We start from the raw sequence: 57098 nt of genomic DNA on the forward strand, positions 1-57098 counted from the left end.
AGAAGTCTTCGAGCAGCATCGGCCGATCGTGGCCGGCGATGAACTGCACACTGACGTTGAGCTGTCATCGGTGCGCAGAATCGCGGGCAGGGATTTGATCACCGTGACCAACACCTTCACGGACTCGGCCGGCGAACGGGTGCACACCATGCACACCACCGTCGTCGGTGTCACCGCGGACGATGTCGATCCAGCGATGCTGAGTGCCGCGGAGAACGTCGTGATGCACGACGTGAATCTCGCCGGAATCGATACCTCCGAAGCCGCATACCGCAAAACGGAACGTCCCGAGGCCGACGTGCGGATAGCCCAAGGTGGCACGCAACGCGTCCCGGGCACGCTCTCCTTCGATGACCTGAAGGTCGGCGATGAGCTGCCGGTGCACCACGCCCGACTGTCGCGCGGCGACCTGGTGAACTATGCCGGCGTGGCCGGCGACGCCAACCCGCTGCACTGGGACGAGAACGTCGCCAAACTGGCGGGGCAGCCCGACGTGATCGCCCACGGCATGCTCACCATGGGTTTGGGTGCCGCGTTTGCCTCCGCATGGTCGGGCGACCCCGGTGCGGTTACCCGCTATGCAGTGCGCTTGTCGCAGCCCGCAATCGTGTCGGCCGCGGGCGGTGCAGACATCGAGTACAGCGGCCGGATTAAGTCGTTGGACCCGGCGGCCCGCGCCGGTGTGATCATCGTCGGCGCTAAATCAGGTGGCCGGAAGATCTTCGGTTTGGCGACGTTGAACATCCGCTTCCGCTGAATGGCCGCCCCGCGGCGCGGGGGGCAGCGACGAAGGCCACCACGTTGGGGTCCGGCGCGGTGCACGGGTGGCTTTAGCCGTGAGCGTGTACCGGGATAACGAGATTTGCTCTCCCGCAGTCGTTTCGACGAGATGGTGTACTCGAGTGACTGCGCGTCACCGCGCCATGTTGGAGAACCGCGACAAGTGCAGCTGGTGCGCGACCGTGACGGTCTTGGTCGGGCCGTTACGGTGTTTGGCGAGAATGAAATCCGCCTCTCCTCCGCGCGGATCGTCGCGCTCGAACGCGTCCGGGCGGTTCAACAGGATAACCATGTCGGCGTCCTGCTCCAGCGATCCCGACTCACGAAGGTCGGACAGCATCGGCTTCTTGTCGGTGCGCTGCTCGGGGCCGCGGTTGAGCTGGCTGATCGCGACAACGGGGACCTCGAGCTCCTTGGCCAACAGTTTGAGTTGGCGCGAGAATTCCGAGACTTCCAGCTGCCGCGACTCAACCTTCTTTCCCGACGACATCAGCTGCAGATAATCGACCACGACCAGACGCAAGTCGGCCTTCTGCTTCAGCCGGCGCGCCTTCGCCCGGATCTCCATCATCGTCAGGTTCGGCGAGTCATCGATATACAGTGGCGCCTCGCTGATCTCGCTCATCCGCCGTGCCAGCCGCGTCCAGTCGTCGTCGCTCATGCGCCCGGAACGCATATCGGAGAGTTTGATTTTCGCTTCCGCCGACAACAGCCGCATGACGATCTCGGACTTGCTCATCTCCAGCGAGAAAATAACGCTGGCCAACCGGTGCTTGATCGAGCAGGACCGCAAAAAATCCAGTCCAAGCGTGCTTTTGCCCACCCCGGGACGAGCCGCGACGATGATCATCTGCCCGGCATGCAGACCGTTGGTCACCTCGTCGAGTTCGGTGAATCCGGTCGGCACCCCACGCGCCACGCCGCCGTTGGAAGCGATGGCGTCGATCTCGTCCATCGTCGGCTGCAGCAGATCCTCCAGCGGGACGAAATCCTCCGTCGTGCGCCGATCGGCAACCTCGTAGATCTCCGCCTGCGCGCGATCGACGACCTCGGCCACGTCGGCGCCCTCGGCCCCGGCGTAGCCGTACTGCACGACGCGCGTGCCGGCCTCCACCAGCCGGCGCAGGAGCGCCTTCTCGGCCACGATGGTCGCGTAGTAGCCCGCGTTGGCGGCCGTGGGCACGGTCGAGATCAGGGTGTGCAGGTATGGCGCCCCGCCGATGCGGCGCAGCATCCCCCGGCGGTCCAGTTCGGCGGCCACCGTCACCGCGTCGGCCGGCTCGCCGCGGCCGTATAGGTCCAAGATGGCGTCGTAGACGTTCTGATGCGCGGGGCGATAGAAGTCGCCGGGCCGCAACCGTTCCAGCACATCGGCGATGGCGTCCTTGCTCAGCAGCATGCCGCCCAGCACCGCCTGCTCCGCCGCGAGATCCTGCGGTGGCTGACGGCCGAAGTCCTCACTGGGCGCCGACGAATCCATGCCCGACGCCAAGTCATCGACGACCGCCATGGATCCCTCCTCCCCTCCCACGCATCCGAACGTACATTCGAAAACCGCTCTCGTCAGCGTAAGTCAAGGAGCCGACACTTTCGCCCCACAGCACTCGCACGCCTCGCGCCGGGACGACGTTAGACGTTGCTAGCTAGTAGGTAAAAGGGCCGCTGTTCATGAACCTGTGCATCGTGTGTGCATATCCTTCGACACCTGTGTTGAGTGGGGTGTGGAGAACCTGTGTATGAACTCAAGGGGCTCTGACATCGGTGCTGTTAAGGGCCATGTAACGCGATGAAAATCGTGTGGACAAGAATCTCTACGGCGTGTCGTCGCAGGTTACTGCGCCGGGCGTGTTGGCTTTCGGCCATATTTTCGCAGCGTTACGGCAGGGTAAATAGGGTCCGCCGAACACCCCGTGGCGATAGTTCGCTAGGACGCGCGTCCGCGACCATCCGCCCTGACGCCAGGCGGCGTGACCGCAGCACAACTGAGCCCGGGGGGGGGCGATGATGGCCGCCGCCGGGACTGAGCAAACGTGGGAGGCTTAGCTCTCCGCGACGACTTCGAGGGCGATCTCGACGTTGACCTCGGGATGCAGGTGCACCGACACCGGGTGGGTGCCGACCGCCTTGATGTGCGACTTGGGTAACCGCACGATTCGTTTGTCCAGGTTGGGTCCGCCGGCCTGCTTGATGGCCGCGACGACGTCACCGGACGTCACCGAGCCGAACAGCTTCCCGGAATCGGCCGCGGTCCGGACCGGCAGTTGGACGGGGCCCAGCGCCTCGATCGCGGTCTTGAGTTCGTTGGCGTGCCCGAGGTCGCGGACCGCCTTGCCTTCGCGGGAGCGGCGGATCTCGTCGGCCTGCTTCTGCGCACCGCGCGAGGCGACGATCGCCAGACCGCGCGGGAGCAGGAAGTTGCGGCCATAGCCGTCCTTGACCTCGACCGTGTCGCCGACGGTACCGAGGTGGTCGACGTCGGCCGTCAGAATCAGCTTCATCGTGTTCGTACTTTCGCTTCGGGTTCGGCGGTTATCGCGCCGAGGACGTGAAGGGCAGCAAAGCCACCTCGCGGGCATTCTTGACCGCGATCGCGATGTCACGCTGGTGCTGCACGCAGTTGCCGGTGACGCGCCGCGCCCGGATCTTGCCGCGCTCACTGATATAGGTGCGCAGCAATGCGGTGTCCTTGTAATCGATCGCTTGCCCCTTTTTCGAGCAGAAGACACACTTCCGCGTCTTGACCGGCTTTTCCGGAGCCGGACGCCGCTTGCTGGACTTAGCCATGACTGTCTTTCTTTCCGTTTCTTACTGTTGAAGTTCTTAGAACGGCGGTTCGTCGTCGCCGCCGCCGAAGGACCCGGATGCCGGGGCGCTGCCCCACGGGTCGTCGGCGGGTGCGCTGCTCGCCGGCGCCGATCCCTGACGGGATCCGCCGCCACCGCCGAAGCCGCCACCACCGCCACCGCCGCCGCTGCGACTGGCCTTGTTGACCTTGGCCGTGGCATACCGCAGCGAGGGCCCGATCTCGTCGACCTCGACCTCGAAGACGGTGCGCTTCTCGCCTTCGCGCGTCTCGAAGGACCGCTGCTTGAGTCGGCCGGTGACGATCACCCGTGAGCCACGGGTGAGGCTCTCGGCGACGTTCTCGGCAGCCTCGCGCCAGATGTTGCACCGCAAGAACAGCGCCTCACCGTCTTTCCATTCCGAACTCTGGCGGTCAAAGATCCGGGGCGTGGACGCCACGGTGAAATTCGCGACGGCGGCACCGGACGGGGTGAACCGCAGTTCGGGGTCGGCGGTCAGGTTTCCGACAACGGTGATAGTGGTGTCACCAGCCACAATTTCCTCCTCGTTCCGCCCTGCTACTCGCTTCTCCGACGGTAAATGGCACGTGTCCTGGCTGAGCCTACGCAAGTCCACCGACGGTGGGCCCACGACTCGGCCACGGGTGTTAGTGCTTGTCGGTGCGCATCACCTTGGTGCGCAAGACCGACTCGTTGAGGCTCAGCTGGCGGTCGAGCTCGGAGACCGTCGCCGGCTCCGCCTTCAGGTCGACGACGACATAGATGCCTTCGGCGTGCTTGGCGATCTCGTAGGCCAGCCGGCGCTTGCCCCAGATGTCGACCTTGTCGACGGATCCGCCGTCCTTACGGACGACGTTAAGGAACGTCTCCAAGGATGGAGCAACAGTGCGCTCGTCGAGCGTGGGGTCAAGAATGACCATGATTTCGTATGGACGCATGGAAACCTCACCACCTCCTCTGGTCTGTACGGCCACGGTCGTTCCGTGGCAGGAGAGTCGCCTGCGTCGGCAACCGCATCAGGCTACCGGATGGGTGGGTTGGCCTCCAAAATCGCGACGGATCCCCCCGCTCGGGCAATCCGGCTATTGCCGCGCGTCCAAGTATTCGGTGGCCCGGTCCACCGTCGCATGATCGGCCTTGGCCAGCGCGCCCGAATCGAACGGCGGCTGCGGGTCGTATTCGATGAGCAGCTGAGCGGCCTGCGCGGCCTGGCGGTCGACCAGGAGCTCGACCAGCCGTAAGGCCATGTCGATCCCGCTGGACACCCCCGCGGCGGTGATGATCCGCTGCGGCAGGTGCTCGACAACCCGGTCCGGCACGTACCGGGCGCCCAGCTGGTTGAGCAGGTCCCTGGCGCGCCAGTGGGTCGTGGCGGTGAGCCCGTCAAGCAGGCCCGCGGCGGCCAACAGCAGCGCGCCGGTGCACACCGACGTGGTGAAGGTCGTGGTCGGGTGCACCGCTTGCAGCCATTCGCGGATGGTGCCGTCGTGGATCAGCTGGCGCGTGCCGATTCCGCCGGGGAACAGCACCACGTCCGGCGAGGTGATCTCGTCGAATCTCGCGTCGCAGCTCAGCCCGAGCATCCCGTTTTCCGTCCGCACCTCGCCGCGTTGGTGACCGATGAACACCACCTCGATCGACGGGATGCGTTGCAGCACTTCGTAGGGCCCCACCGCGTCGAGCGCGGTCACCCGGGGAAACAGCGGGACGGCGACCACAGTCAAGGCGCCGCTCCGGCCGGCACAGGCGACTCGATCGCGGGCGCCGTGGCGCGGCGCATGCCGGCCGGTCGTAGCCAGTCCGGCAGCCACCGGGGCGGGGCGTCGGCCGCACGGTCGAAAGGCCCGCCCGACGGGTCATCCACCCGGCCGTTCCAGCGCACCAAGTCCTCGTCGGGCCGGTAGATCTGGCGGATAACCAACGCGCACAACCCGATCACGGCGATGTCGCGCAACAACACCGTCGTGGTGAAGAACTGCTCCGGCAGCGAGCGGTTTGGATTGCCATATAGGTAGTACATCCGCGGCACCCACACCACCGCATCGATGGTCATCCACGCCAGCAGGATCCGGCGATGCGGCAAAGCCAGCACCGCCAGCGGAACCAGCCAGAGCGAGAACTGTGGGCTCCACACCTTGTTGGTCAACAGAAAAACCGCCACCACCAAAAACAGCAGCTGCGCCAGCCGGGGCCGCTTCGGAGCGGTCAGCACGACGTATGCGATTGCCGCACAACCGATTGCGAACAGCACCGTGACCACGGCGTTCAGCACGGTGGGCGGCTCCCAAAAACCCAGCTTGGCATCGAATCCGTGCCAGCCGGTGAAGGATTTCACCACGTTATAGAGCGAATCCATGTCGTCGCCGCGTCGGGTGTTGAGCCGGAAGAATTCCGACCACCCGCGCGGAAACAGCACCAACACCGGCAGGTTCACCAGCAGCCATGTCACCGCGGTAGTTCCCGCGGTGCGAGCCAGAGCGCGAAAGCGCCCGGCCCGGATCGCCAGGACCACCATGGGACCGAGGAACAACAACGGATACAGCTTGGCGGCGGCGCCCAATCCGATCAGCACGCCGGCCAGCACCGGTTTGCGCCGCGCCCATGCCAGCAGCCCGGCCATCGCGAATGCCGTTGCCAGCGCGTCGAAATTGGTAAAGATCTGGAAGATCAGCAGCGGCGACGCGGCCACCAGCGCCGCATCCCATATCCGGCGCCCTGCCAGCCCGGCGGTCGCCCAGACGGTGCCGAGCCAGGCCAGCGCCAGACCGAACGCCGCGACGTTGAAGAACATCACCACCTCGGCGACCACCGGCAGCGGACCCAGCTTGCTCAGCGCGGTATAAGTTTTCGCCAGCGCCATCGACACGTACTGATACATCCCGGTCAGCACCGGATACTCCATGTAGCGCACCGCCGGCCGGCCGTCGTAGCGCGTCTGCGGGGTGCCGCTGCCGTCGGTCTCGACCCAGCTCGACTTGTACGGAAACTTGCCCTGGCTCAACAACTCCGCGCCGTATAGCGGAACGGTATCGGAGTAGCACAACTCGTAGTACGCGCGTTGGTTCTCCCAGTTGGCTACCCGCTGATCCCCGGTGCCGGTGCCGGTGCTCTGCAGGCAGGCCGCCTTCGTCGACCAGCCGAGCGCCAGGAATACCAGTCCCATCAGGAACATCACCCGCAGTGGCGTCATCACCCGGGCGCGCCCGATCAGCGCGTGTCTGCCCACCGGCCCACCGGCGGCTTCCGCCAGGGCGGCGCCCAACGAGTCGTTGCGGCTCGGGCAGTCGCGGTTGTCGACGCTACGCAGATCGCCGGCCAGCGGCTCCGGAGAAATGGCGGTGCTGCGTTGCTCAGCCTCGGTCACGGCGGCGGCTGGCCAGGCGGCGGGGGAGCTTGGGGGCCGCCCGGCGGCACACCCGGCTCTTGACCACCGGGGCCGCCGCCCGGCGGTGCCGGCCCAACAGTGACCGTCGTGGGCGGGCCGATCGGGATCGTGATGCCGGGCGCCACTTCGACGGTGGGCTGAATGACCGTCACGGAGGGCGGCGGTGGGGGCGGGGGCGCCGGGACGCCGGCATAGCCACCGATCTCCGTCGGCTTGGGGAACGATTCACTGGAGGTGCCCTTCAAGGCGCCGTCCATGGTGGACTTCCAGATGTCCGATGGCAGCCCCGAGCCGTAAACCGGTGCGCCCGAGGCGGTTACGAGTGGTACGTCGCCTTTCGCGGTGCCCACCCACACGGCCGTAGACAGCGACGGCGTGTATCCGACCATCCAGGCGTCCTTGTCGGCGGTGGTGTCACCCAGCTGCGTGGTGCCCGTCTTGGCCGCTGACGGCCTGCCGCCGGACAAGGAGTGGCCGCGCGAATAGCTCGCGATCGGCTCCATGGCCGCGGTGACGTTGTCGGCCACGGCCTTGGGGATGCGCTGCTCGCCATTGTTGTCGGACTTGCTCGCGTCGAAGAGCACCTGGCCCTCGGAGTTGACGACCTTCTGCACGAAATGCGGCCGGTGGTAGATGCCCGAGGCGGCCAGCGTGGCGTATGCCGAGGCCATGTCGATCACCCGGGTCTGGTACTGCCCCAGCACAATTCCGTTGTTGGGCGGCCCGCCTTTGCCGTCCTCGGACAGCGTGTGGTCCACGCCGGGGAAGCTGGTAGCGATGCCGGCCTGGTGCGCGGCGTCCGCGACGGCCTGCGGGCCGCCCTTGAGCTTGAGCATCAGCCGGTAGTAAGAGGTGTTCAGCGATTGCTTGAGCGCCTGAGCGATATTGCACGTTCCGCAGCCCTCGCCCTCGACGTTCGTGATCTTGATGCCGTCGACGGTCAGCGGCGAACTGTCGACCTGGTAACCCAGACCGATCCCCTGCTCGAGCGCGGCCACGAGTGCGAACACCTTGAACGACGAACCGGTCTGCAGCCCGGCCTGCGCGAAGTCGAAACCGTTGGCGTCCGTACCGCCGTAGTACGCGCGTATCGCGCCGTCGTGCGGGTCGATCGACACCACGGCCGACCGCATGTCGGGGTCTTGCCCGTCAAGGTATTTCGATACCGCCTTCTCGGCGGCCTGCTGGGCTTTCGGGTCGATGGTAGTGGTGACCTGGAGGCCCTGGGTGTTCAGAGTCCGCTCGTCGATGTTGAAGAGCTCCATCAACTCTTTGGTCACCTGGCGCTCGATCAGCCCGTCGGGTCCCGTCGTCTGGTTCTCCGCGCGGGCTTGGTCGGGCGGCACCGTCTGCGGGAACTCCTGCGCGGCACGGTCACCGGGCGACAGCGCCTTGGTCTCCACCATGCCGTCGAGCACCCAGCTCCAGCGAGCCCGGGCGCCCTGCGGATCGACGGCCGGGTCCAGCGACGACGGCCGCCGGATCAGCGCCGCCAGCAACGCTCCCTCCGAGACGGTCAACTGGTCGACGGGCTTGTTGAAGTAAGCCTTGGCGGCGGCGGAGATGCCGTAGGCACCCCGGCCGAAGTAGATGATGTTCAGGTAGGCCTGCAGCACATCGTCTTTCGACCACTCCCCCGACATCTTGGTGGCGATCACCAGTTCCTTGGCCTTGCGCATCAGGCCGCTGACGCCGTGTTGAGCCGAGCCGACCAGCGCGTTCTTCACGTATTGCTGGGTGATGGTCGACCCGCCCTGCAGGTCACCGTTGCCGAAGAGGTTGTTGTTCACCGCCCGGGCGAAGCCGCTGAAGTCGAACCCCGGGTTCGAGTAGAAATTGCGGTCTTCGGCGGCGATCACCGCCTGGCGCACGTGAACCGGCACCTGGTTGATGTTGACGTCAACCCGATTGCCTTCGGGCGGAATGATTTTGGCGATCTCTGACCCGTCGCTGGCCAGGATGGTGGAGACCTGGTTGGTGCGCAAATCGCCCGGCTTCGGGATATCGACGATGAAATACGCCATGGTGAACGTGACGATCGGCAACAGCACGAGCACCGCCGCCGACAGGTAGGCCGCTCGCCGCACCCACAACCAGTTGATCTGCTGGGTCCAGTGGACGTCACGCGGCGGCCGGGGCCCGAAGCCGTCCGGGCCACCGCGGCGACCCCCCGGCCCGGGCGGCGGTGGCGGCCCTTCCGGCGGACGGCCTCCCGCCTTCGGCCGGTCCCGGCGCGGCGACGTTCGGCTGTCCAGCGCCGCCTTGACCTCCTCGAGCGCATCACGCTGCATGGGAGTAGACGAAGGGCTGTCCAGCGCGGCTTTGACTTCCTCGATGCGGGGATCGGGCCGCCGGGGCGACCGGTCATCGACAACCGGCGGAAGAATCGTGGTCAGCCGGTCATCGGGCGGAACGCCACGGCGTTGGCCGGCCGCCGACGGCGCGCCACGCGGGCGCTCGCCGCTTCCATGTTTTCCCACCCGCTCAGTCGCCGACCCATCCGCGTCGCCGGACGACTGGTTGTGGGGTCCGTCGTTATTCAATGGCCGTGCGCGCGCCGTTTCGCGCCGTCCGCGTACCGCGGGTGCCCTTGGGTGGGCGCGCCGCTCCGAGCACGTACGACTTGACCAGATGATTCCACTCGCAGGTCCGGCATACCTCCACCACGTGGACAGCGAACTCCTCGAAGCGACTCGCCAGCAAAACCAACTCTTCGGCCGTACGTGCCGAGCCCGATACCGGGCCGAGGTGTTCGCCGAACACCCACGACACCAGTGTCAGCTGCTCCTTACGGCAGATCGGGCACATGACCTGACTCGGTTTCCCGTGAAACTTGGCGGCGCGCAGCAGATAAGGGTTCGCGTCACACACTTCGGACACGCCCGTGCGGCCCGAGTACACCTCGGCCAGCAGTGCTCGCCGCCGGAGCGCGTAGTCCACCACTTGTCGCTGCAGTCGCACGCCCACCAGAGTACGTCGCCATCCGGACCACCGATACGCAACCAAAGCTGTGGCGGCCCGAGCCGAGTAAAGGCGGGCGCATTCTGTGCCGGACCAGGCCCGGACTCTACGATCATCCCCGTGGCGAGATGGCTCGGGACGTCGCTGGGCGGCGGGGTGGCGGCAAGCACCCGCGCCAAAGACATCAATCGGCAGGACGCCTGCAGGATTCTCGACAACGCCCTGACCGACGGCGAGCTCTCCATGGAGGAGCATCGGGAACGGGTCAGCGCGGCCACCAACGCGGTCACGCTCGGCGATCTGCAGGCCCTGGTGACCGACCTGCAAACCGACAGCAGCGCGCTTCCGACGCCTGTCGCCAAGGCCCGGCCGGTGCCGCCGAAGCTCCGCGGTTGGGGGACGCTCGCCGCCGCATTGGTCGTCTCGGTGCTATTTGGCGTCGGCATCGGGTGGGGCATCTACGGCAACACCAAATCGCCGCTGGACTTCACCACCGACCCCGGAGCCAAGCCCGACGGCGTCGGCCCCGTGGTGCTGACACCGCCCACCCAACTGCATTCGGTGGGCGGGCTGACCGGCCTGATCGAGCAAACACGCAAACGGTTCGGCGACGCCGTGGGATATCGACTCGTGATCTACCCGACCTACGCGGTCCTCGACCGGCCGGACCCCTCAGACGATCGCCGGGTGCTGGCCTACACCTACCGCGGGGGCTGGGGCGACCCGAGCAGCTCGGCCAAAAGCTCCGCGGATGCTCCCCTTGCGGTTGACCTGAGCAAGTTCGACGTCACGGCGACCGTGGGCATCATGCGCGGCGCCCCGCAGACCCTCCACATGAAGCCGTCGGACGTCAAAACCGAGTACCTGAACATCGAACCGGCGACGGACCCGACGACCCCGGGCGCGCTCTCGCTATCGCTGTATGTCTCCAGCGACTACGGTGGTGGCTACATCGTCTTCGCAGGTGACGGCACCGTCAAGCAGCTCAGCTTGCCGTCGTAGCCGGGCGCGATTCGATTCGGCGCACCCGAACAAATAGCGGACGAACATTCGGTGGTGTTGTGGCGAATATATCGAGACGATACGATTACGCGAGGCGTCGAACCGTCGTAACCAACCATGCAAAGGGGGTGATTCGATGCTCGAGCTCGCCATCCTGGGTCTTCTCATCGAATCGCCGATGCATGGTTACGAGTTGCGCAAACGGCTGACCGGCCTCCTCGGCGCGTTTCGTGCGTTCTCGTACGGTTCGCTGTACCCCGCCCTCCGGCGGATGCAGGCCGAAGGGTTGATCGCCGAGGACGCCGCCCCGACCGGAACGCCGGTTCGGCGTGCCCGGCGCGTCTACCAGCTAACTGACGAGGGCCGTCGGCGCTTCGGTGAGCTGGTGGCCGACACCGGCCCGCACAACTACACCGACGACGGCTTCGGGGTGCATTTGGCGTTCTTCAACCGGACTCCGGCGGAGGCGCGCATGCGCATCCTGGAAGGTCGCCGCCGTCAGGTCGAGGAGCGGCGGGAAGGCCTGCGCGAAGCCGTGGCGCGGGCCAGTAACTCGTTCGACCGCTACACCCGCCAACTTCACCAACTGGGGCTCGAGTCCAGTGAGCGGGAAGTGAAGTGGCTCAACGAGCTCATTGCTGCGGAGCGGGCGATGCCCGGCCTCTCCGAGCAGACGTAAAACCCCTGCACGAATTCGATCAGCTGCGACACAAGTTATGGAGTTAGGAGAACGCCCAATGAGTGACCAGAACGCGCCACAGGCGTCGACCGAGGTACGAGTCGCCATTGTCGGCGTCGGTAACTGCGCGTCTTCCCTGGTACAGGGCGTCGAGTACTACCAGAACGCCGACGAGAACAGCACCGTGCCCGGCCTGATGCACGTGAAGTTCGGCCAGTACCACGTGCGCGACGTCAAGTTCGTCGCGGCCTTCGACGTGGACGCCAAGAAGGTCGGCTTCGACCTGTCCGACGCGATCTTCGCCTCGGAGAACAACACGATCAAGATCGCCGACGTGCCGCCGACCAACGTGACGGTGCAGCGGGGCCCGACACTCGACGGCATCGGCAAGTACTACGCCGACACCATCGAGGTGTCCGACGCCGAGCCGGTCGACGTGGTCAAGGCGCTCAAGGAGAACAACGTCGACGTGCTGGTGTCCTACCTGCCGGTGGGCTCCGAGGAGGCCGACAAGTTCTACGCCCAGTGCGCCATCGACGCCGGCGTGGCGTTCGTCAACGCGCTGCCGGTGTTCATCGCCTCGGACCCGGTGTGGGCCAAGAAGTTCGCCGACGCGGGTGTGCCGATCGTGGGCGACGACATCAAGAGCCAGGTCGGCGCCACCATCACCCACCGGGTGATGGCCAAGCTGTTCGAGGACCGCGGTGTGCAACTGGACCGCACCATGCAGCTCAACGTCGGCGGCAACATGGACTTCCTCAACATGCTCGAGCGCGAGCGGCTGGAGTCCAAGAAGATCTCCAAGACGCAGGCCGTCACCTCCAACCTGCAACGCGAGTTCAAGACCAAAGACGTGCACATCGGCCCCTCCGACCACGTCGGCTGGCTCGACGACCGCAAGTGGGCGTACGTGCGACTGGAGGGCCGCGCCTTCGGCGACGTGCCGCTGAACCTGGAGTACAAGCTCGAGGTGTGGGACTCGCCGAACTCGGCGGGTGTCATCATCGACGCGGTGCGGGCGGCCAAGATCGCCAAGGACCGCGGCATTGGCGGTCCGGTGATCCCGGCGTCGGCCTACCTGATGAAGAGCCCGCCGCAACAGCTGCCCGACGACGTAGCGCGTACGCAGCTCGAAGAGTTCATCGAGGGCTGACCCCCTTCCACAGATCGTGCGGTGAGGTCGCTCCGGTGACCTCACCGCACATTCGTGCCTGCGGGTCTCGTTGTCACCCCAGCGTGACGCTCGGCGACCGCAGCCACGCTGGCGTGACGGCCGGTGCCGTGGCCGCTAGAGCGAATTCATCCCCGCGGCGCTGTGCGAGTGCTTAGCATCATCTCTCGATGACCGTGCAACCCGCCGCGTTCCTACGCACCACCCTCCCCCTGGACCTGTCCCGGCTGAAGGAGTTGGACAGCGGCCGGTACCACTCGATCTGGCTGCCCGACCACATGGTCAGCTTCTGGCCCGATTCCATCTGGACCCCCGAGTTCACCGACCTGGCCACCGCCTCCCCGTCGCCGCACCGCCACCTGGACGGCCTGGCGGTAGCCGCCGCGGCCGCCGTCCTGACGGAGAAGGTCCCGCTCGTCAGCGCAGTCGTCGACACCGTGCGCCGCCACCCCAGCATGCTGGCCCAGACGGCGCTCACGATCGACCACCTCGCCAAGGGGCGTTTCATCCTCGGCCTTGGCAGCGGCGAGAGCGAGAACACCCTGCCCTACGGCTTCGATTTCTCCCGGCCGGTCAGCCGCTTCGAGGAAGCCCTTAGGGTGATCCGGCTGCTCTGGGAGAGCGACGGCCCGGTCGATTTCGACGGACAGTTCTACTCGCTGCGCCATGCCCGGCTGGACACCGAACCCTACGCAGGCCGGCCACCGCAGATCTGGATCGGCGCAAGCGGCCCACGGATGCTGGATATCGCTGGCCGGCACGCGGACGGGTGGTGGCCGGCCGGCGCCTGGACACCGGAGCAATACGCCGAAATGCTCGCCGCGGTAAGGGAATCCGCCGAACGCGCCAGCCGCGATCCACAGTCGATCACACCATGCTTCATCCAGGTGTGTCTGATCGGCGCGGACGAGGACGCCCTCGCCGAGATCCTGCAAGCACCGCTGGTGAAGGCGTTCCTGCTGCAGGTATCGGCGGATACGTTGCGCGGCTTCGGATTCGAACACCCGATGGGTGATCGGTGGCGCGGATTCCAAGACATCGACCCCGCGGTGCTCACCCGCGAAAGGATTCTGGACTTCCTCGACAAGGCGCGGCCGGAGATGGTGCTCGCCGCCGTCCCGCACGGGACGCCGACGCAGGTTGCCAAGATCGTGAAGACATACGTCGACGCGGGACTGCGCGTCCCCAAGATCCTGGACTACGGCGCGATGGCCGGCCTGAGCCACGCCGCGGCTTCGGCCGCCAACGTGCGCGCCGCCGAAGACGAGCTGATGCGGCTGTGCGGGGAGCGGTCGTGACGGCGCCCCTGGACGCCGCCAGGCTGCTCGCCGACGCGGAGGCCGAAACCGGACTGTGCGACTACGGCGATCCCACCTTGCCGCAACGCTTCACCGTCGCGGTCGACCATCTCAACGGCCTCGGCATGAACACCGAGGGCCACCGCCAGGCGGCGCAGGTGTGTCGATGGTTGCTGACGTCGCGGCTGGAGTTCATCGAAGACCGCAACCGCTACCCGATCGCCGACGAGGTGATCGTCGGTCCGATGTTCGTCACAGGCGAACCCCGGTCGGGCACAACGCTCATGCACGCGCTGATGTCCGTTGATCCGCGTGCTCGGGCGCTGCGCTTCTGGGAGGTGATGTATCCGTCACCGCCGCCGGGTCTGGCAGATCCCGATGACGACCGCAGAGAGTGGGCCGACGCGGACTGGCGCGAGATCAACGCGAAGATGCCCAAGTGGCTGCACAGCCACCCGTACAACGACATGCTGGGCGACGGTCTGCCTGAGGACGAGCGCACCTGGGCGTTCGACTTCCGGGTGATGACGCCCACCGCCTGGTGGCGCGTGCCGATGCAGTCTCTGGTCGGCGGCCTGGCCACCGATCCCGCGGCGCAATACCGGCTGCACAAGGCCATGCTGCAGCAGCTGCAATATTGCCGTCCCCGAAAGTACTGGGTGCTTAAGGGATTTCACGGTTTCCGCCTCAAGGAACTCTTCGACACCTATCCCGACGCGCACCTGGTGTGGCTGCACCGCGACCCCGTCCAAGTCGCCGCGTCGCGCACCATGATGATGGCCGACATCGCCGAAGGCATCGTCGGTCCGGTCGACCTGCACGCCGAAGCGAAGAAGCACCTCGAGATGACCCGCGCCAGCATCGCCAACACGATGAGCAATCCGTTGGTCGACGATCCCCGTATCCTGCACGTGCGCTACGCCGACTTCGTCGCCGACCACATCGGCACCGTCCGGCGCTACTACGAGTTCTGCGGTCGCGAACTGTCGGACGACGCCGCATCGGCGATGCGCGCGTACCTGGCCAACAATCGTGGCGACCGCTACGGCAAATTCACCTACTCCACCCAACTGCTGACCGACATCGGCGAGGACCTGGATGCGCTGCACGCGGAATTCCGGCCATTCCGAGAACGATTCGGTGTCGCCATCGAGAACCGCGCCTGACATGACCGGCCCACACCAGCGTCTGTCGGTGCACAACGTCACCTTCCAAGGTGAGTCGCTGGCCGAACTGGAAGCTCATTGGGCAGCGCTCGGGGTCTCCCGGCTGAGCATCCTGGACAGCCAACTTCTCGAGCCGTGCTTCCCAATGCTGTTGCACGGCAACGCTTATTCTGTGGAGGCCGTCTACCACCTGTTCGCCGGCGGCAGGCTGTCCAGCGACCCGCACGCCGCCCGCGAAGCGCTGTCCACCGTGATCGACGCCTCCGCCGCCGTCGGAGCCCGCACCGTTTACTTGTTGACCGGCGGGCGCGGTGACCTCGCCTGGGCGCAGGCCGCGGACCGATTCTGCACGATGATCGCTCCCTGCGCGGCGCAGGCCAAGGCGGCCGGGGTGGCGCTGGCCGTCGAGAACGCATCCAGCCTGTACGCCGACATCCACCTGGCCCACACCCTGCGCGACGCGGTCGTGCTGGCCGAGATGGGCGACCTCAGTCTGTGCATCGACGTGTTTCACTGTTGGGCGGAGGGGGATTTGGAGGCGATGGTGCAGCGGGCGCTACCGAGGACCGCGCTGATCCAGCTCAGCGACTATGTGCTCGGCGACCGGGCGCTGCCGGCCAGGGCGGTGCCCGGCGACGGCACGATCCCGCTCGAAAGCTTCGTCGCCCAAGCGCTCGCCGGCGGCTACCGCCACGGTTTCGACCTGGAACTGATCGGTCTCCGCATCGACCGGGAGGGACACCTGGAAGCCGCCCAGCGCGCATGTGACGTCGTCAGCGCGATGCTCGACAGGCTCGGTGCGTGAGCATGGCCTTCGGCGACGGGCCCGACGACGCGGCGCTGCAGCAGGCCTGGACGGACTTCTGTGAGCGACTGCAGCAAGCGGGCGAACAGGCCTTCAAGCAGGCCAACCCGGCGTCGGGCGTCCATCGGGTCGACGCCTACCGGTTCCTGACCCAAAACCTCGGCCAGGCCTTCGATCTCGCGCTCGAGACTCGCAACACCCGCTACCCGGCGCTGCACACCTTCTGTGGTCCGACCCGCAAGCTGGGCGGCGACTGTGCCGACTTCACCTACCAGCAGGCCTGGATCGACGGACAGTCGACGTATCGGCTCACCGGGACACGCGGCACCGCAAGGTTTTTCAACGTCACGGTGCAGGGTCCACGTACGCCGGGCCCGGGCGTGCTGCACGAACCGTTCGGGGACACACCGGAGACCAACCTGCTCGGTCATCAGCTCCAGGTCGGCGATGACGGGGAATTCGAGCTCTACATCGGCGGGCCCGAGCGCGGGCCCAATTGGCTGCCCACCACCACGGGGTCACGGAAGCTGTTCATCCGCCAGGGTTTCGACCGCTGGGAGGAGCTGCCCGCGCAGCTTCGCATCGAACGAATCGACATGGAATCCCCGAAACCGTTGCCCTCGCCTCCCGAGATGGTCGAGGCGATGCGCTGGGCCGGTGAGTTCGTCACGGGCCTGATGGCCGACTGGCCCGAGTTCCCCTTCACCTACGGCGGCGTCGACGCCAACCACCCCAACGCGTTCCCCCAAGTCGACGCGACCGACGCCGACGCCAGGCGCGGCCGGGCCGCCGCCAACATGTACTGGGAACTCGCGGACGACGAGGCGCTGATCGTCGAATTCGGCGCCCACGACGGGTTGTGGATGCTGACCAATATGGGCGTCTTTTTCAACAGCATGGATTACCTGTACCGGCCGGTGAGCTACACGCCGAGCCGCACCAAGACCGACGCCGACGGCCGCGTTCGTCTCGTCATGGCTCATCGTGATCCGGGCGTGCACAACTGGCTCGACACCCAGGGCTTTGCCTGCGGCAACCTGACCTATCGGCACATGCTCGAGGGCGAACCCGCCGCGCTGAGCACCCAGGTCGTCAAGCATGGCGAACTGCTCGCCGCCCTACCGGAGGACACAGCCATTGTGAGCCCCGCCGAGCGCACCGCCGCGATGTGGGAACGATTCCACGGCATTCGCCGTCGCTACGTCCTCTAGTCATGGCGACGACGCTGGTTCTAGGGCGGCGCCGCTAGTGTCTAGACCGTGGCCGATATCTCCGAAGACGCATTCGACGGGCTGAACGAGTTCTCGCTGCTATCCGAGAATGCCGAGCAAGCCGGCGTCACTGGCCCGCTGCCGGACGTGCGACGCGTGGAGGCGGGCGCCGGCGAGGCCAAGATCAGCGCCCTGCGCTGGGGCGGCACTCCCCCGCGGATCGTTTTTCTGCACGGCGGCGGGCAGAACGCGCACACCTGGGACACCGTCATCGTCGGCCTCGGCGAGCCCGCGCTGGCGGTGGACCTCCCCGGGCACGGCCATTCGGCATGGCGCGAGGACGGCGACTATTCGCCGCAGATCAACGCCGACGCCCTGTTGCCGGCGGTACGTGAGCACGCAGCGAGCGCCGATCTCGTCGTGGGCATGTCGCTGGGCGGGCTGACCGCGTTACGGCTGGCCGCCGTGGCGCCCGAACTCGTCAACGAACTCGTCTTGATCGACGTCACCCCGTCGGCGCTGCAGCGGCACTCGGAGATGACCAAGGAACAGCAGGGCACGGTCGCGTTGATGCACGGGGAACGCGAATTCCCCAGCTTCCAGGCCATGCTGGACCTGACGATCGCGGCGGCGCCACACCGCGAGGTAAAGGCGCTCCGCCGCGGCGTGTTTCACAACTCGCGCAGGCTGGACAACGGCAACTGGACGTGGCGCTACGACGCCATCCGCAAGTTCCCCGACTTCGACGTCCTGTGGGAGGACGTGGACCGGCTGTCCGCGCCGATCACCCTTATCCGCGGCGGCAAGTCGGGTTTCGTCAGCGACGACGACGCGGCCGAACTCAGCCGTCGCACAAAGCATTTCCGCGCGGCGCACGTCGTCGAGGATTCCGGCCATTCCGTGCAAAGCGACCAGCCCCTCGCCCTGATCGATCTGCTGCGCGGGGTGCTCGACGCGGGCTGAGCCTACGGTGGTCTCATGACCCCTGATCTCCCTATCCGCATCGGCGTGCAACTGCAGCCTCAGCACGCGCCGCAGTATCGCCAAATCCGGGACGCCGTGCGTCGCTGCGAGGACGTCGGCGTCGACATCGCCTTCAACTGGGACCACTTCTTCCCCCTCTACGGTGATCCCGACGGTGCGCATTTCGAATGCTGGACAATGCTCGGGGCGTGGGCCGAGCAGACATCGCGCATCCAGATCGGCGCGCTGGTCACGTGTAACTCGTACCGGAATCCCGAGCTGCTGGCCGACATGGCCCGCACGGTCGATCACATTTCCGGCGGCCGGCTCGTGCTCGGGATCGGCTCGGGGTGGAAGCAGAAGGACTACGACGAGTACGGCTACGAGTTCGGCACCGCAGGCAGCCGCCTCGACGACCTCGCGGGCGCGCTCCCCCGGATCAAGGCGCGACTGGCGAAACTGAACCCCTCGCCGACCCGCGACATCCCGGTCCTGATCGGCGGGGGCGGTGAGCGCAAGACGCTGCGGCTGGTTGCCGAATACGCCGACCTATGGCACAGCTTCACCTCCGCCGACGAGTTCCCGGCCAAGGCGGACGTCCTGGCCCGGCATTGCGCCGACGTCGGCCGCGACCCGGCGAGCATCGAACGCTCGGCCGCCGTGCAGGACCGCGGCGGCCTGATCGACAATGCCGAAAAACTCTTCGGCCTCGGAGTCACGCTGCTGACCGTCGCGTGCGACGGACCGGAGTACAACCTGGGCGCCGCGGAAGCGCTGTGCCGGTGGCGGGATAGTCGTTAAACCCGTCCCCGACCATTTATTGGTGAAACACCGGAAAATACGAGCCCACTCGTGAGAAACTTCTCGCGCTGATGGCCGCACCGGGTTTGAAAGAGACTCAAGGACGAAATGCCGAAGAAATACGGGGTCAAAGAAAAGGACCTGGTTGTTTCGCACATCCTTCACCTCTTGCTCACGGGGAAGTTGCGCACCGGCGACCGCGTCGATCGCAATGAGATCGCGCTGGGACTGGGTGTAAGCCGCGTCCCAATTCAAGAGGCGCTGGTGCAACTCGAACACGACGGCATCGTCTCCACCCGCTATCACCGCGGCGCGTTCGTGGAGCGGTTCGACGAAGCTACCGTCCTCGAGCATCATGAGCTCGAGGGTCTGCTCAACGGCATCGCGTCCGCGCGCGCGGCCACCAGTCCGACGCCGCGGATCCTGGGGCAACTCGACGCCTTCATGCGATCGCTACGCACCGCGAAGGATTCGCGGGCCTTCTGCGACATCGCCGCCGAGTACCGGCGCACCATCAACGACGAATACGCCGGGCCGCGCCTGCACGCGACGATCCGCGCCTCGCAAAACCTGGTTCCCCGGGTGTTCTGGCTGATTTATCAGGGCAGCCGCGAAGAGATGCTTCCGTTCTACGAAGACGAGACTTCCGCGATCAACCGGCGCGACCCCGAGGCCGCACGGGCCGCGTGCGTGGGCCGCTCCTACCTGATGGCCCAGACCATGCTGGCCGAACTTTCCCGGCGCAGGGTGTTCACCGCTCCCGACGACGTGAGCCCGGTCGTGCCCGCACCGCTCGAGGTGCTCGTCGACGCCGAAGCCGTGGGCGTCGAGCCGTCGCTGGCGCTGTAGGGCACGCTCACCCCACGAAGCCGCCGCCCTGTCGATACGGTGGCAGGGATGAATGCGCGCGTGGACCGGCGCACCCAGCGCCGCGCAAGGCTGTTCGGACTGGCCGCGACGACGGTGCTGGTGTGCGGCATGGCATTAGGCGGGCCGGCCGCGCCCGCGGCCGCCGACTGGAATCAATGCGCGCCGGCCGGCTTGGAGAGCGCAAGGGCCCTGCCTAAGGATCTGACCGAGAGCCAGCCCACCCCCCAGGAAGATCGGGACACGACACCATCGGTCGAACCGCTCACCGCGGTTGACGTCGGAGCGCTCGGGCTCGGCACGCCGGGTGTGCTGACGGTGGGCACGCTGTCGGACGCCCCGCCCAACATCTGCATCAATCCCACCGGCGAATTCAGCGGCTTCGACAACCTCCTGCTGCGCGCCATCGCCGACAAGCTGCACCTGCAGTTGCGCTTCGTCAGCACCGACTTCTCCGCGTTGCTGGCCCAGGTGGCGTCCCGGCGCTTCGACGTCGGATCGGCGTCGGTGAAAGCCACCGACCAACGCCGTCACACCGTCGCTTTCACCAACGGCTACGACTTCGGCTTCTACTCTTTGGTGGTGCCGCCCGGCTCGCCGATCCACAAGTTCGGCGACCTGGCCGCCGGTCAGCGCATCGGCGTAGTCCAGGGCACTGTCGAGGAGTCGTACGTCGTCGACACCCTGCATCTGCAGCCGGTGAAGTATCCCGGCTTCGCCACCCTGTACGCCAGCCTCAAGACCCGCCAGATTGATGCGTGGGTGGCGCCCGGAACGCTTGCCTCGACCGTCGTTCGGCCGGGTGATCCCGCGGTGACCGTCGCGAACACTTTCAGCCCAGGCAATTTCGTGGCTTACGCCGTCGCCAAGGAGAACAAGCCGCTAATCGATGCGCTGAATTCCGGGCTGGACGCGGTGATCGCCGACGGCACGTGGGCCAAGCTGTACTGCGACTGGGTACCGCGCACGCTCCCACCCGGATGGAAGCCTGGATCGAAAGCGGCGCCGGCCCCGAGCCTGCCGGATTTCGCCGCGATGGTCGCAAGCCAGCACCGCGCGCCGACAGGCCCGGCCGCGCCCAAATCGGCGCTGGCCCAGTTGCGCGATTCGTTCTTTGACTGGGACATGTACCGCCGAGCCATCCCCGTTCTGTTCACGACGGGGCTGCCGAACACCTTGATCCTGACCAACTGCGCCATCGTGATCGGGTTGGCGTTGGGGATGGTGCTGGCAATGGCGGGCATCTCACATCGGCGCTGGCTGCGCTGGCCGGCACGGGTATACACCGATATCTTCCGCGGCCTGCCCGAAGTGGTGATCATCCTGCTGATCGGAATGGGCGTCGGTCCATTGGTCGGCGGACTGACGAACAAGAACCCTTACCCCTTGGGAATTGCAGCGCTTGGGTTGATGGCCGCCGCCTACATCGGCGAAATCCTGCGCTCCGGAATACAAAGCGTGGACCCCGGCCAGTTGGAGGCCTCCCGCGCGCTGGGCTTCAGCTACACGACCGCGATGCGACTGGTGGTGGTGCCGCAGGGAATACGGCGGGTATTGCCGGCACTGGTCAACCAGTTCATCGGGTTGTTGAAGGCATCCGCGTTGGTGTACTTCCTCGGCCTGATCGCCGATCAACGGGAGCTCTTTCAGGTGGGCCGGGATTTGAATGCCCAGACCGGAAGCCTCTCACCGTTGGTGGCCGCCGGCCTCTTCTATCTGATACTGACCATCCCGTTAACGCATTTGGTGAATTACATCGACGCGCGCCTGCGCCGCGGCCGGGGCGCCCCCGACCTCGACGACAATGCGGAGATGCTGGCCACGAAGTTCGGCCAGGAGATCACGTGAGTGTCCCGAGCCGTCGGTCGGTTTCTTTGGCCGCCAAGGATCTTCACCAGACCCTGGGCGGGAACAAGGTGCTGCGTGGCGTCGATTTCGAGGCTCCGGCGGGCACCACCATCGCCGTCATCGGACCGTCCGGCTCGGGCAAGTCGACGCTGCTGCGCACCTTGAACCGGTTGTACGAACCCGATAGCGGCGACATCCTGCTGGACGGTCGATCGGTGTTACGCGACGATCCCAACGAGCTACGACAGCGCATCGGCATGGTGTTTCAGCATTTCAACCTCTTCCCCCATCTGAGCGTGCTGAAGAACGTTGCGATGGCCCCGCGCAAGTTGCGCCACCTGCCGCCCGGCGAGGCCCGCGACCTGGCGCTGAACCAATTGGAGCGAGTTGGCCTGAAGCACAAGGCCGATGCCCGGCCCGGCATGCTGTCCGGAGGGCAACAACAACGGGTCGCCATCGCCCGCGCGCTGGCCATGGCTCCCCAGGTGATGTTCTTCGACGAGGCGACTTCGGCGCTGGATCCGGAAACGGTCAAAGGGATTCTGCAACTCATCGCCGACCTCGGCGCCGACGGCATGACGATGATCGTCGTCACCCATGAAATGGGCTTCGCCCGCTCGGCATCCAACGCCGTTGTGTTCATGGATCGCGGCAAGGTGGTGGAATCCGGGCCTCCGGAGCAGATTTTCGAAGCCGCGCAGACCGAACGGCTACAGCGATTCCTGTCCCAAGTACTTTGACTACCCCACTGCTACTAATTACTCGGCTTAGCTAGCTTGTACGTGCCTGATATAGCGTTAGACTCCCCGTTTATGGCGGACAGCGAATCCCCCGCGGCCGACGTCACCGAGCTTGCGGAAGGTTTGCACCGTGCGCTGTCCAAATTGTTTTCGATTCTGCGGCGCGGGGACCCGAGCGGCACCGCGGCCGCGGGCGAATTAACGTTGGCGCAACTGTCGATTCTGGTCACCTTGCTGGATCAGGGGCCGATTCGGATGACCGACCTGGCTGCCCATGAGCGGGTCCGCACTCCCACCACCACCGTGGCGATCCGCCGGCTGGAAAAGCTGGGGCTGGTGAAACGCTCGCGCGACCCGTCCGACCTGCGTGCCGTGCTGGTCGACATCACCCCGCGCGGGCGTGCCGTCCACGGCGAGTCCCTGGCCAACCGGCGCGCCTCGCTGGCCGCGATGCTCAGTCAGCTGCCCGCGTCCGACCTCGGCACCCTGATGCAGGCGCTGGCTCCGCTCGAGCGGCTGGCCTGCGGCGAACCGGCGCCCGCGCCCGCGGGTGCGCCGCCCGCCCGTAAAGAGGCTTGAAAATAACTGCCTTTCAACGAGTTTGGCGGTGCCCGTAGACTACGGTGCATGCCAACTGCACTCATCACCGGCGCCGGCGGCGGCATCGGTTCCGCGATCGCCACCGCGCTGGCCCCCACCCACACTCTGCTGCTGGCCGGTCGGCCCTCCGACCGGCTCGACGCCGTTGCCCGGAGGCTGGACGCGACGACGTTCCCAGTGGACCTCACCGACACCGCGGAGATCGAGGCCGCCTGCGAGATCGTGGACGAACTCGATGTGCTGGTGCACAACGCCGGGGTGTCGATCCCCGGTCATGTCGCGGATTCCGACGTCGATGAGTGGCGCGCCACCTTCGCCGTCAATGTGCTTGGACCGGTGGGACTTACACTGGCGCTGCTACCGGCGCTGCGGCGTGCCCGAGGGCAGGTGGTCTTCATCAACTCCGGTGCGGGGCGCAACGTTTCGCCCGGCATGGCCTCCTACTCGGCCAGTAAGTTCGCGTTGCGCGCCTTCGCGGACTCGCTCCGCGCCGACGAACCGCAGCTGCGGGTGACGACGGTCTACCCGGGCCGCACCGACACTGAAATGCAGCGCGAACTCGTCGCATTCGAGGGCGGGACGTACGACGCGGCGAAGTTTCTCAAGCCGGAAACCGTCGCGGCAGCGGTCGCCAACGTGCTGGCGACGCCGCCCGACGGCCACGTCCACGAGGTGGTGCTGCGGCCCGCGGGCCGGTGACTCGCGACCCGCTAGACGACCAGGTTCACCAGCCGGCCGGGGACCACGATCACCTTGCGGGGATTGGCGCCCGCCAAGAATGCCTGGACCTTCTCGTCCGACAATGCCGCGGCCTTCAGGGTGTCCTGATCAGCGTCGGCGGCCACCACCACCCGTCCACGCACCTTGCCGTTGACCTGGACCGGGTATTCGACGCTGTCGTCAACCAGGTAGGCCGGATCGGCCTGCGGGAACGGGCCGTGCGCCAGCGACGTGGAGTGGCCCAGCCGCAGCCATAGCTCCTCAGCCATATGGGGAGCCAGCGGCGCCAACATCAGCACCAGCGGCTCGACCGCGGCCCGGGGAACGGCGTCGCGGTGCTCCTTGGTGAGGTGGTTGGTGTACTCGATCAGCTTGGCCGCTGCGGTGTTATTCCTCAGTGCGGCATAGTCTTCCGATACCCCCGCGACGGTGCGGTGCAGCGCTCGCAGGGTGTCGGAGTCGAGCTCCTGTTGTCCGGCCACGTCGAGCACCCGGGTCCGGCCGGTCTGTTCGTCGACCACCAGCCGCCACACACGCTGCAAAAAGCGGTGCGCCCCGACGACATCCTTGGTGGCCCACGGGCGGGAGGCCTCCAGCGGGCCCATCGACATCTCGTACACCCGCAGAGTGTCCGCACCGTACTCGTCGCAGATCTCGTCGGGTGAAATCGAATTCTTCAGGCTCTTACCGATTTTGCCGAATTCCTGGAAGACCTCGATCTCACCGCCCGGGCCCGGATAGAAGAATCCGCCACCGCGCTCCACCACCTCGTCGGCCGGGACATACGACCCGCGCGAGTCGGTGTAGGCGAAAGCCTGGATGTAGCCCTGGTTGACCAAGCGGCGGTACGGCTCCCGGGAACTCACGTGGCCCAGGTCGTACAACACCTTGTGCCAGAACCGGGCATACAACAGGTGCAGCACCGCGTGTTCGGCGCCGCCGACATACAGGTCGACACCGCCGGGGTCCTGCGGGCCGTGCTCGGCCGGCCGCGGCCCCATCCAATAGGCCTCGTTCTCCTTGGCGCACAACCTTTCCGAATTGTGCGGATCGGTGTATCGCAGTTCATACCAGGAGCTACCGGCCCACTGCGGCATCACGTTGGTGTCGCGGGTGTAGGGCTGCAGACCGTCGCCCAAGTCAAGTTCGACGTGCACCCACTCGGTCGCCTTCGCCAATGGTGGCGAAGGCTCGCTGTCGGCATCGTCGGGGTCGAACAGCACCGGTGAATAGTCGGGCACATCGGGCAGCTCGACAGGCAGCGCGGCCTCGTCGAGAGCATGGGCGCGCCCGTCGCTGTCGTAGACGATCGGGAACGGCTCGCCCCAGTAGCGCTGCCGGGCGAAAAGCCAGTCCCGCAGCTTGAATTCGATCCGCGCCCAGCCGCGGCCGTCCGCCTCCAAGCGGGCAGTGATCGCTTCCTTGGCGGCCGGCACATTCATTCCGTCCAGGTAGCCGGAGTTCACCAGCACGCCGTCGCCGGGGTAAGCGGCCTCCGAAATATCGCCCCCGGCAATGACTTCCACGATGGGAAGGCCGAACTCATGGGCGAAATCCCAGTCGCGCTGGTCGTGGCCGGGAACCGCCATGATGGCGCCTGTGCCGTATCCGGCCAGTACGTAGTCGGCGATGAAGATCGGCACCGGCTTGCCGTTGGCGGGATTGGTCGCGTAGCTGCCCAGGAAGACGCCCGTCTTCTCCCTGCTCTCCTGGCGCTCGAGGTCCGACTTCGCCGCGATCGCCTGCCGGTACGCGGCGACGGCCTCCCCCGGCGTTGCGGCGCCGTAAGTCCAACGGGCGTCGGTCCCCTCGGGCCAGCTCGTTGCGACCAGCCCGTCGACCAGGTCGTGCTCCGGGGCGAGCACCAGGTAGGTGGCACCGAACATGGTGTCCGGCCGGGTGGTGAACACCTCGATGTCGACCGTCTCGCCGCCGGCGTTGTTCGCCGAGAACAGCGCCCGGGTGCCGGTGGAACGGCCAATCCAGTTGCGCTGCATGGTTTTGACCGGCTCCGGCCAATCCAGCAACTCCAGGTCGTCGAGAAGCCGGTCGGCGTAGGCGGTGATCCGCATCATCCACTGCCGCAAGCGTTTCCGGAATACCGGGAAGTTGCCGCGATCACTGCGACCGTCGGCGGTCACCTCTTCGTTGGCCAGCACCGTGCCCAGACCCGGACACCAGTTGACCATCGAGTCGGCGCGGTAGACCAATCGATGGCCGTCGATCACGTCGGCCCGCTCCCCCGCCGACAGCGCAGACCAATCACGGCCGTCTTCGAGCTGCCTTGCGCCGGAATCGAATTCCGCGATCAGCTCGGCGATCGGGCGGGCCTTGCGGGCCGCGGTGTCGAACCAGGCGTTATAGATCTGCAGGAAGATCCACTGCGTCCACTTGTAGAACTCGACGTCGGTGGTGGAAAAGCTGCGCCGGCTGTCATGGCCGAGACCCAACCGGCCAAGCTGACGGCGGAAGTTCACGACGTTGGCCTCGGTGCGGGTGCGCGGGTGAGTGCCGGTTTGCACGGCGTATTGCTCGGCGGGCAGCCCGAAGGAATCGAACCCCAACGCGTGCAGGACGTTATGTCCGGTCATCCGGAAGTAGCGGGCGTAGACGTCGGTGGCGATGTAGCCCAGCGGATGACCGACGTGCAGCCCCTCGCCCGACGGGTAGGGAAACATGTCCTGCACGAACAACTTGTCAGCGGGGACCGGGCTGCCATCCGTCGGGGCCAACGAGCCGACCGGGTTGGGCACGTTGAACGTCCCGAGCTTCGCCCAGTTCTCCTGCCAGGTGCTCTCGATACGGCCCGCCAGCGCCGCGGTGTAGCGATACGTCGGCGCATCGGGGTCCGTCTGAACGGCACCGGAGTTGCTCTCGGCGGTGGTCGGGGATTCGGTCACCTGAACAGGGTATAAGGGTCACGTCGGGCCTAGCGCCGGCCACAGGATGATCTCGGTTCCGTTGCGCACGGATCAGGGGTTCATCCCAGCTGTATTTCGAGCCTATCCATGGCCTTTGACCTGTAGTTACAGTCGGCCTCTGATGACCTGGCAGTGCGCCATTGGAAGGACCGAGGCAGATGATTGAGATCGTCCCCGCCCGCCGTGCGCTCCTCGGGGGTATGGTCGCCGGCCTGATCGGCATGGCGGTTGTCACGAGCGCCCAGGCATTGGCGGACCCCTTACTTCCCGCGCCAGCACCCGCTCCTGCCATCCCGGGGCCGCAGAACGTCGCGGCCGCGCCCGGACAGGCGCCCGCCAACCGGTTCCTCGCCGCCCCCCCGGCGGCGAATCCGGTCGCATCGCCGACGACCCCGGGTGCAACGGTGCCGGCGGCGGCCGCGCCCGCCGCGCCGGTCGCCCCGGCGGTCACTCCAGCCCCGGCCACTTCCGGGACGATCCGTGAGTACCTCCAGTCGAAGGGCGTCAAGCTTGAGGCGCAAAAACCCCAGGGCCTCAAGGCACTTGACATCACTTTGCCGGTGCCGGCCCGCTGGACTCAGGTGCCCGATCCCAACGTTCCCGACGCGTTCGCGGTGATCGCCGACCGGCAGGGCAGCAGCATCTACTCCTCGAATGCACAGGTGGTGGTGTACAAGCTCGTCGGTGATTTCGACCCCCGCGAGGCCATCAGCCACGGCTACGTCGACAGCCAGAAGCTGCTGGCCTGGCAGCCCACCAACGCCTCGATGGCCGATTTCGGCGGCTTCCCGTCGTCGATCGTCGAAGGCACGTACCGCGACGGCGACATGACGCTGAACACCTCGCGGCGCCACGTCATCGCCACCTCGGGGCGCGACAAGTACCTGGTGTCGCTCGCGGTGACCACCGATCGTGCGGTGGCCGTCGCCGACGCACCCGCCACCGACGCCATCGTCAACGGCTTCCGCGTTACCGTTCCCGGGTCCCCGGCGCCCGCGCCGGTCCAGACCCCGGCCGCCTCGCCGGTCGGGCTGACCCCGGCCCAGGCTCCCGCCCCGCAGGTTCCTGCCGCAGCTCCCGTGCCGCAGGTTCCTGCCGCTGCTCCGGTCCCCCAAGTGCCTGCCGCGGCTCCCGTCGGGCAGATACCGGCCACCGCTCCGGTCGGGCAGGCGCCCGCCACAGCTCCGGTCGCCCAGGCTCCCGCCGTGGCTCCGCTCCGGCAAACCTCGGCCACCGCTCCCCCGGTGGGCTTGCCCCCGGCGCCGATGCCCAGCCGTCAGCCCACGCCGAACCTGTTAGCCCTGGTCCCCGGCCTCCCGCCGCTGCCCAATTTCTCGTTCCTGCAGCACTGAGCGGTGCCGCGGCTCCTCCGGAGCCCGCTGAGCGGACCGGTGTCCGGGCTCGTATTGTGAGGCCATGCTTATTGCCGGTGTGCTGTGCATGTGTGCGGCGGTGGCCTCCGCCGGGTTCGGAACTTGGTCGTTGGCGCGCACCCAGACCGTCGACCCCACCGCGCTCGCGCTGCGGTCCATGGCTCCGGCGCAACTGGCGGCGGCAATCATGCTGGCCGCCGGCGGTGTGGTGGCGCTGGCAGCCTCCCCGCACACCGCGCTGGTGGTATTGATCGTCTGTGTGGCCGGCGCCTTCGGAACGGTGGCCGCCGGGTCATGGCAGAGTGCGCGCTTCGCGCTACAGCAAGAAGCGGCGGCGCCCGGCTGCGGGGGGGCCTGCGCCGGCTGCACGCAGTCTTGCCACTGAAGCCCGAGCGGACCCGGGGGAGTGCCCCTAGTTGCGGCTCAAATCTATCGGGTGGGTAGCAAGCAACGACAAGGGCAACGGCTGGCGGCGTAGCACGTGCGCCCACAGGTCGGACCTCGACCCCGCCAAGACGTCAGATGGCAACGCGGACAAGACGATCCAGTCGTCGCGTTCGATTTCACCTTCCAGCTGGCCAATGGTCCAGCCTGAGTAGCCCGCGAAAATGCGCACTCCCTCCACCAGGGGAGCGATCGTGTCGGGGTCGGCGTCGAGATCGACCATCACCACCCGGCCATCCACATGCCGCAGCCCGGCCACCCCCTGCGGATCGGCGCCAACGCGCAATGCCGCCAGGCATAGCGCCGCGTCCCGCTTCACCGGGCCGCCGATGAACATCGTCTTCGGCTTGGCCGCCAACTTGGTCCACTGCGGCAGCACGTTGTAAACCGCGGTCTCGCTGGCCCGGTTCAGCACGACCCCCAACGTGCCGCCGTCGTTGTGCTCGACGATGTAGATCACGCTGCGCCGAAACGTCGGTTCGAAAAGATCGGTGTTGGCAAGCAGCAACGTCCCCGCGCGCACCCGCTGCGCGGCCGGCGCGACATAGTCCTCTGGGTCCTCGGGCGGCGGCACCCAACCATCATCGCATCCGGTGCCTGGGACCCGGGGGAATCAAGCGCGGGGCGTGAAGATTTGTACTGTTGGTAAGTCGGCTCGGACGGTGACGAGCTTGCTAGCCCCAACTTTGGAAGTCGGTTTAGTGATCCAATCCCGGATGCACTCAAGCGCACCCGTCGAAATATGGCGGTCGGTGCGCAGTTTGCCAGACTTCTGGCGCCTGCTGCAGGTGCGCATGGCAAGTCAATTCGGTGACGGGCTGTTCCAGGCCGGTCTGGCCGGAGCGTTGCTGTTCAATCCGGACCGGGCCGCCGATCCGATGGCAATCGCCCGGGCGTTCACCGTGCTGTTCCTGCCGTACTCGCTGCTGGGGCCGTTCGCCGGCGCGCTGATGGACCGCTGGGACCGGCGGCTGGTGCTCGTCGGCGCCAACGTCGGCCGCCTCATCCTGATCGCCGCGATCGGCACGATCCTCGCCGTCAGAGCCGGCGACCTGCCGCTGTTGTTGGGCGCGCTCTTCGCCAACGGCTTGGCCCGGTTCGTCGCGTCCGGGCTGTCGGCGTCGCTGCCGCACGTCGTGCCCCGCGAACAGGTCGTGACCATGAACGCGTTGGCCAATGCGTCCGGGGCCATCGCCGCCTTCATCGGTGCCAACTTCATGCTCGTTCCGCGGTTCCTGGTCGGCGCGGGCGACAAGGGCGCCTCGGCGATCATCTTCCTCACCGCGGCACCCGTGTCGATCGCATTGCTGCTGTCGCTACGGTTCGGGTCCCGCGTGCTGGGCCCCGACGACACCAAGCGGGCGATCCACGGACCGGTCCTCTACGCCGTGGTCACCGGCTGGCTGCACGGTGCACGTACCGTGGCGCAACGGCCGACGGTCGCCGCCACGCTGTCGGGCCTGGCCGCGCACCGGATGGTGATCGGCATCAACTCCCTGCTGGTCTTGTTGCTGGTGCACCACCTGACCGACCCCGCAGTCGGGGGACTGGGCACAGCTCTGGTGTTTTTCGGCGCCGCCGGCCTGGGCGCGTTTCTGGCCAACGTGCTGACGCCGCCGGCGGTTCGTCGCTGGGGGCGCTACGCGACGGTCAACGGTGCGCTCGCGGCCTCGGCGATCATCGAGGTCGCCGGAGCGGGGTTGCTGCTACCGGTCATGGTGGGGTGCGGCTTTTTCCTCGGTGTGACCGGGCAGATGGTCAAGCTGTGCGCCGACTCGGCAATGCAGATGGACGTCGACGACGCCCTTCGCGGACACGTGTTCGCCGTCCAAGACGCGCTGTTCTGGGTGGCGTTCATCGCCGCGATCACGGCGGCCGCGGCGTTGATTCCCGCGGATGGGCATGCGCCCGCAGTCGTCCTGGTCGCTTCCGGGCTCTACCTGGCCGGCCTGGCCATGCACGGCATCCTGGGCCGGCGCGGCAACCAGGCGAATAATCGCTACCCGGCGGGCGCAACCGACGATCGGAGGCAATGATGGCGGGTCCGGAACCGATTGTGGCCGACCTACGCGCCGAAAGCGACGAGCTTGACGCCCTGGTAGCGCCGCTGCCAGCCGAACGCTGGGCCGAACCGACGCCCGCGCCGGGTTGGACCATCGCGCATCAGATCGGGCACCTGCTGTGGACCGACCGTGTCGCGCTGACCTCGGTCACCGACGAGGCCGGCTTCGCCGAACAGCTCAAGGCCGCCGCCGCGAACCCGACGGGCTTCGTCGACGCGGGCGCCGAAGAATTGGCGGCTATAGCGCCGGCCGAGCTGCTCGCCGACTGGCGCTCGACCCGTTCCCGGTTGCACGAAGAGCTGCTGATGGTTCCCGCCGGGCGCAAGCTCCCGTGGTTCGGGCCGCCGATGAGTGCGGCGTCGATGGCCACCGCGCGGTTGATGGAGACCTGGGCGCATGGCTTGGACGTCGCCGATGCGCTGGGCGTGAAACGGGTGGCCACCGACCGGCTGCGCTCGATCGCCCACTTGGGGGTGCGTACGCGCGACTACGCCTTTTTCGTCAACAATCTCCCGGCTCCAGCCGAGCCGTTCCTGGTCGAGCTGCGCGGACCCGGTGGTGACACCTGGAGCTGGGGATCGCCGGACGCGGCGCAACGGGTCACCGGTTCCGCCGAAGACTTCTGCTTTCTGGTCACCCAGCGGCGGCCGCTCAGCGCCCTCGACATCACCGCCGATGGGCCCGACGCGCAGCGCTGGCTGGAGATTGCGCAAGCCTTCGCCGGCCCTCCCGGCGCCGGTCGATGAGCGCGCGAGCGCGCGAAGAGAGCCGGCGCCCATCCGACGCACGCGCCGGTCGATGAGCGCGCGGTTACTGCAGCGGGCCGCCGTAACTTGCCCGGTTCTCGGCTTCCGCCTCCTCGCGCAGCGCTGAGATCGCGAGGTTCAGCCTGTCGGCAAGCTCGCCGTGGGCGTATCCGGTCATCACGCCGGGGTGCAGAGTCAGCTTGAGCAATCGGCCATCGGAATTCGCCACGGCATAGATGTCACCGAGGTCGACGCTGTAGGTGACGGCCTCGGCCTGGGCCACCAGGGCTTCCCACTTGTCGGCCGCCTCGCTCAGTTCGCGGAGAACTGATTCGACGAGATTCTTGTCGCTGAGATCCGCGCGACCGCCCGAATCCGACACGATCACAGTATCGTCGCCCCCTCCAACCAGCGTCAATTCAAACTCGCGGGTGACCGGTGCACCCCATGGCGGCTACGGGGCGGGCGCCTCGGTGGCGAGTTTCTGGTACCAGGCGAGGTGATAGTTCGCCGATACCGTGTCTCCGCTCGCGATGCCTTCGGTGGCGGCCATCAACAGACACTTGAGCAGGAGAGCCGGGTTCACGGTCGGGTACTGGACCAAAAGTTGGTAGCGCGCCGTATCGAGGTGCACGCGCAGCACGTCGACCTCTTGGTCGATGACAACCGCTTCCGCGGCGGCCGCGTCCGCCAGCCTCTGCACGATGCGGGGGAGTCCGTCAAACCGGCGCGTGGTCTCACTCAGCACCCTGGCCAGATCGCTTATGGGCGGCAGCTCGCGCGGTTCCAGCGACGATTTCGTGGCGGTGAAGTCGGGCGAGCGGCGCAGCGAATCACCAGGAGCGTAGGTCACGACGCGCGCCGCGTCGCCGATCAAGGCGGACACCCGGCCGGTACGTCGCTCGGGTTCCAGCAACCGAACGCCAGCTGGGAGATTGATCCCTGCCGGTATCCAGCCGTGCGCGAGGTCGGTGACCAGGACGGTCGTGCCGTCCAAAAGGTCGCCGACCGCCCAGTTGAGCCGCGACTCTTGGCGGACCACGAATTCGAGGAGCCGATTCAGCCGGTCCGTGTCGAAACTCGTTGCGGCGATGTCCTTTTGCCGGAGGGGCCGAGCGGCGGGCTCCTGCGGTGCATCCGGCTCGTCCTGGCTCGCCGGGCCCTCGGCCGGCTCGTCAACCACGGGGGCGGGCTCCGTGATGACGGGGATGACCTGTGTCTCCTCCATCGAAGCCACCGAGTCCTCGGCGGGTTCTGGCTGCTGTGCCGGCTGTTGCGCCTCGTCCTGGGCCGGTGCCGGCTCTTCGGGCACGGCGTGGTGACGACCGTTGGCGACGGCTTCGTCGACGACGGGTTCCGCCTCGGTGATGGCGGGAATGACCTGCGTCGCCTCCATCGAGGTCGCCGGGATGTCGTCCTCGGCGATCTGGTGGCTGTCCGGCTCGTCAACCACCGCCTCGGGCTCGGTGATCGCGGGGATGACCTGCGTCTCCTCCATCGGCGCCCCCGCGACACCGTCCGCGGCATCGATGTCGGACCCCCATTCGGGCTGGTCCTGCTCGGTTGCCGGCTCCTCCACCTCCAGGTGGTGACGGCCGTTGGCGACGGGCCCCCAATCGGGCTCGGCATTCGCGGTTGGCTCGACGACGGGCTCCAGCTCCGTGACAAAGGGAATGACCTGCGTCTCCTCCATATCCGGCGCCGCGGCCTTCTTTTCGACGGCGGTGTCATGGACAGGTGCCTCGGCCTCGTCCCCGCCTTGCGGCATGGAAGGGGCCGGCTTGTCCGCAACCCGCCAGCGCGGCCGGCGCACGTCCCTGGTGGGCGCTTCGGAAGGTCGCGAGTTCGGGACAGCAGGGATGACCTGGGTCTGGTCCATGTCCGATGACTGCGGCTCGGTGGCCTCCGGGCGGAGATATCCAGCAATCACCCCGGCCTTCGCCGCGTGCAGCTGGCGAATCGTCGATTCGACTCGGCGGACGGCGCGGCCCCGCGCCTCGTCGATGACCCGGGCCTCCTGCGCCTGACGCGCAAGATCGGCCAGACCCGCCCGCTTGACCATTTTCAGCTGCTCGTTGGCGCTGTCGGCGATCCGCTGCAGGTCCGTCTTTAGATAGTCTGCGAGCGTGGCATTTTCGGCGGTGATCGTTGACAGCTCGGCAGGCCAAAGCCCACCGACCACCCACGGGGTGCAATCGATGGGAGAGCTGAAGGCCGGCATCGCCAGTGATTCCCGGGTAGCTCTCCGGAGGCGCTGACGCGCCGTCATCCGACCGAAGATCGCCACCGGCTCAGCGTACCGGCATCTGCCGGATGGCTTATTCGATCAGTGAATTGTGCAGCTTTGACGGCCTGAGTACCGTGCAGATATGGCTGAATCTGCCCTGCAGCAGCAACTCGATGAGGTGCGTGCCTTACTCGCCCGCGCACGAGAGTTGTTCGGCCCCAACCCCGTAGAGCCGCCCACCGACATCGCTCCAGATCCCGAGGCGGCCAAGACCTGGCTGTTGTAGGCCGCTAGATGGCGCTGTGACGGCGGCGCAGTTTGTGCGCGAGTAACTTCTCGATCGCCGCATCGAGGTCTCGCGGGGTTGGAACCTCGGCCGAGGGGGTGTGACCGGCCGCCACGATCTCGTCGCGAATCTCGAGCAATGCCTTCAGGCAAGACACGTCGGCGGTCAGCAAAATGCCTCGTGCCAGCGTCTGGGCGTCGGTCTCCATCGCCTCTTCGCTCAGCGCAACGCTGTGCATATACCCGCCGCGGCAGGAGCGTACCAGGATGTGCCCACTCGGGTGAACGGTGTCAAAAGCGGGATTCGCGTCCGTCATCGACCGCGGTCAGCGATGCCGCCGAGGCTGCGCGCCGCATCCTGCTCGTGCTGTTCCCACATCGTCGCCGACGCCGCCAATTTGTCTGCCAGGTCGGCGTGGTCCGCCGCTTGCTGCTCGTAGCACTGTCGTCTGAGCTCAAGCAGTTCCCGCCCGGCGTCGCGAAGTTCACCGAAGATCGGGCCCAGCGAATCCAGGCTTTCCTGGATCGCCTCGTGCGACGACGGGACCGTGCGCAAGTAATCGGAGGTTTCCTGGTGGCGCGCAGCGGCTTGACGCAAGTGCGCGGGGACCACATGGATCGAATCTGCCATCCGCTGTCTCCTGTTCACGGCCGCCGGCCAGACCGGCGAGATAACTATTGTCAGGTGGTCGACGAGGTCGCCGGCCGCGTGGGTGTCGGTGTGTCGGGCGTCGCCGGCGCGGTCGCGGCTGCGGCCGGCGGATGTTCCCAGCCTAGAAAGCTTGGGCCGCTCACGGTGGCGATGTCTTGAATTTGGCCATCGAGTAGGGCTTTTCCTGCGCCGAGGGCAAGCGCGTGCCGGTCGATGAACATTCCGATATCGGCCGGAGCGACGTGCGAGGCGTCGATCGGGTTGGTCACCGCGGTGCCCGGCGGTGGGATCGTTATTCCCTGCTGTTGGAAGGCATCTGGTATCGCCACTCCGCCGACCGCGGCTTTGATTGCCGCCGCCAGCTGGGGGCTGGCCGCCGTAAACGTTTCCCCGTCGGGCAAAGTCACCGTGGTCGGGCCCGCCGGTGGTGATTCGCCCTCGAGCGTCGCAGCGTCCCCGTCGGTGTCGCCGGGTTGATCGGATGAAGCCTCGGTCTTCGGATCCGAATCGTCCTCGGAGTCCGGCACTCCTTCGTCGTCGAGGCCCTGCAGCGCCGGATCCGCTGTGTCGTCGCCCTGCAGGTTGGGAAGTGGCAGCCCGGCCGGCGTCGCGCCGAAGCTCGGCAGTCCCGAACCAAAGTTGGGCATGGGCGGCAGCACAGGAGCCATGGGCGCCGCCGGAGCGCTCGCTACCTCCGGCACAGCGCCTCCAGACGGATCATCGGTTGCGCCCGGATCGTCCGCGAACAACGAATCCAGCAGCGGATCCCACTCGGAATCCTCTGTCGTGGCCGCATCGGCGCCGACCGTCTGGGCCGGCGGCCGTTCATCGGGACTGCTCGGTTGGCCCTTGGATGCGTCATATAGCGATGTCCAAGCGGCCATCAGCGCGGACTTCGACGTGTCGTCGAGGCTCGCGTTGAGTACCACCGCACGAATGTCTCTGAGCTTGCCGATCAGGAATCGCTGGAAGTCGCGCGCTCCGGCCGGAGTGTCCAGGTCCGATCGTGTTCGCACCGCGGCCTCGGTGTCTTGCTGCAGCTTGGTCAGCGCTTGACGGCCTTCGACAGCGTTGAGGTGGGCGTTCAAGATAGCCGTGATCACCTGCATGTCCAGTTGAGAACTCGCCGAATTCTGGTGTGAAAGAGCAATTTCAGCGTGTGCGATCGCTTCCGCCGCCTCGCCCTGCTCCCGATCCGGTGCGGCCGCATCTCGTTGGCGGATCTTGCCCGCGATCGCCTGCAGCTGTTCGGGGCGCGTCGTCGGGGTGATCACTGCGGCCAGCTCACCGGGCGACAGACCCGCCACCCACGCGTTTGGGTCACCGGTGCGGTCTCGGACATATTTCACCGCGGCAAGCAGCTCCTCGTGCGCCGACATCAGCTACGCACGTCCTTGCGGGATGCGTTGCGACCCCTCCATGCCCGGCGACAGTACCCAGGCCGGTCCCCGCCATCAATTCACCGTGCCGGGCCGGTGTGGATGACACCGAAATCGCCGCCTTGCTAGGCATTGCCGGCGGCGTACCGGTCCCGGAGGCCTTCCAGCACAGCCTTTTTCGCTCGGCTGAGTTCGCGGGCGCCCTCGACGACCGCGGTGATCTCGCGCTGTTTGGCCAGCAGGAATCGCTGAAACTCGCGGGCCCCCATGGGCGTATCGACCGCGAGGTTCGCTTGGTGCACGGTGGCGTGGTCGATCTGCTCGGCGATGGCATCCAGACGCCTGGCGCCCTCTCGCATCGCGGCATGCGCGCTGGTGAGCACCTCTGCCAGCACGCGGTCGGCGTCGGCCGCCGTGCCGTGCTGGCCGGCCAGAGCCGACTGCCGCGCCTGCATGGCGGCTACCGAAGGTCCTGCTTGTTCCGTCATCGGCTCACCCTGTTTGTCATAGCGGTCGGCGAATCGCAACGTTGGGGCCTAGTGGGCTGATCCGCACCGAGGCGCCCGAGTAGGGCGCCTCGACTACTAGATTGTTGCCGATGGCCAGCTGGACATGCCCGGCGTGCGGGAAGACGAGGTCGCCCGGCCGGACTTGCGAACGGGGCACCGGGATCCCGTCATTGATCTGCTGATAAGTGGTGCGGTCCAACTGAATTCCCGCTTGCGCGTAACTCCACTGGACGAGCCCCGAACAATCGAACCGGTCGGGCCCCGTCGCGCCCCACACATAGGGGCGGCCCAGGCGCGACAGTGCGGCGCGCACCGCGATTGCGGCACGCCCGTTCAATCCGGCGGGACGGTGGCGCCGGAGTTGGTAGCGCAGCGCCCGCAGTTCGGCGAGGCGTCGGCGCGCCCGGAAGCGGGCCGACAGGACGTGCGCGCGCTGGGCCCGCAGTCGCGCCGCCCGACGACGCATCGCCTCGCGCTGCGCCATCGGTGTCGCCGGAACCTCCGCGGCGTCGGCACGGGCTTCATCAAGAACGCCGCCAGTCAGGTCGCGAGCCTCGGCCCGATCGCGATGGGCACGGGCGATGACGCCCGCCGCGGCGGCGTCCGTGGCGGCGGCGGCCGCAAGCCGTTGCCGGCTGTGGTCCACCGCGAGCCGATAGCCGCCGCGTGCCACTCCATCGTTCAGCCCGGCCGTCCTCTGCAGCAGATTGCGGTAATGCCCGGTGCCCGCGTCCACCGAAGACGGGCGGATGCCACCGGCGAACATGTCATGAGCACGGCTGAGCACCTCGATCTCGCTCTGGGTCACGGCGCCCCCTCGCCCAGCTGGCTTCCCGACTCCACGGCGTCGGTGAAGGCGCGCACGCGGGGGAGTGCCCCCGGGGGGATCACCCCCCGGTTGCGGATGTCCCAGAGTTCCTCGACGTCGACACCCACCAATGCAGCGATCACGGTCTCGGGCAGCGACGACTGCGCACATGCCCCGTCGAAGCGGGCGCTCAAGCTGGTTGGCAGTCGTTTCAGCAGGGCCGTGCGCGTCGCCTCGAGGGCTTGGAGGTGCGTCATCAGCCGGTCCGTCGAGTCCGCGCCCGCGTTCACGGCGACCCGCCAGGAGCCGGCTGCCAGCATCTCTGCCTTCACGCACTGAGCGATCACAGACAGAATATACGTCTCATATTCGTTTGATGTTGTCGCAGGCAAGCGATCGATGACGGATTTGAGGGCTTCCAGTTGGGCTTCGGCATATCCTTCCAGCACTTCTGTGTCGCTGTGACGGTCGACAACCACAGGCCCGGTGCGCCTGGCGGGGGCGGCGGCAGGCGGTTGCGCGGCCATCAGCCGGGCCAGTTCCGCGTCCGGATCGGCCGCCACCAACAACCGAGAATAGGTGCCCGGCGGGAGGCCTAGGCCATTCTCGACCTTCTGAACTGTGCTTTTGTGCGGCTTACGGGCCCCGCGTTCCAGAAAGCTCAGGCCCATGATGCTGACACCGGTCGCGGCCGCGAGGTCGGCTAGCGACCAGTCGCGCGACTCTCGCAGAGCGCGGATTGCCGCACCTGCCGATTCACGGCTCACCGCAGGCTCCGGCCATAGGCCGGATAGTACACAGGCCGCAGCGTATCCCTATGTATATACGTTTTCGTCTCGTTTCTCTTGCGCTCGGGCGCCATGTCTGTATACGCTTTTGCCTACGTTTCAAGCTCGACAAGGAGACCGACATGGGACACCCCTGCGCTACCAACCCGGAACTGTGGTTCGGCTACCCCGACGACGACGGTGGCGACGGCGCGGCGAAGGCCCGTGCGTACGAGCGGTCGGCCGTCGAGGCGCGCATTCAGTGCCTGCGGCGCTGCCCGCTCGCGCAGCAGCGTCGGTGCGCCCAACATGCCATCGCGCACCGCGAGGAGTACGGCGTGTGGGCCGGCGTCAAACTTCCCGGGGGTCAATACCGCAAGCGCGAGCAGCTTGCCCAGGCCCACGACGTCCTGCGGCGCATCGCGTCCGGCGAGATCAACTCACGCCAGCTACCGGAGAATGCGGCCCTGCTCGCCAACCACGAGCATGAGGCCGTTCCGGTGACCGCGGTGGTTTTGCACCTGCCCCTGGCGCAAGTGGGGCCTCGTTCCGCGGCCTGACGCTCCGTCCTGGGTATGGCCGTTTGCTAACTCACCCAACGGGGTAGAGCTTCGGCACGAACGAGTCAGTCGACCCAGAGGCGGGATCCATGACGTTCGACCTGACCCCGACGGCGGCGCAGCACGACCTCGCCCGGCGGACGCACGAGTTCGCCGAAGAAGTGATCCGCCCGGTGGCGCTCCACTACGACCAACGGCAGGAGTTTCCGTGGCCGGTCCTGGAGGAGGCGGCCCAGCGCGGCTTTTACAGCCCCCTGTTCTACCGCGACCTGATCGGCGATCCGACCGGCCTCTCGTTGCCGATGTTCATGGAGGAGCTGTTTTGGGGCTGCGCGGGCATTGGGCTGGCGATCGTGATGCCGGCGCTGGCTCTTTCGGCGATCGGGCAGGCAGCATCTCCGGAGCAGATGTTGGAATGGGCGCCCGAATGCTTCGGCACCCCAGGCGATCTCAAGCTTGCCGCCCTTGCGATCTCGGAACCCGAGGGCGGCAGCGACGTACGAAATCTGCGCACTCACGCGCGCCGCGACGGTGACGACTGGATCATCGACGGCCACAAGATGTGGATCGGCAACGGCGGGATCGCCAACGTGCACGTGGTCAACGCGGTGGTCGACGAGGAACTAGGCCATCGTGGTCAGGCGCTGTTTGTGGTGCCCGGTGGCACCCCGGGGCTCAAGCTCGTGCGCAAGCTGGACAAACTCGGCTGCCGTGCGTCACACACCGCGGAGTTGCTGTTCGAAGGCGTTCGCGTACCGGGCGCCAATTTGCTTGGGGGACAGGACAAATTAGAGCACAAACTCGCCAAAGCCCGCGAGGTGGTTGCGGGCGCACAGCGATCGGGCTCGGCGACGTTGGGCACGTTCGAGCAGACGCGGCCGATGGTCGCCGCGCAGGCCATCGGGATCGCGCGCGCCGCGCTGGAATACGCGACGGAATACGCCACGGAGCGCGAGGCATTCGGCGGACCGATCATCGACAACCAGGGCATCGCCTTCCCGCTGGCGGAGCTTGCCACCCAGATCGACGCGGCACGGCTCTTGACCTGGCGGGCGTCGTGGATGGCGGCCAATAACGTTCCCTTCGAGCGCGGGGAAGGGTCGATGTCGAAGATGGCCGCCAGCGAGGTCGCCGTCAAGGCCACCGAGCGCGCCATTCAAACCATGGGCGGCTGGGGCTACATCACCGATCACCCGGTGGAGAAGTGGTATCGGGATGCCAAGCTATACACCATTTTTGAGGGGACCAGCGAGATTCAGCGGATGGTGATCGCGAACGCGCTCGGTGCCGCTGTCGGCACGCCGCCACTGCATGTGGTGCTTGAGCCGTCCGGCGGCCCGCTGAACCGGGTTTTCGGTCGCGGCACTCCGCTGCGCTCCCGCGTCGCCGACACAGCGCTTTCCATGCAGGATCGGGTGCCCGAACCCGTCATGCGGCTGGCCATGAGGGTGCTCCGACCGCCGGGCAAGTAACGAGGTCTGGGTACGGTCGAGCGGACCATGAGCAACCTTGAGCCGACACCCGTCGAAGTCGCCTGCGCTACCGCGCCAGGCGTGGGAACCGAGGTGCTGGCGCCCAGGGAAGTTCCGCTGGGCGGCCCGCGGGCCATGCGGGTGCAACGCACGCTTCCGCAACGGCACCGTTCGCTGATCGGGGCGTGGTGTTTCATCGACCATTACGGCCCGACGTCTGCGCGGATGGACGTTCCACCTCATCCGCACACCGGACTACAAACGGTCAGTTGGTTGTTCAGTGGGGAAGTGGAGCACAACGACAGCGCCGGAGTGCACGCGGCAGTACGGCCGGGTGAGCTGAACCTTATGACTGCGGGTGCCGGCATTTGTCATTCCGAGGTGTCGGTTACGCCGCCGGCATCCTTGCACGGTGTCCAGCTCTGGGTGGCGCTTCCCGATTCGGATCGCGACACCGGCCGCGACTTCACCCACTATGTGCCCGAGCCGGTGTCGCTCGCCGGCGCGACGGCGCGGGTGTTCCTCGGCGGACTAGCGGGCAGCCCGTCACCGGTGCATACCTTCACCCCGCTGCTGGGCGCCCAGATCGATCTCGACGCCGGCGCCCGCCTGGACATCGATGTCGACCCGGCATTCGAGCACGGTGCGCTCTGCGATCTGGGCGCCGTCCGGGTGGAGGAGACCGCCCTGGCGGTTGCTTCCCTGGCTTACCTAAACCCTGGCCGTTCCTCGCTTCAACTGCGAAATGTCGGGGACGAGCCCGCGCGGGTGCTGCTGCTCGGCGGCACACCTTTCAGTGAAGAACTAGTGATGTGGTGGAACTTCGTCGGGCGAAGCCACGACGACATCGTGGGTTACCGCGAACTGTGGGAGGACGGCGACGAACGCTTTGGCACCGTCCACGGCTATCGGGGTTCGCCCTCCCGACTATCCGCCCCGCCGCTGCCGACCACGCGGCTGCGGCCTCGACCCGTACCGCAAAGAAAGGAAAGCAACCATGACCGCCGATAAGACCGGAGCAGAAGCGACCGTCAGCCTGGAGGAGGGCCGGTACACCATTGCCGTGGACGGCAAGCAGGTCGGCCTCGCCGACTTCGCCGACCGGGGTGAGCAACGCGTCTTCTACCACACCGAAATCGACCCGGCGTATGGCGGACGCGGCCTGGCGACCATCCTCGTCGAAGAGGCGCTCAATGAGGCCCGCGGCGAAGGCAAGCGCATCGTCCCCGTGTGCTCGATGATCGGCACGGTCCTCAAGAAGCATCCCGAATTCGACGACATCACCGACGCCGTTACGCCGGAGATTCAGCGGTGGGTGCGGTCGTCGTAGCCGAGGTTTTGTCAGTTTTGGCTCGGGGGACCGAACAACCTGGTTGCGCGTAGCTGTGCAAGCGCGTTGAGCTCCTCGCAAGCGCGAGCGGCTTGTTCGTCTACGAATAGGTTTTCGACCCGGCCTATGTTGTCGCGCACCCATGCCACTGTCGCCTCCAGGGGGACAAGCTTCGTTGAGTCGTAGTGATCGAGGTGCTGGCGAATGAGCGCTGCGTCGAACCACTTATCGGGCGACTCTGCTCCCTGAGTTGGTGCGACAGCTATCGTAATTGTGCCTCGGTCATTGGCTACATCCCAGCTAAGGATGGGGCCCCGGAGCGTAAGGCTTGCATTGATCGTTGAAACGCCTGACGTCGCTGAGTCTGTGATGCGGTAGCGAGAATCCGCATATAAGAACTCAAAGTGCATTATAAAGATCTCTAATAAGGTCTTCATTCGGCTTCCTTGGGTCTGCCAACCTTGTATCTGGGCCGAGCTCAGTTAAGTCCTTGTTGTTTCCGCCACGTTGACCAGTAGGTGTTCGCATTGCTGCGGCGCAGCACCTTTATGTCATCACAGATAGCTTCCAGATTAGAAGCATCCGAAAAGAGTTGTTCGACGCGGTCGCCATTCTCGCGCATCCAGTGCGATTCGTCCGGAGCCGGCAGATATCGAATTTCCGCTTCCTTGTCAAGATATTGCTTGATAAGCGACACCCAGAACCAATTTCGAGGCGTCAAGAGATGTGTTGGTGCAACCGCAATTTGCATTTGCCCGCGCTCATTGGTCAACGCCCATGTGAGCGTGGGTCCAGTCAGGGTCAATGAAGCATTGGCTCCGTCCGCCGCGGTCTCAGAATCGGTGATTCGGTAGCGTGGGTCGAGATACAGGAAGTCGAAGTACACCAAGAAAAATTCCAGCAGGGCCCTCATCAGCGACCTCCTGATCGTGGTGGAACAAACGTAAAGTCGTCGATCTGCTGATAGCCGTGAGATTCGAGATATCGGAGCTCAGCACCAGTAAACGTAGTTGGTCTGATCTCGTCGAAGGGAACCGATAACCTGATCGTGTCCCGATTAGCGATAGCCACGTCGAGTACATGCTGATTTGCTGCCAGTTGCTCGGTTGGCGTCAAGGAGTTCCACACTGGGCCCAGGTCGAAGTAGCTGGCTCCACGTTGCTGCGCGACATCAATGTAGGAGAGGCCTCCGTCCGGTGGTCTAAATGGGCCGAGGACGGTTTCGCCGCTTCCGGTCAAGTGTTGCTCCGACAACGTTCGCAGCTCTGGCGTCATGTAGCTCAGCGGGTTGTCCAGGATGAACTCTGGATGCGCTGGGTCGATCACAACAGGCGGCGGGGGGATGTCCGGCGCCACAGGTACATGCGGACCCGCGGGGGCATGTTCGGCGGGAACCTCACCACCACCCGGGTGCGGCGCATGCTCGACGACAGGTGGCGGACCGGGGTGGGCGGCGCCCGGCACGGGCTGCCCGCCGACGTCCGGGATTGGCGACCCATGCGGGGGAAGGTCCGCTTCGGCAATTGCCGCGCGGATCTCGGCCGCGCTTAGTGCCCCGGGGAGGACGTTGTCGGCGGAAAGGCCCTGCAGCGCTTCACGACTGAAGAGTGTCTTCAGGCCCTGCCAGGCCACCTCTCCGCCGGCCTTGAGTTCAGGCCCGCCGACGGCCAGCGTGATGGCGCTCCACAGCGGCTCGGGGGTGGCTTCCACCTTCCCGGGATCCGGTGTGCGCATGCCGGTCAACTTGCCGCCGCTGAACGCATAGGACGTGCCGGTCGCTTGATCGAAGAATTCGCCCGTGCCGTCCTTGAGCTGGCCGAAAACCTGCACAGGCTGGCCGTCGACTTTGTAGGTGAACATGAAATGGCCGTCGGGAGTGGTGCTCACCGACGCCGGATCGATGCTGTTGTAGTTGGGGATCTTTCCCAGGTCGTCGAGGGCTTTGGCCAGATCGGCCTTGAGCTTGGGAAGTCGGGCACTGGCTGCTTCTCCTTCCGGAGAGCCGGGCCCGTGCGTGTAGAGGTCAGCCATAGCCTTGTCCAGGGCAGTCTGCGCGGCACGCACCTTGCCCATCTGATCCACCACCGCCTGGTCGGTGATCTGCCGAATGTTGGCGAGCGCATTGCGCTGTTCCTCCGACGGCGGGGCTACGCCGTCACTGTCGAGGCCATGCAGCGGGGCCCCGTCGTAGCCATCGGTGTGCAATCCATCCAGAGATTTCTGCAGAGAATTGGAGTAGCCGTTGCGGATCGACAACATCTGAGCGAGAGCGGCTTTCGTGTCCCGTAAGGCATCTTCTTCACAGGTTCTGATGAAGGCGTGCAGGGCATCCACGTCCGCAGCGCTGAGGTGTTTGTCTTGCAACATCGCGGCGGCTTGGCACAGCAAGTTGGAGATCCCCTGCAGCTCGGAGTCCAACTTGGCGATCTGTGCGGCGCCGGCTTGTTGCGCTTCGGCCAGGGCGGCGGCGATGTTCTCCAGGTCGGCACCGATCTTGGGTAATTGAAGGGACTGCGCTCCCAAGGTTTTCGTCACCCGCTGCACTTCGGCGGTGTCGTTGATCGGGTGGTCGCCGGTCTGATGGTTCCAGGCGGCGTCGAAACGGTTGCGGGCTTGCTCGAACGCGTGGTCTGCCTCTGCAGTGCAACGACCGGCCTCGCGAAAGGCCGCGGCCAGATTGGAGATCTGCAACGGATCGCCGGCCTGCAGGCTGCGGTTGATCGCCCATGGGTCACCGCCGGCCTCAGCGATCAGCGCATCAATGTCTATGTACGGCAGGCCCATAGCACCGCCCGTGGCAGCGCGGCGTTATGCCGATCTCGCCTCGTGGGCCGCGAAGCCTGAGAGCGCGCCGAACCCGAGCGTATAGCCGCGACAACCATTGCCACCCCTCCTGAGCTGGCAATTACGCTACTAACGGGAACGGGGCCGTCAATTCACTACGCCGGCGCGGGTTTAGGGGGCCAAAGAGATATGGCGCTGTTGTTGCTCGTCCTCAAGGTTGCGTTGATCGCCTTCATCGTCGTAGGAACCGGAGCTCTGATCGCCCGCGCGATTAGGCGTTCCCGGGAGAACAGATCGGATCCGCGGTGGAAGGGGGGCGGCGCCCAACCCGGCTACGAGGCCTCGGCGCACGGCGCTATGCCGAATACACCGCTTCCCGAGTGGGCCTACCGGGACGATGAGGGCGACGACGAACACGGCGACGGCCGGCTGCGCTGAGGACGTGGTTGCGCCCTGAAGAACACGGCCCGGAAAAACACGAAGGTCACGAGCCCCTTGCGGAGCCCGTGACCTCAACGCATGCGGCTCGGGGAGCCGCTCAAATGTGGGCGAAGGGGGACTTGAACCCCCACGTCCCGAAGGACACTGGCACCTGAAGCCAGCGCGTCTGCCATTCCGCCACTCGCCCGGAAAACAACCGGTGGACCATACCACTCTAATAGCCGCATTCCCCAACCGCCTGGTCGGGCCTGGGCGCCGTGGGACGCTGGGGGACAACGCGTCTGAACAGGGCCGACGCAGTTCTCAGAGTTTCGACGGTGCCGCTGTATCGCGCTGTCCCGATACCATGCTGGAGTGGGAACTCACCGCGTGAATCGTTTGCCGCGCGCCAGCGACATGCCGTGGCAAGTGCGGGCGAACGCCAGCGCATGAGTAGCCAACGGGGGCTGGCGGCGCGGATCGAGCGCAAGCTCGAGGCGACTGTCGACAACGCGTTCGCCCGGGTTTTCGGCGGCTCGATCGTTCCGCAGGAGGTCGAGGCCCTGCTGCGCCGCGAAGCCCGCGACGGTGTTCAGACGCTGCAGGGCAATCGCCTTTTGGCCCCCAACGAATACATCATTACCCTCGGTAGGCACGACTTCGAGAAGGTGGGCGCCGACCCCGATCTCACGTCGGGCGCTTTCGCTAGGTACTTGGCCGACTACATCCATGAACAGGGGTGGCAAACGTATGGTGAGGTGGTCGTCCGGTTCGAGCAGTCGTCGAACCTGCGAACCGGCCAGTACCGCGCCCGTGGTGCTGTCAACCCCGATGTGCAGCCCCGCCCGACGGTCAACGATCCCGTCCGGCCACAATCAAATAGTGCGTTCGGCGCAGAACGAGGAGTAGCACCAATGACTGACGATTCGAGCTACCGCGGGGCTCAGGGGCCGGGGCGGCCCAGCGATGAGTATTACGACGACCGCTACGGGCGTCCGCAAGAGGGTGGCCCGGAACCGCAGGGGGGACCTGATCCGCGTGGTGGGTATCCGCCCGAGCAGGGCGGCTATCCGCCGCAGCAGGGCTATGCGCCACCCCGCCACCCCGAGCAGGGCGGCTACCCCGAGCAGCAGGGCGGCTACCCCGAGCAAGGTGGTTACCCAGGCCCTGGCGGCGGCTACCCCGAGCAACGCGGCTACCAGGGCGGCCAAGGCGGCTACCCCGAACAGCGCGGCTATCAAGGCGGTCAAGGCGGCTACCCCGAGCAGGGCCAGGGCGGTTACCCGCCCCAGTACGAGCAGCGTCCTCCTGCGCCCGGCGGGTACGGCGGCCAAGGGTACGACCAGGGCTACCGCCAGGGCGGTGGGTACCCACCTCCTGCCGGCGGTCAGCCTGGCGGCGGCCAGCAGGGCTACGGCGGGTACGGCGAATACGGGCGCGGACCGGCCCGCCCCGAGGAGGGTGGTTACGCTCCGCCCGAGCAGCGGCCGGCCTACCCCGAGCAGGGTGCCGGGTATGAGCAGGGCGGCGGCTACGAGCAGGGTGGCGGCTACGAGCAGGGCGCCGGTTACGAGCAGGGCTACCAGCAGGGTGGCGGATACGGCCGGCAGGACTACGGCCCCGGGGATTACACGCAGTACGCCGAGAACGTGCCGGGCGGGGGGTACCCCGGTCAAGGTGGATACGCCGAGCCCGCCCAACGCGACTACGAATATGGCCAGCAGGCCGAGTACGCCCAGCCGAGTGAGTATGGCCAGCCGGCCGACTACGGGCAGCCGGCCGGTGGCTACGGCGGTTACGGCGGCGGCTATGGCGCGGCCGGAACGACGGTCACCCTCCAGCTCGACGACGGCAGCGGCCGGACCTATCAGCTGCGTGAGGGCTCCAACATCGTCGGCCGTGGACAAGACGCGCAATTCCGGTTGCCCGACACCGGGGTGTCACGGCGTCACCTCGAGGTCCGCTGGGACGGGCAGGTCGCCCTCCTTTCGGACCTGAACTCGACCAACGGCACCACGGTGAACAACGCCCCGGTGCAGGAGTGGCAGTTGGCGGACGGCGACGTCATCCGTCTGGGCCACTCGGAGATCATCGTCCGGATCCACTAAACGCGCTGGGCTCAACGCTGCCGTGCTTCGCCCCGCGTCGACCGCCGTCCAAGTATCGTGACGTTGCCGATGTGCTCGGGGTCACGGGCGCCAGGGGGACGACGCAGGACGGAAAGGACGCCAGATGCAGGGACTCGTACTGCAGCTGACGCGTGCCGGATTTTTAATGTTGTTGTGGGTATTCATCTGGTCCGTGCTGCGGATCTTGCGGACCGATATCTACGCGCCCACCGGTGCCGTCATGGTGCGCCGCGGGTTGGCGCTGCGCAGCACCCTGCTGCCTTCGCGGCAGCGGCGCCATGCCGCGCGCTACCTGGTGGTGACCGAGGGGGCGTTGGCGGGCGCGCGCATCACACTCAGCGGGCAGCCGGTGTTGATCGGAAGAGCCGACGACTCAACCCTGGTGCTCACCGACGACTACGCCTCGACGCGGCACGCCCGGCTATCTCAGCGCGGTTCGGAATGGTATGTCGAGGATCTAGGATCGACCAACGGCACTTACCTTGACAGGGCAAAGGTGACCACTGCGGTACGAGTTCCAATAGGAACGCCGATTCGAATCGGCAAAACGGCGATTGAGTTGCGCCCGTGACCCTGGTTCTGCGATATGCCGCGCGCAGCGATCGCGGCCTGGTGCGCGCCAATAACGAAGACTCCGTCTACGCTGGCGCGCGGCTGCTCGCCCTGGCTGACGGCATGGGCGGTCACGCCGCCGGCGAAGTGGCCTCTCAGCTGGTGATCGCCGCGCTGGCCCATCTCGATGACGACGAACCCGGCGGCGACCTGCTCGCCAAGCTCGACACCGCGGTGCGCTCGGGTAACGCGGCCATCGCCGCGCAGGTGGAGGCCGAGCCCGAGCTCGAGGGGATGGGCACGACGCTCACCGCAATCCTGTTCGCGGGCGACCGAATTGGCTTGGTACACATCGGCGACTCGCGCGGGTATCTGCTGCGCGACGGTGAACTCACCCAGATCACCAAGGACGACACGTTCGTCCAGACCCTCGTTGACGAGGGCCGAATCACCCGCGAAGAGGCACACAGCCACCCGCAGCGGTCGCTGATCATGCGCGCGCTGACCGGACACGAGGTCGAGCCGACCCTGACCATGCGCGAGGCGCGGGCCGGTGATCGCTACCTACTCTGCTCCGATGGGCTCAGCGATCCGGTGAGTGACGAAACCATCCTCGAGGCGCTGCAGATCCCCGACGTGGCCGAAGCCGCCTACCGCCTCATCGAGCTGGCGTTGCGCGGCGGCGGCCCGGACAACGTGACGGTGGTGGTCGCCGACGTCGTCGACTACGACTACGGCCAAACCCAACCGATTCTGGCAGGCGCGGTTTCCGGCGACGACGACCAGATGACGTTGCCCAACACCTCCGCGGGCCGCGCCTCCGCCATCAGGCCCCGCGAAGAGGCCGCCAAACGTGTTGCGCCACAACCGGAAACACCCGCCCGACCGCGATGGCCCAGGCGGCGGATGTTCTTCGTCGTGACACTGGCGTTGTTGGTTGTTCTCTCGGGCATGGCCATCGGATGGTGGGTCATCCAGCGCAATTATTACGTCGCCGAATACGACGGCAAGGTATCGGTCGTCCGCGGCATTCAGGGGTCGCTGTTGGGCGTGCCCCTGCAGCAGCCGTACCTGGTGGCCTGCCTGAGCGCCCGCAACGAACTCTCCCTGATCGGTTACGGCGAATCCGGTCATCCGAACTGTCAGCTGATGACGCTGCGCGACCTTCGCCGGCCCGGACAGGTTCAGGTTCAGACCGGGCTGCCCGGTGGAAGCCTGGACCAGGCCGAGTCCCAGTTACGACAGTTGCTGGCCGAATACCTGCTTCCTACTTGTCCATCGCCGCGCGCGACTTCGCCGCCGGGCGCCCCGCCCACCGGGAGCGGCACCCCCGAATCAAGTGTCGCGGCATCGCCAGCACCCACCACCGCACCGACCGCCGCTTCTTCCGGCCCCACCAGCACCACAGCCGGCCCCGCGACCACGTCGCCGGTGGGCCCCACGACCACTTCCCAAACGGTCACCGCGCTTCCAGCGCCTCCACCGCAACCGGGCATTGACTGCCGGACGGTGGCATGACGACCCAACTCCAACCGCCCGTCGCGGTCACACCTCCGCTGCCCACCCGTCGCAACGCCGAGCTGCTGCTGCTGTGCTTCGCCGCAGCGATCACCGTCGCCGCGTTGCTGATCGTGGAGGCGAACCAGGACCGCGAATTGCGTTGGAACGTAATCAGCTACGGGCTGGTGTTCATGCTCGTGTTCGGGTCGGCGCACCTGGCCATCAGGCGATTCGCCCCCTATACCGATCCGCTGCTGTTGCCAATTGTGGCGTTGCTCAACGGACTTGGCCTGGTGATGATCCATCGGCTCGACCTGGTCGACAACCAGCTCAGCGGCCGCCACCACCCCAGCGCCACCCAGCAGATGCTGTGGACCCTGGTCGGGGTCGTCACGTTCGCACTTGTGGTCACGTTTCTCAAAGACCATCGGCAGCTGGCGCGGTACGGCTACATCTGCGGAATCACCGGCCTGGTGCTGTTGGTGATTCCCGCGCTGCTGCCGGCATCGCTGTCCGAACAGAACGGCGCGAAAATCTGGATTCGCTTCCCCGGGTTCTCGATTCAGCCCGCAGAATTCTCCAAGATCTTGTTGCTTATCTTCTTCTCCGCGGTGCTGATCGCCAAGCGGGGCCTGTTCACCAGCGTCGGCAAGCATTTCATGGGCCTGACCCTGCCGCGCCCGCGCGACCTCGCACCCCTGCTGGCCGCCTGGGTGACCTCGATCGGCGTGATGGTCTTCGAAAAGGACCTTGGTACCTCGCTGCTGCTGTATGCGTCCTTTCTGGTGGTGGTTTACCTTGCGACACAACGCTTTAGCTGGGTGGTGATCGGCCTGGTGCTGTTCGCGGTGGGCAGCGTCATCGCGTATTTCGTCTTCGCGCATGTGCGGGTCCGGGTGCAGATGTGGTGGGACCCGTTCTCCGACCCCGACGGCAGCGGCTACCAGATCGTCCAGTCCCTGTTCAGTTTCGCCACCGGCGGCATCTTCGGCACCGGGCTGGGAAACGGGCAACCCGACACCGTGCCGGCCGCGTCGACGGACTTCATCATCGCCGCGTTCGGTGAAGAACTCGGGCTCGTCGGGCTCGCCAGCATCTTGATGCTGTACACCGTTGTCATCGTCCGCGGCATGCGGACCGCGATCGCGACGCGGGACAGCTTCGGCAAGCTGCTGGCCGCGGGCCTGGCCTCCACCCTGGCCATCCAGCTGTTCATCGTCGTGGGCGGCGTCACGCAACTCATCCCGCTGACCGGTCTGACCACCCCGTGGATGTCCTACGGCGGATCGTCGTTACTGGCGAATTATGTGTTGCTGGCCATCCTCGCGCGCATCTCCAACAGCGCCCGGCATCCCTTACGCGGCCGTGAGCGCAAGGACTCGCCGATCGCGGCGGCCAAGACCGAGGTAATCGAGAAGGTATGAACACCTCTCTGCGCCGCATCTCGATCACCGTCATGGCGCTGATCGTGCTCTTGCTGCTCAACGCCACGATGACGCAGGTGTTCGCCGCCGACTCGCTGCGCGCCGACCCGCGCAATCAGCGTGTCCTGCTCGACGAGTACTCGCGTCAACGCGGCCAGATCGTCGCCGGCGGCCAGTTGCTGGCCTATTCGGTGGCCACCGACAGCCGCTTCCGCTTTCTGCGGGTTTACCCGAACCCGGCCGTCTACGCGCCGCTCACCGGCTTCTACTCGCTGCGCTATTCCAGCACGGGCCTGGAGCGCGCCGAGGACCCATTGTTGAACGGCTCCGACGAGCGGCTGTTCGGGCGCCGGCTGGCCGATTTCTTCACCGGCCGCGATCCGCGCGGCGGCAACGTCGACACCACCATCAGACCGCGGGTCCAGCAGGCCGGCTGGGACGCGATGCAGCAGGGGTGCGGTGGACCCTGCAAGGGCGCCGTCGTCGCTCTCGAGCCCTCCACCGGCAAGATCTTGGCCATGGTGTCATCGCCGTCCTATGACCCCAATCTGCTGGCGTCGCACGATCCCCAGGTGCAGGCGCAAGCATGGCAGCGGCTTCGCGACGACCCCGACAATTCGCTGACCAACCGCGCCATCTCGGAGACCTACCCGCCCGGGTCCACGTTCAAGGTGATCACCACCGCGGCCGCACTCCAGGCCGGGGCGACCGACGCCGAGCAGTTGACCGCGGCGTCCTCCATCGTGCTGCCCGACAGCACCGCGACGTTGGAGAACTACGGCGGCCAGCCCTGTGGCAACGAGCCCACGGTGTCGCTCAAACAAGCGTTCGCCCTGTCGTGCAACACCGCGTTCGTCCAGCTCGGCATGCACACCGGATCGGACGCGCTGCGCAGCATGGCGCGCGCGTTCGGCCTGGACACCACCCCCAACGTCATCCCGCTACAGGTGGCCGAGTCAACCGTCGGGATCATTCCCGACGCCGCGGCGCTGGGCATGACCAGCATCGGCCAGAAGGACGTCGCGCTGACACCGCTGGAGAACGCCCAGGTCGCGGCGACCATCGCGAACGACGGCGTCACGATGCAGCCCTACCTGATCGACAGCCTCAAGGGCCCGGACCTGGCCAACATCAGCACCACGGTCCCCTATCAGCAGCGCCGCGCGGTGTCACCCCAGGTCGCCGCTAAGCTGACAGAGCTGATGGTCGGCGCCGAGAAGGTCGCACAGCAGAAAGGGGCCATTCCCGGCGTGCAGATCGCATCCAAGACGGGTACCGCAGAGCATGGCACCGATCCGCGTAATACGCCGCCGCACGCGTGGTACATCGCCTTCGCGCCCGCGCAGACGCCAAGAGTCGCCGTGGCAGTGTTGGTAGAGAATGGCGGCGACCGCCTGTCCGCGACGGGAGGTGCACTCGCCGCGCCGATCGGACGGGCTGTGATCCAAGCCGCGCTCCAGGGAGGACCATGAGCCCGCGAGTTGGTGTGACGCTGTCTGGCAGATACCGCCTGCAGCGCCTGATCGCCACCGGCGGCATGGGTCAGGTCTGGGAGGCGGTGGACAGCCGGCTTGGCCGGCGCGTCGCGGTCAAGGTGCTCAAACAGGAGTTCTCCCAGGACCCGGAGTTCATCGAGCGGTTCCGCGCCGAGGCCCGCACCACCGCGATGCTCAATCACCCCGGCATCGCCCAGGTCCACGACTACGGCGAGAGCCAGCTGGACGGGGAGGGCCGCACCGCCTACCTGGTGATGGAGTTGGTGAACGGCGAGCCGCTGAACTCGGTGCTCAAGCGCACGGGCCGGCTGTCGCTGCGGCATGCCCTGGACATGCTCGAGCAGACCGGCCGGGCCCTGCAGGTCGCGCACGCCGCCGGCTTGGTGCACCGCGACGTCAAGCCGGGCAACATCCTGATCACCCCGACCGGCCAGGTGAAGATCACCGACTTCGGTATCGCCAAGGCGGTCGACGCCGCGCCCGTCACCCAGACGGGGATGGTGATGGGCACCGCCCAGTACATCGCCCCCGAACAGGCCCTCGGCCACGACGCGACCCCCTCCAGCGACGTGTACTCCCTCGGCGTCGTCGGCTACGAGGTGGTGTCGGGCAAGCGGCCGTTCACCGGTGACGGCGCCTTGACCGTGGCGATGAAGCACATCAAGGAGCCCCCGCCGCCGCTGCCCGCGGAGCTGCCGCCCAACGTGCGGGAACTCATCGAGATCACGCTGGTCAAGAATCCCGCGATGCGCTACCGCAGCGGCGGCCCGTTCGCCGACGCCGTGGCGGCGGTGCGCGCCGGCCGCCGTCCGCCGCGACCCAGCCAGTCACCGCCCCCCGGTAGGGCATCGCCGGCGGCGATTCCGTCCAGCCCGACGACCCGGGCGGCCGCCGTGCCGAGCACCCGGAGCGCGGCGCCGCGCCGATCCCGGCCGGCCACCGGCGGTCATCGGCCGCCCCCGGCGCGGCGCACCTTCTCGTCGGGTCAGCGGGCATTGCTGTGGGCCGCCGGGGTGCTCGGAACGCTGGCCATCATCATCGCGGTGCTCATCGTCATCAACTCCCGCGCGGACACCCAGCAGCAACCCCCGCCGCCGACGGTCACCGACACCGGCAGTCCGCCCCCGCCGCCGGCGAGCAATACCCCGAGCGGCTCCGCACCACGGCTCAATTGGACGGATCGCGGGACGATAAGTAATTCTGGACTGCAACGAGGGCCGGCCGAGTACGGGCGGGGTGAACCACCGACGCTCAGCGCATCACCGGCCCGACACGAGATGCCACGATGACCACCCCTCAACACCTGTCTGACCGCTATGAACTGGGCGAAATCCTCGGATTCGGGGGTATGTCCGAGGTTCACCTGGCCCGCGACGTCCGGTTGCACCGCGATGTCGCGGTCAAAGTGCTGCGCGCCGACCTGGCCCGCGATCCGAGCTTCTATCTGCGGTTCCGCCGCGAGGCGCAAAACGCCGCCGCCCTCAATCACCCCTCGATCGTCGCGGTCTACGACACCGGCGAGGCGGAGACAGCGACGGGCCCCCTGCCGTACATCGTCATGGAGTACGTCGACGGTGTCACGCTGCGCGACATCGTCCATACCGACGGGCCGCTACCCCCGCGACGGGCCATCGAGATCATTGCCGACGCGTGCCAGGCGCTGAACTTCAGTCACCAGAACGGCATCATCCACCGCGACGTCAAGCCGGCGAACATCATGATCAGCAACACCAATGCGGTCAAGGTGATGGACTTCGGCATCGCGCGCGCGATCGCCGACAGCGGCAACAGCGTCACCCAAACCGCGGCGGTGATCGGGACGGCCCAGTATCTGTCGCCCGAGCAGGCCCGCGGCGATACCGTGGACGCCCGGTCCGACGTCTACTCGCTGGGTTGCGTACTCTACGAAATCCTTACGGGCGAACCGCCTTTCACCGGCGACTCGCCGGTCGCCGTCGCCTACCAGCACGTGCGGGAAGACCCGATTCCGCCGTCGCACCGGCACGAGGGCATCTCCGCCGACCTCGACGCCGTCGTGCTCAAGGCGCTGGCCAAGAACCCGGACAACCGCTATCAGACCGCCGCGGAGATGCGCGCCGATCTGGTGCGGGTGCACAACGGCGAACCGCCCGAGGCGCCCAAGGTCCTCACCGACGCCGACCGGAGCTCGCTACTGGCGACGGGCGGAAACCTGCCCGGCCCGCGCACCGACGCGCTGCCCCGGCAACCCCTGCGTCGCATCGACGACCGCAACGGCGGTTCGGTCGGGCGCTGGATCGTCGCGGTCGCCGCGCTGGCGGTGTTGACGATCGTCGTCGTCATCGCCTTCAACACCCTCGGCGGCACCACCCGCGATGTGCAGGTGCCCGACGTGCGGGGCCAGGTCTCCGCCGATGCCATTGCCGCGCTGCAGAACCGCGGCTTCAAGACGCGCACCCTGCAAAAGCCCGATTCGACGATCCCGCCCGACCACGTCATCAGCACCGACCCCGGGGCCAACGCCTCGGTGAGCGCGGGCGACGAGGTCACCATCAACGTCTCGACCGGTCCCGAGCAACGCGAAGTGCCCGACGTGTCCTCGTTGGGTTACTCCGACGCGGTCAGCAAGCTCAAGGCCGCCGGCTTCAGCAAGTTCAAGCAGGCCAATTCACCGTCGAGCCCGGAGCTGCTTGGCAAGGTCATCGGCACCAACCCGCCGGCCAACCAGACGTCGGCGATCACCAACGTCATCACCGTCATCGTCGGCTCGGGGCCGGAGACCAAGCAGGTGCCCGACGTAGCGGGTCAGACCGTCGACGTCGCGCAGAAGAATCTCACCGTCTACGGCTTCACCAAGGTCACCCAGGCACAGGTGGACAGCAACCGGCCGGCCGGTGAGGTGATCGGCACCAATCCGCCTAAGGGCCAGGTGGTTCCGGTGGATTCGGTGATCGAGCTACAGGTGTCCAAAGGCAACCAGTTCGTGATGCCCGACCTGAGCGGCATGTTCTGGGCGGACGCCGAGCCGCGGTTACGGGCGCTGGGTTGGACGGGGGTGCTGGACAAGGGGCCCGACGTGGACGCGGGTGGCTCGCAGTCCCACCGGGTGGTGTATCAGAACCCGCCGGCCGGCACCGGGTGCAACCGCGACGGGATCATCACGCTGAAGTTCGGCCAGTAGCCGCCGGTTCGGCCGGGAAATAGGGCTGCACCGCGGCCCGCACCTCGTTCTCGAGCCGGCGGACCAGTGTGTCGTTGCGGGCCCACCCGCAGTAGGCGAGCCAGTTCGCCAGCATCCGGTGGCCGCCCTCGGTCAGGATCGACTCCGGATGGAACTGGACACCGTGAATTGGCAACTCGCTGTGCCGCACCCCCATGATGACGCCGCCGCGGGTGCGCGCCGTCACCTCCAGCACCGGGGGCAGCGACTCCGGCAGGATGGTCAGCGAGTGGTAGCGCGTTGCCGTGAACGGATCCGGAAGCCCTTCCAGCACACCGGTATTGGTGTGGAAGACGTTGCTGGTCTTGCCGTGCAGCAGCTCGGGCGCGCGGTCCACGGTGGCGCCGAAGGCGACGCCGATGGCTTGGTGTCCGAGGCAGACCCCAAGCAGCGGGGTGCGCTCGGCGGCACACGCGCCCACCAGGCCGATCGAAGCGCCCGCACGTTCCGGGGTGCCCGGACCGGGGCTGAGCAGCACACCATCGAACCGCTTGGCGACGGCTGCCTCGTCGGTAAGCCGGGGGTCGTCGTTGCGCCACACCTCGGCCTCGACGCCCAGCTGGCCGAGGTACTGCACCAGGTTGAACACGAAGCTGTCGTAGTTGTCGACGACCAGGATCCGCACCGTGCCAGGTTACCGTCCGCTGGAAATCAGTAGCCGATGGTTCCCATGGGCTGCGCGAAATGCAGCCGGTCCGGCTCGGTGTGGCCGACGACCTGCACGTCGGGCTTGACCTCTTCGCGGTAGCCGAGCCCGAATCGGACCACGTACTGGCGGTACAGGGTGACCAGGGGAGCGGCGGCCAGGGCGGCTTGCATGGCGGCCGCGTTGCCGATCGCGGTGATCGTGTAGGGCGGGCTGTAGGTGCGCCCGTTGAGCAGCAGCGTGTTGCCGACGCAGCGGGGCACGGACGTGGCGATGATGCGCTGGTCCTGCATCTGGATCGCCTCCGCGCCGGCGCTCCACAACGCGTTGAGGACGGCCTCGATGTCTTGCTGGTGCACCACCAGGTCGTCGGGCGACGCATCCCGCGGGAAGCGGCCGTTGGCGTCCCGTGGCGCGTCGTCCAACGTGACAGCGAGGCCTGGGCCGTGGACCGGGTTCATGTCCGCCTCGGCGGCCAGCTCGGCGGAGCGGCGCAGCATCGCCGCCAACGCCAGATCCGAGGACCGTCCGTGCGCGGCATCGATCTTGCCGGCCAGCGAGTCGCGTTGGGCGTTGAGATGGTTCACCGAAGCTTGGGCCTCGCGAACCAGATCGACCAGCCGGGGGGCGTCACTGCGACGGATCTCGGCGCCGCCGGACACCCCGTGGGTGGCCGCAAGGAGCAATCCCGCCGACAGGCACACCACCGGGACGCCGAAGCGCCATGGTGACCGGCGTCCGTCGCTCATTCGGCTCTCCAATTTCCTGGTCGGCGTGCCGGGTGAGTTAGTCTCGTAGCCAAGCTGTGCGTGCAGCTGCGGTCTTTATCGTTGCACCCGTCCCACTCACCGTCTTGTTGAGGTAATCATGCCCAAGTCCAAGGTCCGCAAGAAGAACGACTTCGCCGTCGGCGCGGTCAGCCGCACGCCGGTGAAGGTGAAGGTGGGACCGTCCAGCGTCTGGTTCGTTGCCTTGTTCGTCGGCCTGATGCTGATCGGGCTCGTCTGGTTGATGGTGTTTCAGCTGGCCGCCGTGGGCAGCCAGGCGCCGACCGCCCTCAACTGGATGGCGCAACTCGGTCCATGGAACTACGCCATCGCGTTCGCTTTCATGATCACGGGTTTGTTGCTGACGATGCGCTGGCACTGAGCGACATCAGCCGCGGAATGAATTCATTTTCGGGTTGCTCCGTTACCGCGCCAGCAACATTCCCACCCCCCAATCACACGCGTGTGATTTATCCCCACTGTTGATAGCGTCTGTGGATAACTCCATAGGCCGTGGTGGGAGGGGCTGAACGGCGCATGCAGCAAACACAGTGGGAGCCGCGCACGCCTGGAATCGCTGGTTGTGGGGCCGCCGGTGTTCTGATGGCTATCGCCAGTGTGACCGTGGTCACAGACGCGCCGGGGCGGATTCTCACGGGGATTGCCGCGGTGGGTCTGATCTTGTTTGCGGGCGCGACGTGGCGCGCGCGGCCGAAGCTGGCAATTACCGCCGACGGCTTGTTGCTCCGGGGATGGTTCCGGACGCAGGTATTACGACCCGACGACATCAAGATCATCCGAATCACCGAGTTCCGGCGCTACGGACGCAAAAACCGGCTACTTG

At 66.7% G+C, this 57098-nt stretch carries 56 protein-coding genes, 1 tRNA gene and 1 pseudogene (1 of these 58 running past the window's edge); 34 read left to right on the forward strand and 24 right to left on the reverse strand.

The features are described from left to right. A partial coding sequence (locus A5756_RS08970) for a MaoC/PaaZ C-terminal domain-containing protein (RefSeq protein ID WP_066950833.1) occupies window positions 1-757 on the forward strand: 757 nt, incomplete at its 5' end. Window positions 758-913: 156 nt separating this feature from the next. Here the strand turns inward: A5756_RS08970 and dnaB are convergent. From dnaB to A5756_RS09015, 9 genes and pseudogenes are all read right to left on the reverse strand, one after another. Further along, window positions 914-2290 (reverse strand): replicative DNA helicase, encoded by a 1377-nt coding sequence (dnaB, locus tag A5756_RS08975; RefSeq protein WP_066950837.1) that lies wholly within the window; start codon window positions 2288-2290, stop codon window positions 914-916. Window positions 2291-2819: 529 nt separating this feature from the next. Next, complete coding sequence (gene rplI / locus A5756_RS08980) at window positions 2820-3278, reverse strand: 50S ribosomal protein L9 (RefSeq protein WP_066950841.1); 459 nt, start codon at window positions 3276-3278, stop codon at window positions 2820-2822. Between the two features lie 31 nt (window positions 3279-3309). Then, the gene (gene rpsR, locus A5756_RS08985; RefSeq protein WP_066950849.1) at window positions 3310-3564 is read right to left on the reverse strand and encodes a 30S ribosomal protein S18; all 255 of its coding nucleotides are present in this window, start codon (window positions 3562-3564) and stop codon (window positions 3310-3312) included. A gap of 36 nt (window positions 3565-3600) precedes the next feature. Beyond that, window positions 3601-4119 (reverse strand): single-stranded DNA-binding protein, encoded by a 519-nt coding sequence (locus tag A5756_RS08990; RefSeq protein ID WP_066950853.1) that lies wholly within the window; start codon window positions 4117-4119, stop codon window positions 3601-3603. Window positions 4120-4231: 112 nt separating this feature from the next. Next, the gene (gene rpsF, locus A5756_RS08995) at window positions 4232-4522 is read right to left on the reverse strand and encodes a 30S ribosomal protein S6 (protein ID WP_061557737.1); all 291 of its coding nucleotides are present in this window, start codon (window positions 4520-4522) and stop codon (window positions 4232-4234) included. 144 nt (window positions 4523-4666) lie between these two features. Then, window positions 4667-5308: a DJ-1/PfpI family protein gene (locus A5756_RS09000; RefSeq protein ID WP_066951348.1), complete on the reverse strand. Its 642-nt coding sequence runs from the start codon at window positions 5306-5308 to the stop codon at window positions 4667-4669. Between the two features lie 9 nt (window positions 5309-5317). Continuing rightward, window positions 5318-6948, reverse strand: a pseudogene (locus tag A5756_RS09005) (glycosyltransferase family 87 protein); the annotation flags it as partial. After that, window positions 6945-9512, reverse strand: a complete 2568-nt coding sequence (locus tag A5756_RS09010; RefSeq protein WP_369828598.1) for a transglycosylase domain-containing protein — start codon at window positions 9510-9512, stop codon at window positions 6945-6947. The pseudogene A5756_RS09005 and the gene A5756_RS09010, both read right to left, overlap by 4 nt. Then, window positions 9505-9930, reverse strand: coding sequence for a DUF5318 family protein (locus A5756_RS09015; protein ID WP_066951343.1), 426 nt, complete (start codon window positions 9928-9930; stop codon window positions 9505-9507). Before A5756_RS09015 ends, A5756_RS09010 begins: the two co-directional genes overlap by 8 nt. A gap of 120 nt (window positions 9931-10050) precedes the next feature. Between A5756_RS09015 and A5756_RS09020 the strand changes: the two genes are divergently transcribed. The 14 genes from A5756_RS09020 (at window position 10051) to A5756_RS09085 (ending at window position 23780) form a co-directional block, all read left to right on the forward strand. Continuing rightward, entirely contained in the window at window positions 10051-10932 is an 882-nt protein-coding gene (locus A5756_RS09020) for a DUF1707 domain-containing protein (protein ID WP_066950865.1), read from the forward strand. Window positions 10933-11068: 136 nt separating this feature from the next. Next, window positions 11069-11611 (forward strand): PadR family transcriptional regulator, encoded by a 543-nt coding sequence (locus tag A5756_RS09025; protein ID WP_066950869.1) that lies wholly within the window; start codon window positions 11069-11071, stop codon window positions 11609-11611. A 58-nt stretch (window positions 11612-11669) separates the two neighbouring features. Continuing rightward, a complete protein-coding gene (locus tag A5756_RS09030) occupies window positions 11670-12764 on the forward strand; it encodes an inositol-3-phosphate synthase (protein ID WP_066950872.1) in 1095 nt (364 codons plus the stop codon). A 188-nt stretch (window positions 12765-12952) separates the two neighbouring features. Next, entirely contained in the window at window positions 12953-14080 is a 1128-nt protein-coding gene (locus A5756_RS09035) for an LLM class flavin-dependent oxidoreductase (RefSeq protein ID WP_066950875.1), read from the forward strand. After that, window positions 14077-15246 (forward strand): sulfotransferase, encoded by a 1170-nt coding sequence (locus tag A5756_RS09040; protein ID WP_066951353.1) that lies wholly within the window; start codon window positions 14077-14079, stop codon window positions 15244-15246. Before A5756_RS09035 ends, A5756_RS09040 begins: the two co-directional genes overlap by 4 nt. 1 nt (window position 15247) lies before the next feature. Further along, a complete protein-coding gene (locus tag A5756_RS09045) occupies window positions 15248-16051 on the forward strand; it encodes a sugar phosphate isomerase/epimerase (protein ID WP_066950878.1) in 804 nt (267 codons plus the stop codon). Window positions 16052-16053: 2 nt separating this feature from the next. Continuing rightward, window positions 16054-17262: a DUF1214 domain-containing protein gene (locus A5756_RS09050; protein ID WP_066950881.1), complete on the forward strand. Its 1209-nt coding sequence runs from the start codon at window positions 16054-16056 to the stop codon at window positions 17260-17262. A gap of 48 nt (window positions 17263-17310) precedes the next feature. Further along, window positions 17311-18225 carry an alpha/beta fold hydrolase gene (locus A5756_RS09055; RefSeq protein ID WP_066950884.1) on the forward strand — a complete coding sequence of 305 codons (915 nt, stop codon included), beginning with the start codon at window positions 17311-17313 and terminating at the stop codon, window positions 18223-18225. Between the two features lie 15 nt (window positions 18226-18240). Beyond that, the gene (locus A5756_RS09060) at window positions 18241-19026 is read left to right on the forward strand and encodes an LLM class F420-dependent oxidoreductase (protein ID WP_066950887.1); all 786 of its coding nucleotides are present in this window, start codon (window positions 18241-18243) and stop codon (window positions 19024-19026) included. A 108-nt stretch (window positions 19027-19134) separates the two neighbouring features. Further along, the gene (locus A5756_RS09065; protein WP_066950891.1) at window positions 19135-19875 is read left to right on the forward strand and encodes a GntR family transcriptional regulator; all 741 of its coding nucleotides are present in this window, start codon (window positions 19135-19137) and stop codon (window positions 19873-19875) included. Between the two features lie 48 nt (window positions 19876-19923). Continuing rightward, window positions 19924-21741 carry an ABC transporter substrate-binding protein/permease gene (locus tag A5756_RS09070; protein WP_066950894.1) on the forward strand — a complete coding sequence of 606 codons (1818 nt, stop codon included), beginning with the start codon at window positions 19924-19926 and terminating at the stop codon, window positions 21739-21741. Beyond that, window positions 21738-22481, forward strand: coding sequence for an amino acid ABC transporter ATP-binding protein (locus tag A5756_RS09075; protein WP_066950898.1), 744 nt, complete (start codon window positions 21738-21740; stop codon window positions 22479-22481). The genes A5756_RS09070 and A5756_RS09075 overlap by 4 nt, the downstream gene beginning before the upstream one ends. Before the next feature lie 72 nt (window positions 22482-22553). Continuing rightward, window positions 22554-23060, forward strand: a complete 507-nt coding sequence (locus A5756_RS09080; RefSeq protein ID WP_066950902.1) for a MarR family winged helix-turn-helix transcriptional regulator — start codon at window positions 22554-22556, stop codon at window positions 23058-23060. Window positions 23061-23108: 48 nt separating this feature from the next. Continuing rightward, window positions 23109-23780 (forward strand): SDR family oxidoreductase, encoded by a 672-nt coding sequence (locus A5756_RS09085; RefSeq protein ID WP_066950906.1) that lies wholly within the window; start codon window positions 23109-23111, stop codon window positions 23778-23780. A gap of 11 nt (window positions 23781-23791) precedes the next feature. Here the strand turns inward: A5756_RS09085 and leuS are convergent, their stop codons facing one another. After that, window positions 23792-26701, reverse strand: coding sequence for a leucine--tRNA ligase (leuS, locus tag A5756_RS09090; RefSeq protein ID WP_066950910.1), 2910 nt, complete (start codon window positions 26699-26701; stop codon window positions 23792-23794). A 179-nt stretch (window positions 26702-26880) separates the two neighbouring features. Here leuS and A5756_RS09095 point away from each other — a divergent pair, with 179 nt between their 5' ends. Together A5756_RS09095 and A5756_RS09100 are read left to right on the forward strand one after the other, a co-directional pair. Continuing rightward, complete coding sequence (locus tag A5756_RS09095; RefSeq protein WP_066950913.1) at window positions 26881-28074, forward strand: LpqN/LpqT family lipoprotein; 1194 nt, start codon at window positions 26881-26883, stop codon at window positions 28072-28074. Window positions 28075-28138: 64 nt separating this feature from the next. Beyond that, window positions 28139-28480, forward strand: coding sequence for a hypothetical protein (locus tag A5756_RS09100; protein ID WP_066950918.1), 342 nt, complete (start codon window positions 28139-28141; stop codon window positions 28478-28480). A gap of 27 nt (window positions 28481-28507) precedes the next feature. Here the strand turns inward: A5756_RS09100 and A5756_RS09105 are convergent, their stop codons facing one another. Beyond that, the gene (locus A5756_RS09105) at window positions 28508-29113 is read right to left on the reverse strand and encodes a YqgE/AlgH family protein (protein ID WP_066950921.1); all 606 of its coding nucleotides are present in this window, start codon (window positions 29111-29113) and stop codon (window positions 28508-28510) included. 142 nt (window positions 29114-29255) lie between these two features. On the opposite strand from A5756_RS09105, the gene A5756_RS09110 reads away from it, so the two are divergent. Beyond that, the gene (locus A5756_RS09110) at window positions 29256-30575 is read left to right on the forward strand and encodes an MFS transporter (protein WP_066950924.1); all 1320 of its coding nucleotides are present in this window, start codon (window positions 29256-29258) and stop codon (window positions 30573-30575) included. Then, window positions 30575-31348, forward strand: coding sequence for a TIGR03084 family metal-binding protein (locus A5756_RS09115; RefSeq protein ID WP_066951357.1), 774 nt, complete (start codon window positions 30575-30577; stop codon window positions 31346-31348). Before A5756_RS09110 ends, A5756_RS09115 begins: the two co-directional genes overlap by 1 nt. Before the next feature lie 64 nt (window positions 31349-31412). Here the strand turns inward: A5756_RS09115 and A5756_RS09120 are convergent, their stop codons facing one another. Together A5756_RS09120 and A5756_RS09125 are read right to left on the reverse strand one after the other, a co-directional pair. Continuing rightward, entirely contained in the window at window positions 31413-31736 is a 324-nt protein-coding gene (locus A5756_RS09120) for a DUF2710 family protein (RefSeq protein ID WP_369817354.1), read from the reverse strand. A gap of 66 nt (window positions 31737-31802) precedes the next feature. Continuing rightward, window positions 31803-33635, reverse strand: coding sequence for a DUF5631 domain-containing protein (locus A5756_RS09125; protein WP_066950927.1), 1833 nt, complete (start codon window positions 33633-33635; stop codon window positions 31803-31805). Between the two features lie 82 nt (window positions 33636-33717). On the opposite strand from A5756_RS09125, the gene A5756_RS26215 reads away from it, so the two are divergent. Beyond that, window positions 33718-33861, forward strand: a complete 144-nt coding sequence (locus A5756_RS26215; RefSeq protein ID WP_167374087.1) for a hypothetical protein — start codon at window positions 33718-33720, stop codon at window positions 33859-33861. Window positions 33862-33865: 4 nt separating this feature from the next. Here A5756_RS26215 and A5756_RS09130 read toward each other — a convergent pair whose 3' ends face one another. The 6 genes from A5756_RS09130 to A5756_RS09155 all read right to left on the reverse strand — a co-directional run bounded on the left by A5756_RS09130 (window position 33866) and on the right by A5756_RS09155 (window position 37975). Continuing rightward, window positions 33866-34177 (reverse strand): DUF2694 family protein, encoded by a 312-nt coding sequence (locus A5756_RS09130; RefSeq protein WP_066950931.1) that lies wholly within the window; start codon window positions 34175-34177, stop codon window positions 33866-33868. Next, a complete protein-coding gene (locus A5756_RS09135) occupies window positions 34174-34491 on the reverse strand; it encodes an ESX-1 secretion-associated protein (RefSeq protein ID WP_066950935.1) in 318 nt (105 codons plus the stop codon). Before A5756_RS09135 ends, A5756_RS09130 begins: the two co-directional genes overlap by 4 nt. Window positions 34492-34541: 50 nt before the next feature. Beyond that, window positions 34542-35891: a DUF4226 domain-containing protein gene (locus tag A5756_RS09140; protein WP_066950939.1), complete on the reverse strand. Its 1350-nt coding sequence runs from the start codon at window positions 35889-35891 to the stop codon at window positions 34542-34544. Window positions 35892-36016: 125 nt separating this feature from the next. Next, window positions 36017-36379 carry a DUF4226 domain-containing protein gene (locus A5756_RS09145; protein WP_066951365.1) on the reverse strand — a complete coding sequence of 121 codons (363 nt, stop codon included), beginning with the start codon at window positions 36377-36379 and terminating at the stop codon, window positions 36017-36019. Window positions 36380-36395: 16 nt separating this feature from the next. Continuing rightward, window positions 36396-37208: a C40 family peptidase gene (locus tag A5756_RS09150; RefSeq protein WP_066950942.1), complete on the reverse strand. Its 813-nt coding sequence runs from the start codon at window positions 37206-37208 to the stop codon at window positions 36396-36398. Then, window positions 37205-37975, reverse strand: a complete 771-nt coding sequence (locus A5756_RS09155; protein ID WP_066950945.1) for a helix-turn-helix domain-containing protein — start codon at window positions 37973-37975, stop codon at window positions 37205-37207. Before A5756_RS09155 ends, A5756_RS09150 begins: the two co-directional genes overlap by 4 nt. 143 nt (window positions 37976-38118) lie before the next feature. Between A5756_RS09155 and A5756_RS09160 the strand changes: the two genes are divergently transcribed. The 4 genes from A5756_RS09160 to A5756_RS09175 all read left to right on the forward strand — a co-directional run bounded on the left by A5756_RS09160 (window position 38119) and on the right by A5756_RS09175 (window position 41337). Continuing rightward, a complete protein-coding gene (locus A5756_RS09160; protein WP_066950950.1) occupies window positions 38119-38535 on the forward strand; it encodes a WhiB family transcriptional regulator in 417 nt (138 codons plus the stop codon). Window positions 38536-38624: 89 nt separating this feature from the next. After that, complete coding sequence (locus A5756_RS09165; protein WP_066950954.1) at window positions 38625-40007, forward strand: acyl-CoA dehydrogenase family protein; 1383 nt, start codon at window positions 38625-38627, stop codon at window positions 40005-40007. Window positions 40008-40034: 27 nt separating this feature from the next. Further along, window positions 40035-41018 (forward strand): pirin family protein, encoded by a 984-nt coding sequence (locus A5756_RS09170; protein ID WP_066950958.1) that lies wholly within the window; start codon window positions 40035-40037, stop codon window positions 41016-41018. Further along, entirely contained in the window at window positions 41005-41337 is a 333-nt protein-coding gene (locus A5756_RS09175) for a GNAT family N-acetyltransferase (RefSeq protein WP_066950962.1), read from the forward strand. The genes A5756_RS09170 and A5756_RS09175 overlap by 14 nt, the downstream gene beginning before the upstream one ends. Before the next feature lie 478 nt (window positions 41338-41815). On the opposite strand, the gene A5756_RS09180 is transcribed toward A5756_RS09175, so the two are convergent. Further along, window positions 41816-42250, reverse strand: coding sequence for a hypothetical protein (locus tag A5756_RS09180; protein ID WP_066950967.1), 435 nt, complete (start codon window positions 42248-42250; stop codon window positions 41816-41818). Beyond that, window positions 42250-44121, reverse strand: a complete 1872-nt coding sequence (locus tag A5756_RS09185) for a hypothetical protein (protein WP_066950972.1) — start codon at window positions 44119-44121, stop codon at window positions 42250-42252. The genes A5756_RS09180 and A5756_RS09185 overlap by 1 nt, the downstream gene beginning before the upstream one ends. A gap of 189 nt (window positions 44122-44310) precedes the next feature. Here A5756_RS09185 and A5756_RS09190 point away from each other — a divergent pair, with 189 nt between their 5' ends. Next, window positions 44311-44559: a hypothetical protein gene (locus tag A5756_RS09190; RefSeq protein WP_066950975.1), complete on the forward strand. Its 249-nt coding sequence runs from the start codon at window positions 44311-44313 to the stop codon at window positions 44557-44559. A gap of 107 nt (window positions 44560-44666) precedes the next feature. On the opposite strand, the gene A5756_RS09195 is transcribed toward A5756_RS09190, so the two are convergent. Continuing rightward, window positions 44667-44749, reverse strand: a tRNA-Leu gene (locus A5756_RS09195). 241 nt (window positions 44750-44990) lie between these two features. Here A5756_RS09195 and A5756_RS09200 point away from each other — a divergent pair. The 7 genes from A5756_RS09200 to pknB all read left to right on the forward strand — a co-directional run bounded on the left by A5756_RS09200 (window position 44991) and on the right by pknB (window position 54802). Beyond that, the gene (locus A5756_RS09200; RefSeq protein ID WP_066950980.1) at window positions 44991-46649 is read left to right on the forward strand and encodes a DUF3662 and FHA domain-containing protein; all 1659 of its coding nucleotides are present in this window, start codon (window positions 44991-44993) and stop codon (window positions 46647-46649) included. Window positions 46650-46773: 124 nt separating this feature from the next. Beyond that, on the forward strand, window positions 46774-47241 hold the full coding sequence (locus A5756_RS09205) for an FHA domain-containing protein (protein ID WP_046183038.1): 468 nt from the start codon (window positions 46774-46776) through the stop codon (window positions 47239-47241). Further along, a complete protein-coding gene (locus tag A5756_RS09210; RefSeq protein ID WP_066950984.1) occupies window positions 47238-48740 on the forward strand; it encodes a PP2C family serine/threonine-protein phosphatase in 1503 nt (500 codons plus the stop codon). Before A5756_RS09205 ends, A5756_RS09210 begins: the two co-directional genes overlap by 4 nt. Then, window positions 48737-50146 (forward strand): FtsW/RodA/SpoVE family cell cycle protein, encoded by a 1410-nt coding sequence (locus A5756_RS09215; RefSeq protein WP_066950989.1) that lies wholly within the window; start codon window positions 48737-48739, stop codon window positions 50144-50146. The genes A5756_RS09210 and A5756_RS09215 overlap by 4 nt, the downstream gene beginning before the upstream one ends. Next, window positions 50143-51618 (forward strand): D,D-transpeptidase PbpA, encoded by a 1476-nt coding sequence (gene pbpA / locus A5756_RS09220; protein WP_066950992.1) that lies wholly within the window; start codon window positions 50143-50145, stop codon window positions 51616-51618. Before A5756_RS09215 ends, pbpA begins: the two co-directional genes overlap by 4 nt. After that, window positions 51615-52931, forward strand: coding sequence for a serine/threonine-protein kinase (locus A5756_RS09225; protein WP_066950995.1), 1317 nt, complete (start codon window positions 51615-51617; stop codon window positions 52929-52931). Before pbpA ends, A5756_RS09225 begins: the two co-directional genes overlap by 4 nt. Beyond that, a complete protein-coding gene (pknB, locus tag A5756_RS09230; protein WP_066950999.1) occupies window positions 52928-54802 on the forward strand; it encodes a Stk1 family PASTA domain-containing Ser/Thr kinase in 1875 nt (624 codons plus the stop codon). The genes A5756_RS09225 and pknB overlap by 4 nt, the downstream gene beginning before the upstream one ends. Here pknB and A5756_RS09235 read toward each other — a convergent pair. Together A5756_RS09235 and A5756_RS09240 are read right to left on the reverse strand one after the other, a co-directional pair. Next, window positions 54780-55466 carry an aminodeoxychorismate/anthranilate synthase component II gene (locus tag A5756_RS09235; protein WP_066951003.1) on the reverse strand — a complete coding sequence of 229 codons (687 nt, stop codon included), beginning with the start codon at window positions 55464-55466 and terminating at the stop codon, window positions 54780-54782. The two genes, pknB and A5756_RS09235, sit on opposite strands and share 23 nt — an antisense overlap. A 26-nt stretch (window positions 55467-55492) precedes the next feature. Continuing rightward, entirely contained in the window at window positions 55493-56236 is a 744-nt protein-coding gene (locus tag A5756_RS09240; protein WP_066951008.1) for a DUF881 domain-containing protein, read from the reverse strand. 118 nt (window positions 56237-56354) lie between these two features. Between A5756_RS09240 and crgA the strand changes: the two genes are divergently transcribed. Both crgA and A5756_RS09250 read left to right on the forward strand, forming a co-directional pair. Next, on the forward strand, window positions 56355-56636 hold the full coding sequence (gene crgA, locus A5756_RS09245; RefSeq protein ID WP_066951011.1) for a cell division protein CrgA: 282 nt from the start codon (window positions 56355-56357) through the stop codon (window positions 56634-56636). Between the two features lie 155 nt (window positions 56637-56791). After that, window positions 56792-57098 carry the 5' portion of a PH domain-containing protein gene (locus tag A5756_RS09250; protein ID WP_066951015.1) on the forward strand. The gene runs 119 nt beyond the window's last position, so the window shows 307 of its 426 coding nt (coding positions 1-307); its start codon is at window positions 56792-56794; its stop codon lies beyond the right edge, outside the window.

Origin of the sequence: Mycobacterium sp. 852002-53434_SCH5985345 (assembly GCF_001667155.1) — a bacterium.
GTDB lineage: Bacteria > Actinomycetota > Actinomycetes > Mycobacteriales > Mycobacteriaceae > Mycobacterium.

Coding starts and splice junctions, on each gene's coding strand:
- A5756_RS09175 (WP_066950962.1), top strand. CDS start 41,005: ATGACCGCCGATAAGACCGGAGCAGAAGCGACCGTCAGCCTGGAGGAG.
- A5756_RS09215 (WP_066950989.1), top strand. CDS start 48,737: ATGACGACCCAACTCCAACCGCCCGTCGCGGTCACACCTCCGCTGCCC.
- A5756_RS09065 (WP_066950891.1), top strand. CDS start 19,135: ATGCCGAAGAAATACGGGGTCAAAGAAAAGGACCTGGTTGTTTCGCAC.
- A5756_RS09160 (WP_066950950.1), top strand. CDS start 38,119: ATGGGACACCCCTGCGCTACCAACCCGGAACTGTGGTTCGGCTACCCC.
- A5756_RS09145 (WP_066951365.1), bottom strand. CDS start 36,379: ATGACGGAACAAGCAGGACCTTCGGTAGCCGCCATGCAGGCGCGGCAG.
- A5756_RS26215 (WP_167374087.1), top strand. CDS start 33,718: ATGGCTGAATCTGCCCTGCAGCAGCAACTCGATGAGGTGCGTGCCTTA.
- A5756_RS09185 (WP_066950972.1), bottom strand. CDS start 44,121: ATGGGCCTGCCGTACATAGACATTGATGCGCTGATCGCTGAGGCCGGC.
- A5756_RS09100 (WP_066950918.1), top strand. CDS start 28,139: ATGCTTATTGCCGGTGTGCTGTGCATGTGTGCGGCGGTGGCCTCCGCC.
- A5756_RS09085 (WP_066950906.1), top strand. CDS start 23,109: ATGCCAACTGCACTCATCACCGGCGCCGGCGGCGGCATCGGTTCCGCG.
- A5756_RS09025 (WP_066950869.1), top strand. CDS start 11,069: ATGCTCGAGCTCGCCATCCTGGGTCTTCTCATCGAATCGCCGATGCAT.
- A5756_RS09080 (WP_066950902.1), top strand. CDS start 22,554: ATGGCGGACAGCGAATCCCCCGCGGCCGACGTCACCGAGCTTGCGGAA.
- A5756_RS09205 (WP_046183038.1), top strand. CDS start 46,774: ATGCAGGGACTCGTACTGCAGCTGACGCGTGCCGGATTTTTAATGTTG.
- rpsR (WP_066950849.1), bottom strand. CDS start 3,564: ATGGCTAAGTCCAGCAAGCGGCGTCCGGCTCCGGAAAAGCCGGTCAAG.
- A5756_RS09180 (WP_066950967.1), bottom strand. CDS start 42,250: ATGAGGGCCCTGCTGGAATTTTTCTTGGTGTACTTCGACTTCCTGTAT.
- A5756_RS09060 (WP_066950887.1), top strand. CDS start 18,241: ATGACCCCTGATCTCCCTATCCGCATCGGCGTGCAACTGCAGCCTCAG.
- A5756_RS09135 (WP_066950935.1), bottom strand. CDS start 34,491: ATGGCAGATTCGATCCATGTGGTCCCCGCGCACTTGCGTCAAGCCGCT.
- A5756_RS09110 (WP_066950924.1), top strand. CDS start 29,256: ATGCACTCAAGCGCACCCGTCGAAATATGGCGGTCGGTGCGCAGTTTG.
- A5756_RS09165 (WP_066950954.1), top strand. CDS start 38,625: ATGACGTTCGACCTGACCCCGACGGCGGCGCAGCACGACCTCGCCCGG.
- A5756_RS09225 (WP_066950995.1), top strand. CDS start 51,615: ATGAGCCCGCGAGTTGGTGTGACGCTGTCTGGCAGATACCGCCTGCAG.
- A5756_RS09070 (WP_066950894.1), top strand. CDS start 19,924: ATGAATGCGCGCGTGGACCGGCGCACCCAGCGCCGCGCAAGGCTGTTC.
- A5756_RS09035 (WP_066950875.1), top strand. CDS start 12,953: ATGACCGTGCAACCCGCCGCGTTCCTACGCACCACCCTCCCCCTGGAC.
- A5756_RS09200 (WP_066950980.1), top strand. CDS start 44,991: ATGAGTAGCCAACGGGGGCTGGCGGCGCGGATCGAGCGCAAGCTCGAG.
- A5756_RS09030 (WP_066950872.1), top strand. CDS start 11,670: ATGAGTGACCAGAACGCGCCACAGGCGTCGACCGAGGTACGAGTCGCC.
- A5756_RS09240 (WP_066951008.1), bottom strand. CDS start 56,236: ATGAGCGACGGACGCCGGTCACCATGGCGCTTCGGCGTCCCGGTGGTG.
- A5756_RS09130 (WP_066950931.1), bottom strand. CDS start 34,177: ATGACGGACGCGAATCCCGCTTTTGACACCGTTCACCCGAGTGGGCAC.
- dnaB (WP_066950837.1), bottom strand. CDS start 2,290: ATGGCGGTCGTCGATGACTTGGCGTCGGGCATGGATTCGTCGGCGCCC.
- A5756_RS09190 (WP_066950975.1), top strand. CDS start 44,311: ATGGCGCTGTTGTTGCTCGTCCTCAAGGTTGCGTTGATCGCCTTCATC.
- A5756_RS09115 (WP_066951357.1), top strand. CDS start 30,575: ATGGCGGGTCCGGAACCGATTGTGGCCGACCTACGCGCCGAAAGCGAC.
- A5756_RS09050 (WP_066950881.1), top strand. CDS start 16,054: ATGGCCTTCGGCGACGGGCCCGACGACGCGGCGCTGCAGCAGGCCTGG.
- A5756_RS09095 (WP_066950913.1), top strand. CDS start 26,881: ATGATTGAGATCGTCCCCGCCCGCCGTGCGCTCCTCGGGGGTATGGTC.
- pbpA (WP_066950992.1), top strand. CDS start 50,143: ATGAACACCTCTCTGCGCCGCATCTCGATCACCGTCATGGCGCTGATC.
- A5756_RS09045 (WP_066950878.1), top strand. CDS start 15,248: ATGACCGGCCCACACCAGCGTCTGTCGGTGCACAACGTCACCTTCCAA.
- pknB (WP_066950999.1), top strand. CDS start 52,928: ATGACCACCCCTCAACACCTGTCTGACCGCTATGAACTGGGCGAAATC.
- A5756_RS09170 (WP_066950958.1), top strand. CDS start 40,035: ATGAGCAACCTTGAGCCGACACCCGTCGAAGTCGCCTGCGCTACCGCG.
- crgA (WP_066951011.1), top strand. CDS start 56,355: ATGCCCAAGTCCAAGGTCCGCAAGAAGAACGACTTCGCCGTCGGCGCG.
- rpsF (WP_061557737.1), bottom strand. CDS start 4,522: ATGCGTCCATACGAAATCATGGTCATTCTTGACCCCACGCTCGACGAG.
- rplI (WP_066950841.1), bottom strand. CDS start 3,278: ATGAAGCTGATTCTGACGGCCGACGTCGACCACCTCGGTACCGTCGGC.
- A5756_RS09140 (WP_066950939.1), bottom strand. CDS start 35,891: ATGTCGGCGCACGAGGAGCTGCTTGCCGCGGTGAAATATGTCCGAGAC.